Source organism: Salinisphaera sp. SWV1 (assembly GCF_052044155.1).
Classification (GTDB): domain Bacteria; phylum Pseudomonadota; class Gammaproteobacteria; order Nevskiales; family Salinisphaeraceae; genus Salinisphaera.
The window spans coordinates 1-57671 of the sequence record NZ_JBQDYE010000020.1 but is presented as its reverse complement, the minus strand read 5'-3'; the positions used below and the strand labels follow the sequence as shown (position 1 = coordinate 57671).

The following is a 57671-nucleotide window of genomic DNA, read 5'->3' as shown; positions in this document are numbered from 1 at the left end:
AATACATGCCCGGGAGCACGCTCGTTGCCGGCATTTTCGAATACGCGGCCCGCTCCGGCCTGTTGCAACGGGCGCTTACATGCGCTCCGGTGACTTGAGCGACGCCGGGCCCAACACCTGCGCCGCCTCGCGCAGTCTTTGCCGGCGCTCTTCCAGCGCACGCCTGGCTTCCCGCAACTGGCAACCTTGCCATGCCGCGCTCCGCCCCCTGCGATGTCGAGCCATGCTCGTGACCTCCCGCAATCCCTGCGATCGAATAGGCACGTTTCGCACCAATGCAGGCCCTGCGCGCGCGACACGCGCCACGTCGACCCGATCCATTGGGCTGTTATCGGCCGTACCAACGCAACCTAAACCGCGACTCGACGCGCATCCAGCCATCGCTCGATATGCCCGGCGACTTCCGTCGGCGCCTCCAGCGGGAGCAGATGGCCGACGGCAGGCAGTTCATGCACCTCAGGCTCCGGCAGAAACGGCACCAGCCGATCGGCCAGAACGGCCGCGGGGTCCACAAGGTCGCACTCACCGGCGACAACCAGTGTGGGTACATCGATACGTCGTGTCGTCGCAGTGATATCCTCGAGCATCGCGACGGCAGGCCACGCGGCCCTGGCGTCGGGCTGACCGGCCAGGCAGTCGGCGATAGCGCGCTCGCGCATCGCCCCCTCGAGTGCCGTCGCGGTCAGCACCTGATCGAGCGTTCGCTCGACGCTCGCAGGCGTGTCATAGGCCGATTGCATGGCGAGACGCCCGGATTCCGGCACCGTCATGGGCAGCGCGGGGGACGGCGCCACCAGCACCAGTGCCGACAACCAGGCCGGGCGCTGGCCGGCGAGGTACTGCGCGACCTTGCCGCCCATGGAATGGCCCACCAGTACCACATCGTCGAGCGCAAGCGCGGTGATCATCTCGCCGACCGCGGTCGCCAGATGCGCCACCCGATAGCCGTAGCGCGACGGCCCGGAACGGCCCCAGCCGGGCAAGTCGGGCGAGAGACAACGGTAACGGCCGGCGAGCGCGCTCGCCACCTCGGTCCAGGTGCGGCCGGAACCGCCCCAATAGTGAAGAAATACGAGCGTGCGAGGCCCATCACCCTGGTCAGTAACGTGCAGAACGGCACTGTTGGTTTCGATCATCATGGCATCCACTCCCGGGTATTGGTGAAGTCGCCAGCCTGCAGACAATCGCGGCACGATAGAATGAGACCCACAAGAAACACCGTCGATCGTCAAACGATCGACTGCTATGCATGGACCGATTGCGACAAATCGAAGTCTTCATTGCCGCCGTCGAACACGGCAGCATCGCGGCGGCCGGCAGAGCGCTGGGCCTGTCGCCGGCCATGGCCGGCAAGTATCTCAGCGTGCTCGAATCCAGACTTGAGACGCGACTGCTGCATCGCAGCACGCGCGCACTGTCGCTAACCGAGGCCGGCCGACGCTACCTGGCGGCATCCAAACAGATCGTCGACACCCTGGCCGCAGCGAATGCCCAGGCCCGCGGCGGCCACAGCGAGCTTGCCGGGGACATCCGGCTCGGCCTGCCGCGTGTCTTCGGCACCATCAGACTGGCGCCGATACTGGCCGCGTTCTGCCGCCGCCATCCGCAGATCACCCTCGACCTGCACACGGACGAGCGCTATGCCGATCTCGTCGATGGCCGGCTGGACCTCGCCGTGCGCATCGGGCAGCTGCCAGACTCAGCCTTGCATGCGCGCCATATCGGCCCCATTCGCATGGGGCTGGGCTGTGCGCCCGGATTGCTCGCCGCGCACGAGCGCCACGACCTGGCGCAAATCCGCCGATTACCGCGGCTTGTATTTTCGGAAGCCCGTTCGCCCGGCGACTGGATGGTTCGTGACAGCGACGATCGAGCGTACCCGATCGACGGCCCGACGCTGATGCGCTCGGACGACATCGGCCATCTGGTGGAGGCCGCCGCCGATGGCCTCGGCGTGGTGTACGCACCGAGGTTCGCCCTCGACGCATCGTTCGATGCCGGCCGGCTTGTGCCGTTGCTGGACGACCATCGCATGGCCGATCTCGACCTGCAGATCGTCTACACCCATCGCCACCACCAACCGGCGCGAATGCGCGCCCTGATCGATCATCTGGTGGCCTGTCTGCGCGATCCGCCGGACGGTCGCGTTCGCGCGGGCTCGTGCCCGGCAACACCGGCTCGCACCGTGGCACACCACTGAATTTCGTGTCGGACCCGAAGCGGCAATGCACCGGCTCTGGCAAGACGGCGAACGACCACAACGCCGCATGGCGCGGCGTATCGGCATGATATGAACATGCCAAGAGCCACGTTATGCCGTGCCTGCCCACAGCCCTGTCGAACCTGGCCGCGCGCGGTAGACTAGCCCCATAAATCGCACCCATTGCGCCGTTTGAGCTTCAATTTCACCGCGCTCCGGGCCATTGGCTGGCCATTCGAAGGCTGGCCGCCATCCGGCGACTGGAAGCCCGTCATCGCCGCGCATCCCGGAAGCCGTCCGGCGCGCGTGATCGAGCAGCATCGCTCCGGCTACATCGTTGCCGAGCACAGCGGTCGCGGGTTCCGTGTCGAATCGCTGCCCGAATGGCAACGACCGCGCCTGGCGCCGGACGCACGCCCCGCGGTGGGCGACTGGCTGCTGGTCGACGGCGAAGCCGAACACAACGCAAAAGCCGTGGCGCTGCTGCCGCGCCGCAGTACGGTCAAGCGCGCGGCGGCCGGTGAGCATTATGGTCAGCAGGTGATTGCCGCCAATATCGATACGGTATTCATCGTCTGCGGTCTGGACGGCGACTTCAACCCGCGCCGTATCGAGCGCTATCTGTTGTTGGTGCGCGGCGGCGCACAGCCGGTTGTCGTGCTGACCAAGGCCGATACCCAGGACGGCGTGGACGGTGCGAACACCACACGGGCACGCGCGTTGGCCCGCGAACTCGAAGCCCAGGGCGTGCCCGTTTATGCCGTCAACGCCAGACAACGCGACAGCGTGGCCGTATTGCAGCGTTGGCTTACGGCGGGACAAACGGCCGTGGTCGTGGGCAGTTCCGGCGCCGGCAAGTCCACGCTGACCAACACGTTGCTCGAACGCGAATACATGAAGACCGGCACGGTCCGGGCGCGTGATGCCCGGGGTCGCCATACCACGACGCACCGCGCGTTGATCGCCCTGCCTTCGGGCGGCTGCCTGATCGACACGCCGGGGATGCGTGAACTCAAGCCGACCGGCGACGAAGACCTCGCCGAAACCAGCTTCGCCGACTTGAACGCACTGGCCGAGCAGTGCCGGTTCCGAAATTGCCAGCACCAGCAGGAACCCGGCTGCGCTCTGCGTGCGGCAGTGGTCGCCGGCACCATCGACCCGGCCCGCCTGGAAAACTATCTAAAGCTGCACGGCGAGATCACCGGCGCCGCCGACCGGCAATCGCGCCAGGCCAGCACCCAAGCCAAGAGCCAGTCCAGGCCCGCGAAACGACGGCCCAAATCCGCCCCCCGGCGACGTTGATCGCGGTCGGCGCCTCCGGAAACCGCTTCGAATGCGTTGCGCGGCCACGGGCTTTTCGCGGCTTCAGGATCTGTAGACAGGGGCCCCGGACAGGATGCATGCCGCTGCAGTCCGGCTGATCGAGCCGCGGATGTCACCGATGGCACGTTTTTGAAGACACACGCCGGCGCTATTCCCCGACCAATCCATTCATTGCCAGAGCGGGTCACCCGGGCCCGCCCGCTTCTGCGGCATGAGCGGCGAAAACCGCGCTTGTGCCAACGTGAGCGCCATGGCCGCGCACGGCACGATAACTTCCACGTTCAGCGCGCGGCGCCGGCACAAACGCCCGCAAGGAATTCCAGCGGATTGCCATCGCCGGCGCGCAGCCGGCCCGGGAAGCCATCCTCCCGGCACTCGGGACAATCGCCGTCGGCCGTTTCCCCATAATCGCCGGTCCAGGCGCAGTCCAGACAGAACAGGACCTCGTCGGCCGCGCGGTCTGCATGTCCGGCAGCAACCGCCTGTCGGGCATAGCGATTCATCAGCCCGACAGCACGGCGCCGCGCCATCAACCCATGACTCGGCCGCAACATCTCGATGGCGCGCGCGAGCGGGCTTTGCGTGCTCAGCCGTCCGTTACGCTGCAGCAGGGCGAAATCGACACAACAACAGGCCAGTTCACGCTGGATGAGTTCGCTCGCCCGACGTTCACCCTCAGTCTGCCCGAGGCATTCACGATCGCCTGGGTGCTCTGTATTTTCGATTGTCACGACGGTCCCTCGAGTTGCACCGCGATAACGGACCTGTTCCGGCGTATCCACCATTTGCGGTTATCCCGCGTCGCGGCGATATTTCCAGCGGCACCGGCATCGGTGCCCGCAGGCGCACAATGGCAGACTAGATCAACAATGTTGGCCAATTATTAGCGCCCATTGCCATAACACGCCACGCCACGCTGCCACCCGCTTAACGGCACGGTCACATGTGGCTCGGCCGGCGGCCAGCGCCATTCCCGTGTGATGCGGCCACGGGCGCCACGCCAACTCACCGCCGCTCACCGGATATTGGTCGTTTTCAGCGTCAGCCGCTATGGTAACGGCAATTGGTTAAATTTTCGCCTCCTCGTGAATAAAGTCTTGTTCGGATGCAAGCCCGTATACCGGCTGCAACCGATATCAGGCAGCGCGACCGATATATTTAGCCAGTAAGTCGGGGCCGGGAAATGAATCATCCAGACCTATGGCATTTCGAGCCAGCGCTCGATCGCGCGACCCACCGCTGGGATGGCGATGAAGTCCGGTTCACGCGCGCCGAACGGGCACTGCTCGGGGTATTTTTTTCCCGACCGGGTTCGGTGCTGGCTCGCGATACCCTGCTCGATGCAATCTCCGGCCTGGAGTGCGAGGCTACCGACCGTAGTGTCGATTTCATCGTCCACTGCCTGCGGAAAAAACTCGCCGACTCGGCGCGCGACCCACTGTATATCGCCACCCGGTACGGCGAAGGCTACGTATGGATCGGCCCGTCGGCGCCGGCCGAACGCCCTGCCGCCGGCGCATTCATCGTTGTCGGCCCGGTGCATGGGCTGAAGTTCGCCGAAAACCTGAACGACCGGGGCTGGGCCTTCGCGGTAGCACTCGCCCACCGCCTTGACCGACTGACCCCGGATGAGCGCGCCGTAGTCCTGGATGCGGACTGCCCGAGTGGCGAACAATTCAGCGGCGACCCGCCACGTTTCGCTGTCGACCTGAGCTTCGTGAAAACCACCGCACGGGGGCTGGACTGCGTGTACCGCCTGCGGTCGTTCGGCACGCCGGTGCCGATCGCAGCCGATCGTCTGACGATCACGCCCGATTGGAGCGGTATCGAAGCCATCGAAGCCCGCGCGGCGCAACTGGCCATACGGATCACCGGCGCGATATGGGCCAGTCTGCAGGTCGGCGGGCCAGGGCCTGCCTGTTCGGCATTGGGGCCATTACCGGTCAGCCTGCATGCCGCCTCGCGGGTCATGGCGGTCGGCTGCGAAACCTGGGAAGACGCCGCCCGGCGACTGCGGCGACGGCTGCGCGAGAACCCGGCGGACCACGCCGCACGGATTGCGCTGGCGACGACGCTGCACAGCCGGTACGTCCTGGCCGGTGTCGACCTGTTGATGACGGCCGACGAACGCGACGAAAACGACGCCGAGATCCAGAGCCTGGTCAACCAGGCCCTGCCCCATTTAGCGGCCGACGCCAGCCACACCTTCACCGCGGCCAAGCTGCTTTACTTTGCGGATAAGAACAACCGCGAACAGGCACTGTCGATCGCCGCCCGTGCGCTCGAAACCACGGCCGCGCTCGCGGCCGGCTTCACGGTATGGGCGCAACTGCAGATGTGGGAGGGCGAACTCGACCGCGCGCTGCAGTTCTATGATCAGGCCCTGGAACTGAGCGATCACGGCACCAGCTTTCATATCTATCTGCTGGTACTCAAGAGCCAGGCCGCGATGGCGCTGGACCCGGGCGGTGCCGCAGTGGTCGACGAGCTGAACAGCGTGAAACCGGCCACCCGCGACGAGCTGGGGCTGTTCCTCGCACCCACCGCGCGCATCGACTTGAGTCCACAGATCGAGGCCACCATGGCGGCGATGGATCGAGACCGCGCCCGGGCTTCACTACGCTTCATGCACTATGTCACCGCGCGTCACTTCCGCGACCCGGCTCACCGCCGGCATGTCATGCGCCGTCCGGTGGCACTCCTTGTCCCACGCTTTGGCAGCGACATCGTCCCTGCGGACATTCGCGACGACACATCGCTGGCTGGCCCGCCCGGCCCCGGAACACCTTGAGCCCGTTGCAATCGTTTGTATTGACACGGCCGCCGGCAGCCGCGGCAACTCATGGCCCGGGCCGCCACGGTGCGTGGCACCATCCCGATGAGGACGTTAGCCGCGGCTGCTCACACCAAGCCGAAGCGCTGGAGTCCGACCTATCCCACGGTCCGCTGGATGGTTCGCAGTCGCAGGCAGCCAATATTCGCGACCACGGCCCGACCGAATGGGCGGAAAACCAGTCCGTCAACTCGATACCGACCTTCTCGCACCCCGGTCGCCCAATCGAAAAGCTTCCGGAACGATATACCAATCCACCGCCATCACGCCGCAACCCTTGTTCCGAACCGGTCCCTGATTAGCTGCGACACGCAGCGGGCTGATTATTAATCCGGCACCAAAACCGCTGACTTCATCAGCTGTTTTCAACGCCTTCAAAAATAAAAGCCGGCACCTGTCCCTCCTTTATTTTCCAAGGCTTCGCGACGACCGTCGAAACGCGGCCGCGCATCGATGGCGATGCCGTCCTGAATTCATTGGTTGTCGCGCGCGTACCGTGCGGGCGATATGCCGACATGGCGCGTAAAGGCGACGCTGAAGGTGCTGGCCGAGCTGTAGCCCACGCGCTCGGCAACCTGGGCGATGCGGCTATTGTTGCTGCCCAGCATCTGCCGGGCGAGCGCCATGCGCCACGCCAGCAGATACGCCATCGGAGCAAGCCCCACCGTCCGACGAAAGCGCTCGAAAAACGCCGAACGCGACAGCGCGGCCTGACTGGCCAGCTCGGCGACCGTCCAGGCGCGTCTGGGTTCGGCGTGCATGGCACGTATCGCGCCGGCCAGGCGAGCATCCGCGAGCCCGACCGCCAGACCCGGCGCAGCGGCCGTTTCGCCTGTGCCGCGCAGGGCTTCGATCAGCAGCACTTCGAGCAGCCGCGACAGCACCATGGCGCGCGCCGGCCGATCGGCGCGCGACTCCTCGCCCACGAGCTTGACCAGCATCGCGAGCCGCCGCTGCCCACGCACGTGCACGCGTTGCGGCAACAACGAAACCAGTAGTGCCGCATCCGGCGATTCAAAATCGCAATGGCCGAGCAGCAGGCGCAGATCGGGTGCCGCATCCGCCGCGCCAAGCCGGAATATCCCTTCGTCGAGCGCCACCGGCGAGTTCGTGCCATCGAGTAGCGGCGGCGGCTGGCTGGACGCGACGATGTCGCGCGCCGATGGCGCCAGCAGGAAATCGCCGGCCATGAGATGAATCGGCGCCCCGCTGTCGGGCGAAGCCAGACATTCGCCTTCCAGCACAACGCAATAGAACAGATCGCCCGGATCGCTGCGATGCACGCGCCACGGTCCGGCGCCTACGATCAACTTGGAAAACCGCATGCTGGGCTGCAGCAGCGATACCACCTCGGCCAGGGGATCGATCAAGACCGGACGCTCGCGAATGAAATTCGGATTCTGGATTGTAGCGAGTGCGGACGGTCGCGCCTATCGTGAGCCACTCAGCGTTTGACTTGCAGGAGTTCTCATGAAGACGGTTCTGATCACCGGTTGCTCGTCCGGTTTCGGCCTCGAAACCGCGCGTTATTTTCTCGACCGCGACTGGCACGTCATCGCCACCATGCGCACGCCGCGCGCCGAGGTGCTGCCGACATCCCCGCGCCTGCAGGTTCTCGCGCTCGACGTCACCGATCCAGCCAGCGTAGCCGCGGCCGTCGAGGCCGCCGGTGCGATCGACGTGCTGGTCAACAACGCCGGCGTGGGCGCGGCCGCGCCGTTCGAGTTGACCGAGCCGGCCCTGGCGCGGGCGTTGTTCGAAACCAACACCATCGGCGCCATGGCGATGTGCCAGGCCCTGCTGCCGCAGTTCCGCGCGCGGGGTGCCGGCACTATCGTCAACGTCACCTCGACCGTGACCCTCAAGGCGCTGCCGCTGCTGTCCCTGTATACGGCCAGCAAGGCGGCCGTGAATGCGTTCACGGCCTGCATGGCCATCGAACTGGCACCGTTCGGCATCGCGGTCCGAACCGTGCTCCCCGGCCGCTCGCCCGAGACGCGCTTCGGCGAGAACGCTCATCGCCAGGGGCTGGACAGCCCCGACTACGCCGACCTGATCCAGCGAGCGGTCGCCGAAATAACCGACGCCAGCGGCCCGGTAACCCATGCCGCGGATGTAGCCGAGGCGGTATGGCGAGCGGCGACCGACCCGGCCGCCCCGTCGCGTATACCCGCAGGCAGAGATGCCGTCGAATTGGCCCGGGAGACAGGTATCTCAGCCCCCTAACGAAGACAGTTCGATTCAGGCACGGCCCGCGCAGTCGGCCGTGTTGCGCGGGCCTCGCCCGCCTCCCATGCGGCCGCATGACCGTCGCGGCATGCGGCCCTGGCGCACTATCGCGTTCGCAGGCCGCCCTCATCCATGGTCGGTCGTGCACATCGGTTGGTCGCGAGCGCGCATTACAGCGTTGCCCGCCACGGCATGAATGGGATTCTCGGCAACGCCGGCGCCCGGAATTCAGGATGTGCGGCACGGCCCCCGTCTTTTACCGCGCGCCCGCCCCCGGGGCCCGACATCGGGATATCCCCAAATACCGGAACCCCACGCGGCGGCCGAACGGAGCGCGGCGCTGCCATCCCGAAATATCTTAAAGATCGTAAAGCCGATGCCGATAATCGGCTGTGGGACGGTTTTATCCGGTCGATCGTGCCTTGCCCGGTGCCTTGGCGCCGGGCAGTGTTCGGGAGGAGGGTCGGTGCAATCGGCCGGGGCAATTCAATTCATTACAGGTAACCTGCCGTGTTGGATATTAGAAAAAGCATAAAAGCCAAGCTCGGCTTGGGATTCGGCCTGACATTCGTGCTGGTCGCGGTACTTGGCGCGGTGTCGATTTGGTCGGTCCAGAGCTTGAGCACCAGTCTCGACAATATCTATGCGAAGAATTTCCAGGGCGTGAGTGCAATCACCGACGCCACTGACCTGCTCAAGGAACTGGATCAGGACCACAAGGCGCAGCTGCGCTCCGTAGCCGCGGGCAGCATCGAACAATTGGCCCACCAGATGACCGCAATCCACGACCGGCTGGATAAGGCGTGGACAGCCTACTATCCGGCGCTGGTCGCCTCGCCGGACCAGGCCCGGATCGCGAAGGCCGCCAATGCGACGTACCAGACCGCCGACGCGCAGATGAAGAAATTCGTGTCGTTGGCCAATAACAACAACGCCATCGGCGCGTCGGTGCTGTATTCGAGCAAGCTCGGCAAAACACTCGACAGCCTGCAGAAAAACCTGCATCAACTGCGCAGTAGTCAGATGGCCACGGCCTCGCAGGTCTACGGTCGCGCCCACCGGTCCGCGGTGCAGGCACGCTATTTCGGTATCGGCGTCACCGCGTTCGTACTGGTCGCGGTGCTGCTGACCGCGCTTCTGCTGGGCCGCATGATCCTGCGCCCGCTGGGCGCTGCCCGCGGTTTCGTCTCCGCGATCGCACAGGGCTATCTGGGCACGCGCATGCACAACCCGTACCGGGACGAGTTCGGCGCCATGATCGACGGTATCGAAGCCATGCGGGAACGCCTGCGCGATGTGGTCGAAGACGTGCACACCAGCGCCGATGCGGTGGCCATGGGCACGGGCGAGATCGCGGCCGGCAACGACGAACTGAGCAATCGCACGCAGGAACAGGCGGCCAGCCTCGAACAGACCGCCGCTTCAATGGAACAGATGACCTCGACGGTCAAGCAGAACGCCGATAACGCCGCCCAGGCCGATCAGCTCGCCCGGGACGTGAGCCATCAGGCCGGGGACGGCCAGAAGGTTGCGGCGAACGCCGTGCAATCCATGCACGATATCGAAGAATCCAGCCGGAAGATCAGCGAAATTGTCGGCCTGATCGACGAAATCGCCTTCCAGACCAATCTGCTGGCGCTCAACGCCTCGGTCGAGGCCGCCCGGGCCGGCGAACAGGGCCGCGGCTTTGCCGTGGTCGCGTCCGAGGTCCGCACACTTGCCAGTCGCAGCGCCCAGGCGGCCAAGGACATCAAAACCCTGGTTGAAGACAGCACGCAGAAAGTGGCTGGCGGTTCCGAACAGGTCGAACGCTCCGGCCAAGTGCTGGAAGACATCGTGGCCAGTATTCACAAGGTGAGTCATATCGTTGCCGAGATCGCGACCGCGAGCCAGGAGCAATCGAGCGGGATCGAACAAGTCAACCTTGCCATCTCGCAGATGGACGGCGTCACCCAGCAAAACGCTTCGCTGGTCGAGGAATCGGCGGCGGCGAGTCGCTCGCTGGAAGAACAGGCACAAGCGCTCAAGACCCGGGTCGCCTTCTTCAAGCTGCACGCGGCCGAAGCGGATGACGCAGCGCGCGCGCCGGATGCGGCGGCCCCGGCGCAGACGCCGGTGCAGGGATCGGCGCCGCATGCCACAGCAGCCACGCGCGATAACTCCGTGCCGGCGCCGGCGGTTAAAAGCCTGCCGGTATAAACGGCAGGCCAGCCATCGTAATACGGCGCGGACGGCGGGTTTATATCTTGGGGGCACCCCGCCGGCGCCTTGTGCGCATGATCAGTCGTGATGCGCCCGGCATCAGCCGTGGCTGCAGGCGGGCACCGCCTGTGCAGCCGATCTCCATGACGCCGCAGGGCAAGGTCGAAGAACAAAGCGCATGATTGATGCGATGCAGGCGCACAGCTGGCGCGCCCAGATCACGAGCCCGCGGCTACGAGCTGGCCACTGATGTAGACGATCAGGCGATCGAAGCTCGCCTTTTCGGCCGCACTCAGAAAGCCCTGCCGACGAATCAGGGACTGCGCGTTGTGCCAGACGCTATCGAGCTGCTGATTGAAACCGGCCGCCCGCGCCTTGCCGATGATGCCGCCGTGCCGGGCGGTCGAGATGGCGCTGCGCGTGGCGGCGATCCGGGCCTCGAGGGCTGCACGATCGGCTCGGTTGACGGCATAGCTCCCGTTGTCGACGTGCACCTCCAGCCCGGTGCCGCGCACCAGCCGCACGAGTGCGTCGATTGGCGTGTACCGGCCTTTCAGCGCCGACGTTTTCAGGTGGCCGTACCGGCCCAGATCGACCCGCACCGGACACCCGCTGGTGTGCGCGAACTGTTGCAATGCGCTATCCATCCGCTGCGCGGGAAAATCATAGCCGGCCGCATCGGGCTGGCACGCCGCCAGGGCCGGCATCGCCGCACTGGCCACCACAACGCTGACACCGATCAGAAAACGTCGCAAAAATGACATACAACCACCCGCGATTAAAAAGAAAATTGTAGCGCATGCCGATACCGGCACATGCGCCCGATACCGCCCTGCCCGCTTGTCCATTCCCGTTGCCGATGGGCAGCCTCAACAAGCGTCCGGCCGGGAGACCCGTTTTCATACACGCTGCGGGCCGGCCCCGTCTCAATTGACAGCCAGATAGGCCCGTTTCTTGAACATTGCTTGCGATACAATTCGCGCGGGCCGAGACGCGATCAACCGCCCAGGAATCAAACACAGGGATGCTGGCCGCCGCTTTTGCGGTTCGCACCGATATCCGGCACGCATGGTGCACTCGCGAATGCGCTTATCCGCTCTCGTCGACACGAGCCTCATCAACCTGCAAGTGCGGGTTCGCCCATGGGTATTTTTTCTCCTGCCGGCGATCCTGATATGGATCAGCGCCGACCTGAGCCGCTTTCTGAGCGTACCGAGCTCGGCCAATACGTCCGCAGTCTGGCCGCCGCTGGGTATCGCGCTGGCCGCTGCCTGGGTCTTTGGCCGGCGTTGGTTGATAGCCTATCCGCTGGTGGTCGGGGCCTGGTTTACCACGCACGGTTACGCGCCATCGATCTGTCTGTTGTTCATGGCCGAACAGGGCTTCGAATTGTTTGCCATGACCGAACTGCACCGGCGCCATGTCCGCGAGCGCGATTTTCTATCCTCTCTCGCTGGCGCCTTGCGTTTCTACGGATACGTCGCGGTGCTGGCGCTGCTGCCCGCGGCCGCCGCGCTGGCTTTTGCCTATCATCAGCTCGGCTATTTCGGCCAACAACCCTATCTCGGCGTATGGCTGTTTCAGTGGTTACCCGAGGCGATCGGCGTAATTCTGTTTGCGCCACCGATGCAGCGTTTTTTCGACTGGTGCCGAACGCCGGAGCGGCTGAACATCGACCCATGGGCGGCGCTGTTCGCGCTGCTGTTCGGCCTGGTGCTGCTGGCCAGCCTGGCGTTCGCGATACTCAACCGCTACAACTATGCCCGCGGCCTGGATTACCTGTTCTTCCCGCTGCTGATCGCGATGGCGCTCACCGGCTATGTGCGCAGCGCGCTGCTGGCCCTGCCGATCGCGGTGATCTGCACCCTGCTGGGGGTATATCTTGGCACCTGGACAACCAGCCACCAGGCATGGAATGCGCTGGGCGAAGGGCTTTCATTCGCCGGCGTGCTGGCCATCATGACCCAGCTTGTCATGGCGACGACCATCGAACGCACCGGGCTCATCGCGTCGCTGCGCAACGCCAATCACCATGACGCGCTGACCGGTGAACTCAACCGCGCCGGGCTGGTGGATTATGTCCGCCGCACCGATATCGCCGACACTCACCATTACATGTGCCTGACCCTGTGCCTGCGGGATTTTGTTTATTCCCGCGAGTTGTTGCCGGTGGCGCTGGTCGATGCCTGCGAGCGTTGGACACTGGCGATGCTGCGCGATGCCCTGATCCCGGTGGCCGAGTGGGCTGCGCTGGCGCGCCTGGACCAGGGAATCTATACCGCCGTGATCGCCTATACGGATATCCACGCGGTGGACTCGCGGGTGCGCCGGGTTGCGGCCGCGATCAAGGGCAGAATCTTCCGCTCCGAAGACTGGGAATATCAGGTCGACGTCACAATCGGAGGGCTGCCCTTTGCCAACAGCGACGCCATCGAGGATGTGATCACGGCCAGCCGTCACACGGCCACGGACATGACGCGCACGTCGGTGCAGACGGTTCATTTCGACGCCCACTACCAGGCGCAGCTGGCCGACCAGCGGGCCGAACTCAGGCAGCTGGAGCAGCTCAAGCGGGCCCTTGAAAACGATCGATTCCAGCTGTTCGGGCAGCAGATCCGGCCGATCGGCAACTGCGGCGCGCGCCATAAGATCGAACTCCTGCTACGCATGGTCGGACCTGACGGCGGCTGGATTTCACCCGGCCAGTTCATGCCGGTGGCGAACCGATTCGATTACATGGTGCCGCTTGATCGCTGGGTCATCCGCCAGGCGTTCACGGACATCGCCGCGCGGGCCGATCGGGCGACCCGTTACGATCAATTCAGTATCAATCTATCCGGATCGAGCCTGAGTCATTCGGAAACCAGCGCTTATGTCCGGAATGAACTCGAGCGTAGCGGCTTGCCCGCGTCGTTGTTCTGTTTCGAAGTCACCGAAACCGAAGCAATCCTTGATTGGGATGTCGCGCTGACGATCCTGGAGGAATTGAAAACGGCCGGGTTTGCGATCTCGCTCGACGACTTCGGTACCGGCCTGGCCACCTTCGACTATCTCAACCGGTTCGACTTCGACTACCTGAAAATCGACGGCAGCTTCATCCGCACGCTGGATACCAACGTCCGCAATCGCGAAGTGGTCGAAGCCATGGTGCTCGTCGCACGCCGACGCTCGATCCAAACGATCGCGGAATTTGTCGAAAACGACGCCATTGCAGCCCAGCTGCGGACACTCGATGTGGATTTCATGCAGGGCTTTGGCCTTCACCGGCCCGAGCCGCTCTCGGGTCTGCTGGCCTGAGCCGGCTGCCGGACTCGAATATCCGTCAGGCGACGAGGTGATCTTGCGGCCAAGGTCGCCGGCGCTTCGCTGAAGTCACCGATCGAAATGCCTTTGGCCCCCAGAGCCGGGCCGCCGCACCTCGATCGAGCACGTGCAGTGGCGGCGATACGGCGGCAACAGCCCCGAGCCGAGTGACCCCGCGGGACGGCGCCTGAGCGATCCGGGGTCCTGGCCCGGCGCGCCGCGCCGATCTTGCTACGGATCATGCGCGGGGTGGCAGCCGTTGCGCACTGCGGTGCGCCGGCCATCCGGCAACCGATGATCGGCATCGCCTTCTGCAAAAGCTTGCAACTCGGCTTCCCCCGCCGGTCGCAACAACCGGTCGCAACAAGTGGCGAGCGCCGCGCCGCAGGGCCGTGCGCAGCCCCGAACCCACGTGTCTCGTCCGTCGTCGAATCGTTAGCCATCACGTATACTTCGCCGCCGGCTGGTCGGCGGCCGTTACGCGCCAGCCGGATACGCCGCCTGTTGCAATCGCGCCTGCGCACTGCTGTCGAACTAACGCGGAACCATGGATAAAGGCTGGGCGCGGACTCAGCTACTCGAATTTTTGTCGCTGCCGCGCAGATTGGTACAACGTTCGGGCTAAACGGGGCCTGGCGTGCACAATTCCACGCATGGACGGGCCGCGTTCTGGTGCCCGTCAGGCGTCCGGGCTTATCGGGCCGGAAGCCGGCAACCGCAGCGGCCATGGGGCAGACGTTGCGCAAGCTTATTCGGGATCGGCCCGGTATCGGCTGGCCGACATTTTTAGAGCGACAAGAAAACGAGATATTCCGGCATGCGAATTGCCTTATACAGCGCTAATATTGATGCTGGCGGCGTCTGGTCGTTCACACGGGTGTTGGCAACCGCACTGGTTGCCCGTGGCTACACGGTCGATATGGTCGTGGCCCGCCTCGATCCGAGTCGGCTCGCGCTTGTGCCGCACGGGGTCCATACTTTTCCATTGACCAAGTCCTCGTCGGCCCGGGGGTTGGTCGATGCATTGCGTGCCTTTCCGAGGGACGCCGGGTGGCTGGCCCGGGCCTGTCTGGAGGGAAAAGGCGCGACGCGCCAGATACGCTCGGTAGCCAGCCTGACGCGATATCTGCAGCAGCGGCAGCCGGACGTACTGATCGCGAATCTGTGGCAATGCGCCGTGTCCGCTGTCCGTGCCCGGGCGCTCGCAAGCACGCATACCCGCATCGTCACCGTGGAACATTCGGACAGTTGGCACCGTCCTTGCCCGGGCGATGGCTCGCGTGCGGCCAGGCGATCGGTTACGGCCCGTATGGTGGGAAGGATTCATGCGCGTGCAGACGCGCGCGTCGCGGTTTCCGCGGCCTTGGCCCGGTCATTCGAAAAGGCCGTCGACCTGCCAATGCATGCGGTTCAGACCATCCATAATCCCGTGGTCGATTCGACCTTGCTGGACGGCATGCGCCGCCCGGTCGACCATCCCTGGTTCGGCGAGGCCGACACGCCGGTTATCGTGGCTGTCGGCCGGCTGCACCCGCAGAAGGGCTTCGATGTGCTCATCGATGCCTTCGCGTGCGTGCGTCGGCGACGAACCGTGCGGCTGGCGATTCTCGGCGATGGGGCCGAGCGCTCTCATCTTGAGGCCCGGGCCGCGCAGGCCGGGCTGGCCGACGATATCGCTTTCATGGGCTGGGTGGATCACCCGGCCGCCTTCATGGCCCGTAGCGCAATGCTCGTTTCGGCCTCGCGATTAGAAGGATTGCCTTATGCATTGATCGAAGCGCTGGCCAGCGGTTGCCCGGTGGTGGCCACGGATTGCCCGAGCGGACCGGCGGAGGTGCTCGGCCATGGCCGCTACGGTCGGCTGGTTGCCGTTGATGATATTGCCGGCCTGAGTGCCGCGATCGAACAGACACTGGATTCGCCCCCGGACAAGGCTCTGATGGAAAAGCGCGCGGCCGATTTTTCGGTGGAGAAATCGGTGGATCGGTACGAGACACTGATCTGCGGACTGTGGCCTCGCTACGATCGCCGATCGCCGCCAGCAGACGTCGTAGAGCGGAAAATACAATGAGCTGGTTTCGCAACCATCCGGACGCTGCCGTATCCGGGAAATCAGTGCTGCCGCCTGCGCCTGCCGAGACACTTGGCCAACGTGTCCCAGAGATGGTCGGTGTATTCGGATTATATCTGCTCGCCTTTTTCCAGATTGCGAACAAGACGACGGCGCTGGTGGGTCTGTTATTGATGCTGCTCGCCGCGATTGCCGGCTGGCGGCGGTTTCGAGCGACGCTGGCAGGCAGCGATGTGGCGTGGGCCACGCTCGTCTTGAGCTTTTATGTCGTGCTCCGAGCGGTGGTGGGCGCCTGGCAACAGCCGGCAATGGCAGACGCCAACTACCACAGTTTGACGGACTGGATGCTTTTACCGCTGTTCCCGCTGGTGGCCCTGTATAGTCGCGGCGACAGCCGACGTATACGACGGGTGCTGGCCGTGGCTATGGTGGGTTCGCTGCTGGGTATGGCACTTCGGTCCAACTGGCCGGCCATCGCGCAGGCCTGGCTGGACAGCGGCCGAGCGCACTGGGGCCTGCCATTCCTCTCGTCTGCACTTTATCTCGGCACCCTGTTGATCGGTTGGCTGGCCTTTGCCGGGCGGGTGATGTGGCCGGGTCGGTACAGGTGGCCACGGACAATAGCTTGGTTGGCCCTGGCCTCGATCATGGGCGAAATGCTGTTTTTGACCCAGTCGCGGGCAGTGCTGCTGTCGCTGGTTATCATTCTGCCCGGCATGGGGTTGATCAAGCTCTGGCGGACTGCGGATCCGGCGCAGCGCCGGCGCGGCCTGGGCATGGCCGTGGCCATCTTGATCGGCGTGGTCGCGCTGGCCATGGCGAATCGGGGGCCGATCGTCGCTCGCTTTCACAAGACCAGCGAAACAGTTCGGGCCATATCCAGTTTAAAAATCAATAAAGTCCCCAAAACCTCGCTCGGGCAACGCGTGCGGATCTATCGGTTCGGCAGCCGAATCTGGCTGGAACACCCGGTGTGGGGGTGGGGTCCCGGTTTCGAGGCCACGACCATGCGGCCCGACGCGCCGCGAACGCCTGACGCGGCCCACCGCTATTATGATCATCTGCATGACGGTTATCTGGAAACACTGGTCCGATTCGGCGTCGTTGGTTTCGGTTTGGCCGGATTGCTGGCGTTTTTCCTGATCCGCGGCCTATGGCGTGCCTGGCGGCGCGGCGATGTGCCCTTAGATATTGGCCTGTTCCTGATCTCTTCCGGCCTGCTCGCGGCGCTAACCAACGTAACGGATTTCCGTCTCACGCATAAACCTTATGCCTTCTACAGCATCCTGCTTATGGGATTGATGTACGGCTATACGCTGAAAAGTCTGAAACCGCAGCACGCGCCGCCGCCCGACCGATCTCACACCGCGACCGCTCCGGATTAGCGCATGGCAAGAGGCGGAGCGCGTGGGTCGAACACCCAATGAGCGGCGCCCTACCCGGACGCGCTCGCAGGAATCTCGGGCATCAGTTGGCGCCCAGCCCGCGTTCGGCGATCAGTTGGGCGGCTGACTCGGCTTCGCTATGCTGTGTGTGACAGGCCATTCGTTTTCTCCTTTCGTCGTTTGCGCGAACAAATCCAGCGACAGGATATCGGGTGGCCTGTCACCTTTCCGGCCCTGACCACATTACAGAAGTGATCATGCACTATTAACCCGGCACAAAAACAGATGATTTTTCGGATTAATAGCGCGAGCATGCGACCGCGTGCTCGCCGCGGCCATTGGCCGCGAAGCCTTTGAAAATAAAAGACGGATAGGCGCCGGCTTTTATTTTTGAAGGCGTTGAAAACAGCTGATCAAGTCAGCTGTTTTGATGCCGGGTTAATAACGGGCGTCTCCGCCGAGAGTGGAACGGATGTCACAGAGTGACGTTCCGAGCAATATGCCTCGCAAGTGCAGCCGTGTAGCACTGTTCGCCATGTGTCGGCTTTTCTTCCACTCAATACACGACAAACTTTGCCACTTAGTGCAGGCCTTTGTTTTTTCAGGCAAAAAAATATGGCCCACGGATTGCTTCATGTAAGCGCTATCCCGTCTCGAAGAGGCCAGGTCATGCTTACTGTCGTCCGGAGCGCAATGTCTGCGCTGGTGTTTGTTGGTTATCTGGGCGCGGCCTCGGCCGCCGCGACCGTTCTGACTGGCGGCAGCACCGTCGGTCCGGGCTACACCGGCCTCTATGTGTTCGGCGACAGCCTCTCCGACGCCGGCAACGTGTATACCGTGACCGCTGGGTCCGAGCCGATCTCCCCGCCCTATTCGAACGGACGCTTCACCAACGGTAATGTATGGGTGCAGGATCTCGCGGCGTCGCTCGGTCTCGGAGCGGTTACGCCAAGCATTACCGGCGGCAACGACTTCGCCTTCGGCGGTGCGCAAACCGGGCCGACCAACGCTAACCCTTACAACTCATCCAACCCGAACTATCCCGCAAATCTGCTGACCGACCTGCCTGCACAACGGACCACATTCGATAGCGTGACCCACAACGGCGCCAACGCCAAAACGGGCGCACTTTACACCCTTTGGATCGGCGCCAACGATCTCGACGCGCTGACGTCCAGCGCACTCAGCGGCCCTATCCAGCCGTTGCAGATCAATACAGATCTCAGTCAGGCGATCGCCAACATCAGCAACTTCGTCAACGACCTGGCCGGTGACGGCATGCAGAATCTGCTCGCGCTGAACGTACCAGACCTGAGCAAAACGCCGAACGCCATTGCGGCCACCGGTAATGACGCGGCAAAGCTGGCGCTGATCCGATCTTTAACGGCCGACTTCAACGCCAGCCTGTCCCAGGCGCTGAATGCCCTCGCGCAGGCTGATGGCTTCGCGCTGACCCAGGTCGACACCTTCAGCGCGTTGGACCAAGCCGTCGCCGATCCGGCGGCCTATGACTTCACCAATGTGACCGACCCGTGCTGGACCGGCAATTTCACCTCGGCGGCTCCAGGTAGCGTATGTAGCGACCCCAGCCAGTACCTGTTCTGGGACGGACTGCACCCGACCGCGGCAGCACACCAGATCATCGCCGATGCGGCCGCTGCCGCGCTGTCTGCGCGGGCGGTCGCCGAACCCAACAGCGCCACACTGCTTCTCGCCGGAGTGATCGGCATGCTGCTGCTTTGCCGGCGCCGAGCGACAGTCGTGAGCTGAGGAGGAAGGCGGTCATGTCGCGTTCGCGCTTCCAACAGCTGCTGGAGAACCGGGTGATCCAACGGCAGGCGGCCATCGCGGTAGACCGTTCTGTCGAGATAGTCGGTCTGCCCCAACACCTTTTTGGTCAATGCTCCGCGGCCACTCTCGGCATCCGCCAGTGAGTTGCGCCAGTAGCGGAGCCACTGCCGGGCCGTGGGCCGGGTCGCGTCTGCTTGGGTCATGCCTTGGTCTTTTCCCTTGTGCGTTTTTCGGCGCCTGCGCGGCGCGCGCTTCCTGGATGCGCGCCAGCAGCGCCTCGGCACTGTTGCCACCGGTGATCTGCTCGGGGGACAAAATCGGGACAGACCACGATTTCCATCCCCGTTTACAGTCCTTAATCAGCCGCCAGCGGCACTCAGGCCATCAAAGCCTCAAGCTCACCTGACCGATCAGCCGGCAAACGCCGCGCCTGCATCGCGATATTGAACTCCCGCGCCACGGCGCTGATCTCAAGCGTCGACGCATCCACCGCATAGCCCTGCTCGTGGAGCCAGCGTAAGACATCCGCCAAATGCCAGAGCGACGGATTGCCTTCATGGACAGCGGCCGGAAAGGTCGCGGCGTGATTCACAGCGATCTTTCGCAGGTTCTGCCGCGACATCCCGACGTGATCGGCGATATCGGTGAGCCCGACGTAATCCGGCAGCACTTCTATCAACTCGGCATGATCGAGCGCGCGTCGCACGTCAGCGATCGCGCTTTCCAGGGCTTGCTGACCGCTTTCGGCTTCGCGAGAGAATTCCAGGGCGAGCCGGCCGGTCTGCCCGATACCGGGCAACGCATCATCACAGCCCGCCTCGAACAAGCGATCGAGAAGCGCCTGATCGTTGCCGTCGTAATCGTGCAGGCGGTATTTCAGCGTGAAGATGTATTCCATGGCGATCTCCACCGAATCAGTTCGACTCGCCCGATCCGCCGGTGCATTTATCGACGACGCGGCGAATCTGGCGGGCGTGGGCTTCGGGATTTTTCGGCGTACTCCAGATGCTCGTGATACAGAACTCGCCGCAGCGACACTCGGCATCGTTGTGCGGGCAGAACAATCGGCCCCACGCATGACCGCGGCTTTTTTCGACCCGCCAACCGTAGCTTTCGGCATGCGCTATGGCCTGCTCAATGGCCTTGCTTGGATGCTTGAAGTCGCGCGCCATGCGTCGAGATCGATTGTTCTCTTAACTAAGCTAGTTGTCAACTGACAACTACCCTACTCCCACTCAATCGTCCCCGGCGGCTTCCCGGTCACGTCGTAGACCACCCGGGAAATCCCGTCCACTTCATTCACGATCCGGGTCGACACGCGTCCGAGCAGTTCATACGGCAGCTCCGCCCACTTGGCGGTCATGAAGTCGATGGTCTCGACCGCGCGTAGTGCGACGACGTGTTCGTAGCGCCGGCCGTCGCCAGTGACGCCGACGCTGGAGACCGGCAGATAGACGGCGAAGGCCTGGCTGACTTTGTCGTACCAGCCGGAGTCGCGCAGTTCCTGGATGAAGATGGCGTCGGCGGCGCGGAGTTTGTCGGCGTATTCCTTCTTCACTTCGCCGAGAATGCGCACGCCCAGGCCCGGACCGGGGAACGGGTGGCGCATGAGCATGTCGCGCGGCAAGCCGAGGGCCAGGCCGAGTTCGCGGACTTCGTCCTTGAACAGTTCACGTAGCGGCTCGACGAGGCCGAGCTTCATGTCTTCCGGCAGGCCGCCGACGTTGTGGTGGCTCTTGATGACGTGGGCCTTGCCGGTGGCCGAACCCGCGGATTCGATGACGTCCGGGTAGATGGTGCCCTGGGCGAGCCAGTCGATATTGGTGAGTTCGGCGGCGTGGGCGTCGAAGACTTCGATGAAGGTGTTGCCGATGATCTTGCGCTTGGCCTCCGGGTCGGCCACACCTTCGAGCTTGGCGAGGAATTCGTCTTCGGCATCGGCGCGGATGACGTTCAGGCCCTTGTGCTCGGCGAAGGTGGCCATGACTTCGTCGCCTTCATTGAGGCGCAGCAGGCCGTTATCGACGAATACGCAGATTAGGTTTTCGCCGATCGCTTCATGGATGAGAGCGGCCGTCACTGAACTATCCACCCCGCCGGACAGGCCGAGCAGCACGCGCTGGTCGCCGACTTGTTCGCGGATGCGCTCTATCAGGTCTTCAATGATGTGTTTGCTCGTCCAGAGCGCGCCGCAGCCGCAGATGTCGTGCACGAAGCGCGAGAGGATGCGCTTGCCCTGCGGCGTATGGGTGACTTCCGGGTGGAACTGGATGCCGTAGTAGCCACGCTCTTCATCGGCCATGCCGGCCAGCGGCGCGCCGTCGGTGTTGGCGATGCGCTTGAAGCCTTCCGGCAGTTCCTTGACGCGGTCGCCGTGGCTCATCCAGACGTCGAGCAGGCCGTGGCCTTCTTCGTTGACGTGGTCTTCGATGTCGCGGAACAGCTTGGAGTGGCCGCGGGCGCGGACCTGGGCGTAGCCGAATTCCTTGTGGCTGGAAGTTTCCACTTCGCCGCCGAGCTGGGCGGCCATGGTCTGCATGCCGTAGCAGATGCCGAGCACCGGCACGCCGAGTTCCCAGACGGCATCCGGCGCGCGCGGGCCCTCGTCCACCGTGACCGATTCCGGCCCACCAGAGAGGATGATGCCGTTGGGCGCGAAATCGCGGACGTAGTGGTCGGCCACGTCCCAGGCGTAGATCTCGCAGTAGACATTGGCCTCGCGAACGCGCCGCGCGATGAGCTGGGTGTACTGACTGCCGAAGTCGAGAATGAGAATTTTCTCGGCGTGGATATCCTGGGTCATCTTCGTTCCAAGCTCGGTGGTGGTTCTTTAAGGCCGGCTATCCGCAGATTTCGCAGATTTCGCAGATTTATTGGCGGTTAAACGGTTACGATGTGGATGCTTTTCGGGCGCTGTCGGGTTGGGCGGCATGTTCTCTTCAAGACATTGTCCGCAGATCTACACAGACACACGCAGGTGCCGGTCGAACGTTCGTGGCGATACCCGATTGGGGCGCTGTGAGGATTTTGGATTCGACCGTGAAGCACTGAGCCCGTTTATTGCCTCGCGAATGCCAACCTCTTTATCTTCAATCTGTATCATATGCGTAACCTGTGAAGGAATAAGAAAATATTCCCGTAACGACATGACGCCAGGAACAAGCCGCCGCGTGTGACGTGGTCGGCTCCATGCCTTTGTCAGACTTGCCTTTATTCGCATCTCTACCGCGTTCATCCAGCCTGTCGACCATGCAGTACGACCTGAATGAAATAGTTTAGTTGGTGCGGCATCTCGTACTCGAACCACATGAAGAATTGGCCGCTTACTAGGTAATTCGCTGCAACCATCAACCCGAGCAGGAATAAACTGTTCCGCCACGGTCGCCCGTAAACCGCGGCTACCCGGCCTTTAAGTTGGGTATGGGTTTCCTGTTTGCTCAGCCGGGTTCCGGTGACTGCATAGTTGAGCATTGACAGGCACGCACGCCAACTCGCTGCGAAAAAAAAGATAACCCCCAGAAGGTGAAATCCAAACCACCTGAAATCGAGCGCCGTAAAGTACCGCGGTAGAGACATGACCCCGCACCGGTTAATGATGTCCTGCACGTGACTGAAGTTTTTAGGGGCGATCATCGGGGCCTTTGCAAGCCCCACCACGCGGACCGCAGATAGAGCGAATAGGAGCATAACCAGAAAGTAGAGCATCCACCTCCAGCCGCTGTAGAATCCGCTGTAGAACGAGTTTGCGACAGAGCCAGCCCAAGCACCGAAGACAAGGACGACCAAGAGCAGGCCTGCGAAAAGCACTTCTTGTCTAAAGAAGAGGTAGACAATCCCGACAACAACAAGAAATGCTCCAAAAAAGAAAAGCATAACTTGATCATCGAAATCGCTTTTCGCGCGATCGGAAAACTGCACTACCTGCTGCATAGAGATGCTAACTGCAGGAGTCGCCCCAAGTGTCGTTACTGCTCTCCCCTCACCCTTGGCAACGCGATCTAGAGCGACACCAAAGACCGCACCGATCAAACTCGTAACAAGCGAAATATAGATATCCACTTGCTTGCTAGCCAACAGTTCTAACAATGTTTCCCCTGGGTACTTTCTTCGTCACCTAACACACGCGATCGATGCGAATATGCGATGTGCTCTGATTAAACCGCTTGTCTTCAATCTGCGTGTATCTGTGTCGATCTGCGGATAAAAAAACTTCTCCAAAACAAGAAAAGCGCAGACCCAACCAGACCTGCGCTTTCACGTGCAAACAACGCCGAGCACGCTTTAATCGACGCGGTAGTTCGGCGCTTCCTTGGTGATGTTCACGTCGTGGACATGCGACTCCTTCATGCCGGCGGACGTGATCTGCACGAACGTGGGCTTGGTGCGCATTTCGGCGATGTTGTGGCAGCCGGTGTAACCCATGGCCGCGCGCAGGCCGCCGATGAGCTGGTGCACAATGCCGCCGAGCGGGCCCTTGTAGGGCACGCGGCCTTCGATGCCTTCCGGCACGAGCTTCTGGATTTCCTCGGAGGGGTCCTGGAAATAGCGGTCGGCGCTGCCCTGGCTGCCGCTCATCGCGCCCAGCGAGCCCATGCCGCGGTAGGCCTTGAACGAACGGCCCTGGTAGAGTTCGATTTCGCCGGGCGCCTCTTCGGTGCCGGCGAACATGCCGCCGATCATCACCGCATCAGCGCCGGCGACGAGCGCTTTGGCCACATCGCCCGAGAAGCGGATGCCGCCGTCGGCGATTACCGGCACGTCGGTGCTCGACAGTTCGGCAACCACGTTGGCCACGGCCGAGATTTGCGGCACGCCGATGCCGGCCACGATGCGGGTGGTACAGATAGAGCCCGGGCCGATACCGACCTTGACTGCGTCCACGCCGGCATCGACCAGCGCCCGCGCGCCCTCGGCCGTGCCGACGTTGCCGCCGATGAGCTGCAGCTCGGGAAAGCGTGTCTTGAGTTCGCGGACGGTATCGAGCACCCCGGAGGAATGGCCATGCGCGGTATCGACCACGACCACGTCCACACCGGCGTTGACCAGCGCCTGTACGCGCTCGAAGGCATCCGGGCCCGGGCCGACGGCCGCGCCCACACGCAGGCTGCCGGCGGCGTCCTTGCAGGCATTGGGGAAATCGCTGGACTTCTGAATGTCCTTGACGGTGATCATGCCGCGCAGCGCGAAGTCACCGTTGACCACCAGCACCTTTTCGATGCGATGGGCATGAAACAGGCCGAGAATTTCCTCGCGATCGGCGCCCTCGTGCACCGTAATCAGCTTCTCGCGCGGCGTCATCACCGACGTAACCGGCGCATCGAAACGGGTCTCGAAACGCAGATCGCGGCTGGTGACAATGCCCACCGGTGCGCCGTTATCGACCACCGGCACGCCCGAGATGCCTTGCGCGCGCGTGAGATCCAGCACTTCGCGGATGGTGGCGTTCGGACCGACGGTGATCGGGTCGGAAATAACGCCGGATTCATATTTCTTGACCGTGCGCACGTGCTGCGCCTGTTTCTCGCCCGACATCGACTTGTGGATGATGCCGATGCCCCCCTCCTGCGCCAGTGCGATCGCCAGCCCGGCCTCGGTGACCGTGTCCATGGCGGCGGAGACCAGCGGAATGTTGAGGGTGATGCCGCGCGTGAGCCGGGTCGACAGATCGACCTGACGCGGCAGCACGTCGGAATACGCGGGTTGCAGCAGGACGTCGTCGAACGTCAGCGCTTGCTCACTGATTCTCAGGGTCATAGGCTCGCCAGCGGTGAGCGGCCTGTTTGCGCCGGATGCGCGTTGTGGCCGCCGCAAAGACCGCGGATTATACAAGCTCGCGCGCCTTGGTTCACTAGGCGATTGCCGCGGCGACTATCCGCGCCCGCACTCATCCCGACGTACCGCGCATTCAGACAGGCCAAACCGCACATGACCGCAGCCGATTCCGGCCCCATCGTATTCACCGTCAGCGAACTCAACCGCGCGGCCCGCGACCTGCTGGAGCAGAGTTTCGGCCTGCTTTGGGTCGAGGGCGAGATCTCCAACCTGGCGCGGCCGCGCTCGGGGCATGTGTACTTTTCGCTCAAGGACGGCGAGGCGCAGGTGCGCTGTGCGCTGTTCCGCAACAAGGCACGGCTGCTGCGCGTGGCGCTCGACAACGGCGTGCAGATTCGCGTTCGCGCGCGCGTGAGCTTGTATGCCGCACGCGGCGACTACCAGTTGATCGTCGAGCACGCCGAGGATGCCGGCGCCGGCGCGCTGCAACGCGCCTTCGAAGCGCTGCGTGCGCGACTGGACGCCGAGGGCCTGTTCGCGGTCGAGCGCAAACGCGCCCTGCCCGGCGCCCCCGCCCGCATCGGCGTGATTACCTCGGCCACGGGCGCGGCGATTCGCGACGTGCTGTCGGTGGTGTCGCGGCGTTATCCGCTCGGCGCGCTGCGCGTCTATCCGGTGCCGGTTCAGGGCGAGGCCGCGCCGCCCGCGATCGTGGCGGCCTTGGGCCGCGCCGGGCAACGGGCGGATTGCGACGTAATCCTGCTCGTACGCGGCGGCGGCTCGCTGGAGGATCTTTGGGCGTTCAACGATGAAACCGTCGCCCGCGCGATCGTGGCCTGCCCGATTCCGGTGGTCTCGGGCGTGGGCCACGAGGTGGATGTGACCATCGCCGATCTCGCCGCCGATGTGCGTGCGGCGACGCCCTCGGCGGCGGCCGAGCTGGTGTGCCCGGACATGGCCGCGCGCGCGGCGCAGCTGCCACAAGCCAGCGCGCGGCTGCAGCAGCGCATCAACGCGCGGCTGGCCGAGGCGCGCCAACGCCTGGCCGGTCTGGAACAGCGCCTGGCGCGCCAGCGCCCACGCCGACGGCTGGAAACGGCGGCCCAGCGGCTGGACGAGGCGGAGTTGCGGCTTGCGCGCATCGCGCAGGGGCAAATGAGCGCGCATCGACGACATCTGCAATTAGTCGCAGACCGCTTGCACCGGGCCACGCCGGCCCGCCGCCTGACACAGGCCGAACACGCGCTCGACGGCCTGTCGCAACGTCTTGAGCGCACGGGTATCCGTCGGCTCGAGACCGCGCAGCGCCGGCTCGGTTCGGCGGTGCGGGCACTGCATAGTGTCAGTCCCCTACAGACGCTGGAACGTGGTTATGCTATAGCTCGCGACGCGCAGGGCGATGTTCTGCGCGACGCTTCGACCGTGGCCGTAGGCGAAACCGTCGCGATCGATCTGGCACGGGGGCGACTGGACTGCGAGGTTCGCGCCCGCCATGAGCGGGCCGGCCTGAAGGAACACAACAACCGCGATTGAACGGCCGGCGCATCGCATCCGGCCGTTACGCTGAAACCCAAGGGGTCCCGACATCGTTATGACGAGTACGCCGCACCATGCCTGCCTGCGCCTGACATTCGCCGCGACCGCGCTGATCGGCGCGCTGGCGGCCACCGGCTGCGCGACGGGCCCAAAGCTGTCCACACCGCAGCCGCCGCCAATTCCCAAGCCCGCCGGCGACGTGCCAAGCGTCAACAAGGCCGTACTCAAGCCGGGCACGCAGGTGGTGGCCGACACCGCCGAAGGCCATATCAAGATCGAGGCCGGTCCCGGCCTGCGCCGTGTGTTCGACTGGGACGGCCTGCGACGCGGGGTGATCGCCAAGCCACGCCAAAAACGCTTCGCCGGTGAGTCGGCCAAGGGGCTGTACTTCGACGGCACACCCAAGGTCTGGAAGCCCGCCCATGGCATCTCCAAGCTGCGTTATGAAGAGGGCTATCGCAACTTCGAAAACATGGACGACGCGATGATCTGGATGCAGATCCGCCGTCTGTACTACACCTACAACGACAACGGCCTGGTGGTCGGCTGGAAGCGCAAGGGCGATACCCTGCAGGTGGAAGTCTGGCAGTTCACGATCGATGGCAAGAAGCCCACCACCATGCCGAAGGCCCAGAGCACCCGTATCGCCGAGGGCCCGCTCAAGGTCAAACCGCAAAAGATGTCGCCACACCTGGTGTTCGCCGACGGCCATACCGAGCCCTATAACACCCGCACGGCGTCGGAATATTCCAACATCCATACCGGCGGTACCGCGGGCAGCGCGCACGCCAGCCAGTGCGGCTGGTTCAAGAGCGTGTTTGGCCAGTGCGCGAGCGCTTCGGCGGGCAGCACCAACAGCCGCGCGGATCACGGCAGCAACGCCGCCGGCAAGACCTCCGCGACCGCCGCATCGAACAGCACGAGCGCGGCGAAGAATACGGCGGCGGGCGCCGGATCCGCCAGTTCGACGACCGCTCAGCAGGCGGCCTCAGGAGCCCCGCAGGCCAGGATCGCGGGCAAGGTGGTCAATATTCGCAGCCGGCCGAGCACACACTCCAAGGTGCTGTTGCAGGCGCGGCAGGGCGACCCGGTCGCGATATTGAAAAAGGATCATGGCTGGCGTTATGTGCGGTTCGGCGACGGCCGCAAAGGCTGGGTAGCCAACTTCTTGCTCAAGCATTGACATGCCGGACGGGCGCGGCGGCGGCCAGCACATGAATGCCCCCGCCTGCCACCCGTCCCGGTAGCGTCCGCCGGCTCGACCCGCGCGGGTGCTGCGTCAACGCGACAACGAACACGCCGGGCATCGCGGCTCGCAGGCCGCGGCGCCTAGCGGCGTTGCGCGCGCGGCTTGTCGACGTAGGGGTTGTCGCTGTTCTTGAACACCAGTTGTATCGGCGTGCCGAACAGGTTGAAGTGCGCCCGGAAGCGGCGCACCAGATAACGCTTGTATTCGGCCGACAGCCGCTGCGTCTGGTTGCCGTGGATCACGATCTTGGGCGGATTGCGCCCGCCCTGATGGGCGAAGCGCAGCTTGATACGGCGCCCGTGGACGGCCGGCGGCGCGTGGGCCGCCACGGCGTCTTCCAGCGCGCGTGAGACCTGCGGCGTTGACAGTTCGGCGAAGGCTGCCCGGTACGAGGCCTGTACGGCATCGAGCAGATCGCGCAGCCCGGAGCCGTGCAAGGCGGAAACGAACAACAAGGGCAGATAGTCGAACGCGCCCATGCGCTCAACGACCTTCGCATGCAGTTTCGCACGCTCATCCGGCGACAGGCCGTCCCACTTGTTGAGCACGATTACGGCCGCCCGGCCACGCTCGATCGCCAGATTGAGCAGGCGGATATCCTGGGTCGACAGCCCGGCCCGCGCATCCAGCATGAGCACCACGACCTGGGCCTGTTCGGCCGCCTGCATGGCCTTGATCACACTCAGCTTCTCGATGCCGTCGTCGACCTTCGAACGACGCCGCACACCCGCCGTGTCGACGATGACATACGGCTTGTCGTCGAAAAAGAATTCGCTGGCCACGGCGTCGCGCGTGGTCCCCGGCGCGTCCTGCGTGAGCATGCGCTCGTCGCCCACCAGCCGGTTGACCAGTGTGGACTTGCCGGCATTCGGCCGGCCCAGCAGCGCGATGCGGATGGCATCGGGGCGGTGGGCGCGCACCGCAGCACGCGGCTCGGGCAGATCGGCGAACACCCGTTCCAGCAGCAGATTGACCCGATCGCCATGCTCGGCCGAGATCGCCCACGGCTCGCCCAGCCCCAGCGCATGGAATTCGGCGTTGGCCGTGACGTTGGCCTGGCCTTCGCTCTTGTTCACCACCACGATGACCTGCTGGCCGTTGCGCCGCAGGCGCTCGGCGATCGCCCGATCGCCGGCCATCAGCCCCTGGCGGCAATCCACCACCAGTAGCACCGCATCGGCCTCCGCCAGCGCCGCATCGGTCTGGGCCAGCGCTCGCGTGTCGATATCCTCGTCATCCTGGCCGATGCCGCCGGTATCGACCACGATGAAGCGCCGGCCGGCATGCGTGGCATAGCCGTACTGCCGGTCCCGCGTGACCCCGGGCTGGTCCGCCACCAGGGCATCCCGGGATCGCGTCAGCCGATTGAACAGGGTCGACTTGCCGACGTTCGGCCGGCCGACCAGTGCGATGACCGGAAGAACGGCCCCGCTGTCCGCCACGGATCAACTACCGCTGGAGGCAAAGCGCACGGCGGCGACCTCGCCGTCGGCGCCGAGCACGATCGCCCGGTCTCCGACCACGACCGGCTGCGCGCGGATCGCCTGGTCAAACGGGCGGCCGCGCCCCTCGACGGACCCGTCGTTCGGCGACAGCCAGTGCAGATAGCCCGCATAGTCGCCGACCAGTACATGCCCATCGACGACGGCCGGTGCCGAGAGCTTGCGGTATTTGAGCGCGTCCTGCTTCCACACCGATTCGCCGTTGGCCTGCGATACGGCCCAGACCACGCTGTTCATGTCGGTGGCATAGACGTTGCTGCCGTCGACCGCCAGATTGTTTTCCGAGGCGATCTTGTGCTTCCAGCGAATCCCGCCACCATGAATATTCATGGACACCAGCGCGTCGCCCGCGCTGATCGCGTAGACACTGTTGCCGTCGATCAACGGATTGGCGTCGACGTCGACGATACGGTCGAGTTCCGAGCGGCCTTCCGGCAGCGCCACGGTCTGCTCCCAACGCTGTTCACCGGTGGCCAGATCCAGCGCCTGGACCTTGCCGCTGTCCATGCCGACGTAGACCGTGTTGCCCTGAATGACCGGCGAGGCCGTGCCGCGCATGGTCAGGTTCGGTACGCTGCCCTCGATGGTCCAGAGCCGGTCGCCGGTGGCCATGTCCAGCGCGGCGACATGCCCGTCGACCGTACGCGCAACCACCAGATTGGCGGTGCCGGCCGGGGCCGCGATCACCTCGCTCGACAGATCGGCGCTCCAGTCCTTGCTGCCGTCATCGGCGGACAGCGCGATAACCTCGCCGTTGCGGGTGCCGACCAGCAACGTGCCGTCAACCACGGACGGACCGGAAATGAGGTGTTCATGGGTATCGACATGCCACACGCGGTGCCCGTTGGCCAGCTTCAGCGCCACGACTTCGCCGTTGCTGTTCGCTACATACACCCGACCGTTCGCCACCGCGGGCACGAAGCCGCCTTCGTCCTTGCCGGCGCCGCTGCCGCCGTTGGCATGCCAGAGCACCTGCATCCGGAAGGCCGGGTTCGGCAGTTTGGTGAGCGGTTTCGGCTGGTTGATGGTGGCACCGCCGCCACAGGCGGTCAGGCCGACCGTGACCGCGATCAGCAGCGGCGTCAGGCAGGCGAGCTTGCGTCGATAATTGTTCATGAGTCGGACTTCTTCGAATCGGTCGGCGTGTCACCGGCGGCCGACGCCGGTGCATTCTGATGGAGTTTCTGCTCGAGCATGTGCCGCGACGCATCGGGCGGCAGCTTCGCCAGCGCCTTCTTGTAGGCCGCATGCGCCGCCTTGCGATCGCCCTGCGCTGCATGGATATCGCCGGCCAGCTCGGCATAGAGCGAATCAAACGATGCCGGATGATCCTGTTTCAATAACTTGAGCGCCGCATCGGGCTTGTTCTCGGCCCAGAGCACGCGCGCCTTGCGCACCGCGGCGATCTGGCGGATGCCCTCGCCCTTGGCATTTTTCATCGCCCAGTCGAGCTGGGCGGCGGCCTTGTCGAGCTTGTCCTGATGGACCTGGTAGGCGGCCATGGCCAGGGCCGCGGCGCCGGCATAGGGCGTGCCGCTGTAATCGCTCTCGAGCGTCGACACGAGATTGTCGACGCCAGCGGTGACATTGTCGGTGCTGATGCCGTGCTGGACCTGGGCGTACATGTCGGCCGCATGGGCATCCTGACGATTGCTGTACCAGCCCCAGGCGTACCAGCCACCAATCGCAAGCAGCCCGATGAGCACACCGATGATCGCGGCCGTCCCGTTCCTGGACCACCAGCGCGTCAGGCTCGCCAGCTCTTCGTTGTCGTCGTAGTCCGCCATTCCCGTCCTTTGTCGTTTCGTTCCGTCGACTGTCGCGTCAGCCGCGCGCATCGGCCAGCAGCGCGGCGATACGTGCCGGCGCCTCGGCGAGCCCCACTGTTTCCTGTTCCCGGTCGTCGGTCAGCGGTTTGATCTGGAGTGTATCGTTGGCAGCCTCGTCGTCACCGAACACCAGCGCCAGACGGGCCCCGCTCTTGTCCGCCTTCTTGAACTGCGACTTGAAGCTGCCGCCCCCTGCATGCACGCGCAGTCGCAACTCGGGCAGCGCATCGCGCAGGCGTTCGGCCAACGCCGGCACCCGCGCGCTGGCCGCGTCGCCGGTGTGGACCAGATAGGCCTGCGGCGCCACATCGTCGAGTGCAACGCCCTGCGCCTCCATCAACGCGACCACGCGTTCGACGCCCATGGCAAAACCGGTCGCCGGCGTATCCGAACCGCCGAGCTGGGCCACCAGACCATCGAAACGACCACCCGAGCACACGGCGTTCTGGGCGCCGAGATCATCGGTGAGCCACTCGAACACGGTGCGCGTGTAGTAATCCAGGCCGCGGACCAGACGCGGATTGATGCTGTAGTCGATGCCGAGCGCGGCGATGCCGTCGCACAGTCCCTGGAAATGCGCGGCCGATTCCGGGCCGAGATAATCGGTCAACGCCGGTGCGGCCGCGATGAGCGCGGCCATCTCCGGGTTCTTGCTGTCGAGAATACGCAGCGGGTTCCGGTCCAGGCGGCGCTTGCTGTCGGCGTCGAGCGTTTCGTGATGGGCGCTGAAATACGCATGCAGCGCATCGCGATACGTCGCCCGCTCGGCCGGGGTGCCGAGCGTATTGATCTCGAGCCGCAGGCCGGTGATGCCAAGACGACTGAAAAGTCGCGACGACATCGCGATCTGCTCGATATCCACATCCGGCCCGGCCTGACCGAAGGCCTCTACACCGAACTGATGGAACTGGCGCTGGCGCCCCTTCTGCGGCCGCTCGTAGCGAAACATCGGCCCGACGTACCACAGGCGCTGCGTGGCATTATGCAGCAGACCGTGCTGGATCCCGGCGCGCACCGCGCCCGCCGTGCCCTCCGGCCGCAGCGACATGGATTCGCCACCGCGGTCGTCGAAGGTATAGAGCTCCTTCTCGACGATGTCGGTTACTTCACCGACGCCCCGCTCGAACAGACCGGTCCGTTCCATGATCGGCAACCGGATCTGTTCGTAGCCGTAGGCCGCGAACACATCGGCCGCCGTGCGTTCCAGCGTGTGCCACAACGCGTTTTCCGCGGGCAGCACATCCTGCATGCCGCGGATCGATTGAATACGCTGACTCATCGAACCCTTCTATCGTGACTGTACAGCCCGGGCGCCTGTGTCCCGTGACGCCTATTCATCACCCTGTTCCGGCGCTTTTGGTCGCCATGCCCCGTTGCGGCCATTGGCCTTATTCGCGGAAAGGCCCGATCGACGCGCGTCGCCCGACAGGACAAAACCGCGCGAAATCCATCGCGCGAATCGACGTGAGGGCACACTAGCCGTTGCCGTTGCCGCTGCTCGCCGCGTTGACCGTCAGGTGCGCGATACCGCCCCCGCTGGTATGTCCGGCGACGTCCACCGGCTGCCCACCGATGGTCACTTTCACCCCGGGCGCATAGCCGAGCGTGATCTTGTACGGCGGTGTGCCGTTGAATTCCTTGGTATCACCGGACTGGAAGATGCCCGATGCCATGCGATCACCGTTGGCATCGGTCACGCGCACCCACGACCGCTTGCTGAACTTGAGCACGAGACGGTTGGGCGGCACGGCCGGTGGCGCGTTCTGCTGCGCTGGCTCGGCGCCCGACGCGGTTGAATTATCACCCGCCGGGCTCGGCGTGGTGGTGAGGCCAAGCGACTGATTGACGTTGCGCCCGCCGGGCTGCTTGCCGGTACGCGACGAGCCGCTGTTACCGCCAACCACGCTGGGCGTGATGCTGTTGTCGGCCCCTGTCGCAACGGCGCCTTGACTGTTCGTGCCGCCGCCGGCTTTGCTGGCGTTACTGCTGCTACCCCCACCCGTACTGTTGGTTCTACTGGTGCCGGCACTGCTGACACTGGGGCTGCTGGTCGTGGGTTCGCTGCTGGGCGCGCCGCTGCCGCCAGTGCTGTTCGATGAACTGGATGAATTGAACTCGAAGGATTTCGCGCTTTGATTGGGCTGACTGGGCTGAACGGCATTGCCACTGCTGCTGTTGCCGGTGATCGCGCCCGGCACGCCAGTGGACGGCAGCACGAACACGACCGCCGCGACCACGGCCACAACGATGAGCGCAAGAATCAACAGCCCCCGGAAGCGGAAGCCGCCACCCGGGGTCACATCCTGCGGAATAATGCCGGCGCCAACCGAGCGGTGATCGAGCCGCGGCTTCGGCGCTGCCTCGCCCACCAGCGCCGTATAGGCCGCCATCAGCCGATCGACGTTCAGATCGAGGACCTTGGCGCACTGGCGATAGTAGCCGCGCGCGAACACCGGCTGCGACAACGCCTGGAAATCGTTCTCCTCGAGCGCATCGATCGTGTGGCGGCTGAGCCGGGTCTGCGCACAGAGATCCGCGACGGTGTAATCGTGTGCGAGACGCCCCTCACGCAGAATTTCGCCCGGGGTGAGGCCCTCGGACTTGTTGCGCGTCAGGCCCGGCGACGCCGCTTCGTCCTCGGCGCGCGGGGCCAGGCCCGGCTCTTTTGGTTCATCGAATTGATCGTCGTGCGTTGCGTTCATTGACGCGATGACTCCAGTTGGCTCAGCGATCGGCTTGCCGTCGGCTTGTTCGCATTGTGGCGCTTGAGATAGGCCGCCGCGGCGGACCGGTCGTGCAGCGCCAGTTCGATACGCGCGGCCAGCAACAGCTGGGCGGCATCGAGCTTGGTCGCAGCGTCGGCGCGTTCGATGAACGCGCGCGCGCTCAAGTAATTCTGCGCATGGTATTCGATTGAGGCCAGATGCGTCAGGGCTGTCGCCTGTTTCGGATCGGCCTTGAGTGCGCGACGGAAATATTGGGCAGCCTGTTTCGTGCGCTTCGCCCGGTACAGGCACAGGCCGGCGTTGGCCAGGCTGTCAGCGCGATCGCCCGAACTCCCGGCATTCAGTGCGCGCTTGAAATTAGCCAGGCCCTGATCGGTCTTGCCTTGCTCACAGAGAAAGGCAGCGTAGCTGTTGTAAACCTCGGCCGCCGGCCTTATCGACAGCGTCTTCTTGAAATACCGTTTCGCCCGAGCCGGCTCGTCGAGCCGCTCGCTCACGACCGCCATGCCCCAATTGGCGGTGAAGTTATCGGCGTCGTATTGCAGTGCCTTTTGAAAGGCCTGTCGAGCGCGGTCGTTCTGCCCCTTGTGCAAAAAGTTGGCACCCACGTTGGCATTCGCCGCGGCCGCGTCCTGGCGATTGACGCCGCCGTCCGTCGCACAACCGGCCGCCGACAGCAGCGCCGCCAGCACAACCGGAGCGACCAGCGCAACCAGACGTCGGCTCATACGCGCGGAGCCGGCCGGGATTCGACACGAATCGGCACGTCGCGGAAATGCCGTTTCTGCTTGCTGCGCACGCGGCCGACGAGCTGCCCGCAGGCGGCGTCGATATCGTCGCCGCGCGTTCGCCGCACGGTGGTGCGCAGCCCCCGGGCATGCAGCGCATCCTGGAAGGCGCGGATGCTCGCCTCGGGCGGGCGCTCGTAGCCCGAACCGTCGAATGGATTGAAGGGAATGAGGTTGACCTTGGCCTGCCGGTTACCGAGCAGCCGGACCAGATTGCGGGCATGCTCGGGCTGGTCGTTGACGCCGGCCAGCAGCACGTATTCATAGACCACGTGGGCCCGGCGCTCCTTGCCCTCGACGTAGCGATCGCAGGCCGCCATCAGCTCGTCGAGCGGATACTTGCGGTTGATCGGCACCAACTCGTCGCGTAGCGCATCGGTCGGCGCATGCAGCGATACCGCCAGAGCCACGTCCACCTCGGCACGCAGCCGGTCCATGAACGGCACCATGCCGGAGGTCGACACCGTCACCCGCCGCTTGGACAGGCCGAAGCCGTAGTCGTCGAGCAGGATACGGATCGCCGGCACCACCGCGCGGTAGTTGGCCAGCGGCTCGCCCATGCCCATGAAGACGATGTTCGACAGCGCGCGTTCGCCGTGCACCTTGCCCTGGGCACGCAGGTCATGTTCGGCCATCCAGACCTGACCGACGATTTCGGCCGTGGTCAGATTCCGGTTCAGCCCCTGCTTGCCGGTAGCGCAGAAGGAACAGTCCAGCGCGCAGCCGATCTGCGACGAGATGCACAGCGTCGCGCGATCGGCCTCGGGAATATAGACCGCCTCGATGGCGTTATCCGGATCCATGTCCTCGGTGACCGCGAGCAGCCACTTGCGCGTACCGTCGCGGCTGGCCTGTTCGCGAATACGGGCCGGCGGCCGGATCTCCGCGATCTCTGGCAGGCGTTCCCGCAGTTTCTTGGACAGGTCGGTCATGGCCGCGAAATCGGTCACGCCGCGGGCATAGATCCACTGCATGACCTGCTTTGCCCGAAATGCCGATTCACCATGCTGCTTGAAAAACGCCGACATGGCCTCCCGGTCGAGGCCGAACAGATTGACACGCGTACCGCTGGCGGTCGCGCTGGTTCGGGTCGGGGTCAGGTTGTCGCTGTCGGCATTCGTCATGGCGAATCGGTCCGGATAGGCTTCGGTTCGGCGCCTGCGCCTAGCGCGGGCAGAGGCCGCCCTGGCCGAAGAAGAAATCGATCTCGGTCGCGGCGGTGTCCTGGCCGTCCGAGCCGTGTACGGCGTTGGCGTCGATGGAATCGGCGAAATCGCCGCGGATGGTGCCGGCCTCGGCTTCCTTCGGGTTGGTCGCGCCCATCAGGTCGCGGTTCCTGGCGATGGCGTTCTCGCCTTCCAGAACCTGGACCATGACCGGGCCGGAGATCATGAACTCGACCAGCGCGTTGAAAAACGGGCGCTCGGAATGCACGGCGTAGAACTGCTCGGCATCTTCCCGCGACAGCTGCATCATGCGGGCGCCGATGATCTTGAGATCGGCATTCTCGAAACGGCGATAAATCTCACCGATCACGTTCTTGGCGACTGCGTCGGGTTTGATGATCGACAGGGTGCGCTCGACGGCCATGGATTCTCCTACTGAAACAATACGATGGATGATATACGCCGCACGCATGATGCATGTGCGCGCGGATAACCTCGCATTGTATCGCGGACACGCGTGCCCTGTCAGGGTATCGAACGAATCGAATCGATGGCGAACGCCGGACCGCGCGAACGCCCGGCGCCCGCCCGGCCACTACACCATGAACGACTCGCCACAGCCGCAGGCGTTCCTGGCCCGCGGATTGTCGAACCGGAACATGCGGTTCAGGCCTTCGGAACGGAAATCGACGATCGTGCCCGCGAGTACCTGCATATGCTTGCGGGCCACCACCACACGCGCCCCATGGCCCTCGAACACATCGTCGTCGTCGTCGATCTCGTCGGCATAGTCCATGGTGTACATGTAACCGCTGCAGCCGGACTTGCGGACACCCAGGCGCAGACCCAGACCATGTCCGCGTTTTTCAAGCTGATACCGGATCCGCGCCGCGGCGGCTTCGGTCAGCACCAGACCTTCGGTTTGCAGTGTTGTTTCGCTCATAACGCTATCGTCCCAGATTGATCATCGCGTTGGCCAACGCGTCGATCGCCACCAACCCAGCGTATCGCTGTGTCGGCGTCAGAGCCAACGCCTTCTCGACATCGGCCAATGTAAGAATACGCGCAAATTCGGTCGTCTGGCCAGTCACCTGTTCACAGACCCAGTCGGCACAGGCCACGACCACCGGCGGGCCGAACGCCGCGAACGCCGCGCGCAGCCGGGCGGCGTCGTCGCGCGCCAGGAACACGCGGCAACGCGCGTCCTCGCCGGGCGTTTCGGCGGCGCCGCTGGCCGGCCAGCCCGCGGCTGTTTCCGGCGCGACGGCCCGGGCCGGGCGCAGAAAACGTGCCATGATCGTTTCGCTGGCCAGCATGCGATTCAAACCGCCGCGGCCAGCGCACGCAGCCGCGTCACTTCGTCCGTGAACCGCTGCCCCGCCGCCGCAATGGCCGCGTCATCCACCCCGGGGCCCAGGGAAAAACGAATGGTCGCGGCCGCTTCGCGGGGCGAGCGGCCCATGGCACGGGCCACATGCGAGGACTCGCCCTTGGCCGCACTGCAGGCCGCGCCGGCCGATACCGCAAGCTCGGGCTCACCTTCGTTGAGCCCCGCCACCAGCGCCGCGCCGTGCACGCCGCTCACGCTCACGCTCAGAAACGGCGCCGCGGTGTGTTCCGGGCGCCCGTTGCGATACAGGCCGCCGACGGGCGCGATGGCGTCCCACAATGCGTCGCGCAGGCGCGCCCATGCCGGCTGTGCCGCCACGCCGTGCCGTGCCGCATGTGCCGCCGCCGCGCCAAAACCGGCAATCTGGTGCGTGGGCAGCGTGCCGGCGCGCAGGCCGCGCTGCTGTCCGCCGCCGATGACCTGGGGCACAAGCCCGATGCGCGGCACGCGCCGACGGATATACAGCGCGCCGACGCCCTTCGGGCCGCCGATCTTGTGCGCCGACAACGACATCAGCGCGATCGGCGTCCGCCTCACGTCGATCGCGAGCCGCGCCAGGCTTTGCGCCGCGTCCACATGCAGGGCGACGCCGGCTGCCGCGCATTGCTCGGCGATCGCCGGAATATCGTGGATCACGCCGGTTTCGTTGTTGACGTGCATGATCGAAACCAGATCCGGGCCCTGCGCCAGGGCGGCCGCCAGCTCGCCCGCGTCGATCGCGCCGCCCTCGTCGACCGGCAGCCAGTCGACCGTCACCCCTTTTTTCGCAAGCACACCGAGCGTGTCGCGGGTGGCCGGGTGCTCGGTCACGACGGAAACGATGCGCGCACCGTCGCCCACGAACTCGGCCACGCCGCGCAGCGCCAGATTCGACGATTCGGTCGCACCGGAGGTCCAGACGATCTCGCGCGGTTCGGCGCCGATCAGCGCGGCCAGCGTCTCGCCGGCGGCGTCCACCCGCGCCCGGGCGCGCCGTCCCGGCGGGTGCGGCGACGACGGATTGCCGGCGGCGTCCACCAGCGCCTCGTGCATGGCCTCGGCCACGCCCGGCGCCAGCGGCGCGGTGGCCGCATGGTCGAGATAGATCGCGGCGCGCATATCAGACGTGATCGGTTTCCGGGTGCTTTTCGTCAAGACGCGCGCCGAGCCGCCGGGTGAGTTGTTCCAACTCGTCCTGCCGCCGCTCCAGCGCATCGATGTGATCGAGCATGGCGTCGATGCCGCGCGCGACCGGATCGGGCATGTCCTGGGTCACGCCATACATCGAGAAACCGATCCGATCCGCGGTTTCCTTGCGCCGGTCCTCGGGCGTGCCGTCCTTGCACTTGACCAGCTTGGCCGGCACGCCCACGGCGGTGCAGCCGGGCGGGACTTCCTTGACCACGACAGCGTTCGACCCGATACGTGCGCCCTGGCCCACCGTGAACGGCCCGAGCACCTTGGCACCGGCGCCGACGACCACATCGTTCTCGAGCGTCGGATGACGCTTGCCCGGGCTCCAGCTGGTGCCCCCCAGGGTCACGCCCTGATAGATCGTGCAATCGTCGCCAATGATGGTGGTCTCGCCGATCGTGACACCGAAGCCATGGTCGATGAAAAACCGACGCCCGATCACGGCACCGGGATGAATCTCGATGCCCGTGACCCAGCGCGACAGATGCGAAATGAATCGTGCGATCCATTTCATGCCGTGGTTCCAGCACCAGTGGGCAACGCGATGCCACCAGATCGCATGCAGCCCGGGATAGGTGAAGATGACTTCCCATACGCTGCGGGCCGCCGGGTCGCGCTCGAATACCGTATCCAGATCTTCCTTAAAGCGAGCAAACATCGGCTAACCCCAAACGTGGCGCCGCGGATAGGGGCGCGCGGCCTGTCGCCGGCGCGCCATGGCGCGCATGGACCAAACGTAGACGACTATTTCGGGCCGAAAACGCCAGGATCAAGTGTAGCGCCCACGTCCAGTGGGCGGCACGCGCTATCGATCGTCGCCCGCGCCCGGCTTGCGGTTGGGCAGACGACGCGGATCCAGCGCGCGCAGCGCGCCGCGCAGGATGTTGGTCTCGATGCGATCCGGCGCGGCGCGATTGAACAGCCGCCGCAGCCGCCGCATGAGGATGCGCGGCTCGCTCGGATCGAGAAACCCCGCAGCGACCAGCACATCGTGCCAGTGCTGGAACAGGCCTTCCATATCGGCGGCCGGAACCGGCACGTGCACCTCGCCCGCGGCGATGCCGTGACCGCTGGCCACACGCAACTCATAAGCCACGACCTGCACCGCCGCCGCCAGATTGAGCGAGCTGTACTCGGGATTGGTCGGCACCTGAAGATGCAGCTGGCAACGATCCAGTTCGGCGTTGTTCAGTCCGGAGCGTTCACGCCCGAATACCAGCGCCACCGGCCCGTTGGCGGTGGCCGCGACCGCGCGCACGGCCGCGGCGCGTGCATCGATCAACGGCCACTGGGTTCGACGACTGCGAGCGCTCGTGCCGATGGTCAGCACACAATCCGCCAGCGCCTGATCCAGCGTGTCGTGCCGATGCGCACCAGCCAGCACATCGTCGGCCCCGGAGGCGCGCGCGGTGGCCTCGGGGTCCGGATAACGCTCGGGCGCGACCAGAGCCAGGTCCGACAAGCCCATAACCTTCATTGCGCGTGCTGCCGCACCGATATTGCCGGGATGCTGCGCGCCCACGAGTACGATGCGCAGGCGGGATAGCACGGCCGCGTCGGGCCTCGGGTTCTGGGGCGCGGAATCGCTCATCAAGGGACGTGGCAGCGGGGAAAAACAGAGCGCTAATGTTACGCTAGCTTCTTTTTAGGCGCCCGCTTCATGCAACCCCTGACCAATATCGCAGTCACCGCCGCGCGGCGTGCCGGTGACGTCATCCTGTCCTACTACCGCCGCGGCGATACCGGCCAGGTGACCCGGAAAGCCGAGAACGATTTCGTGACCGAGGCCGACCAGCGCGCCGAAGCCACAATCATCGACACCATCCGGCGCAACTACCCGGGGCATGCGTTTCTGGCCGAGGAATCGGGCGAGACCGGCGACTCGGACACGGTCTGGGTGATCGACCCGATCGACGGCACCATGAACTTCATGCGCGGCATTCCGCATTTCTGCGTGTCGATCGGCTGTCGCGTCAACGGCGTGGTCGAGCACGGCGTGATCTACGACCCGGTCAAGGACGAGCTGTTCATCGCCGAGCGTGGCAACGGGGCGAGCGTCGACGGCCACCGGATGCGCGTGTCGAACACGGTACGCCTGCGTGAATCGATGCTGTCCACCGGTTTCGCCTACCGCCGTCAGGGCGATATCACGACTTATCTGCCGCTGTACAACCGCATGCTGTCGGCCTGCGGGCACATGCGGCACTCCGGGTCCGCCGCGCTCGACCTGGCCTATGTGGCGGCCGGCCGGCTCGACGGCTACTGGGAAATCGGGCTGTCGGCCTGGGATCTGGCCGCCGGCATGCTCATGGTCCGCGCCGCCGGCGGCATCGCATCCGATGCGCACGACAACGACGCTGATCCGCTGGAGACCGGCAATATCCTCGCGACCAACCCCAAGCTCTACCCGCAGATGCTCGACAAGATCGTGAAAACCCCGCGCGGCGGGCGCTGATCGCGGCACGTCCTGGCCCAGCCCGCGCCCGTCCGGATGCGGCCCGCGTCATTCAGCACGGCGCGACCGGCATGCGATTCGGATTTCTCGTCTTTGACGACCCATGAAGGGCTTGACCGGCTCGGCCGCCGGGAACTGATCGGCGTTCGGGCCAACCCGGCGCAGGGCCGAGCGAACGCCTGCTGGTCGGCCAGCGCACGGACGGCATCCGCTGCGCCAAGGGCCTCCGGCTGCTGCCGGGCGACGCCGCGTTCGATGCATTGCTCGTGCCCGGCCATGCTGGCGTTGGTGCGCGCGCATCCCGCGCGTGCGCCGCTGCTGTCGGTGTGCACCAGGGCGCTGATTCCGGTCGGCGCCGGCCTGCTCGAAGGCCGCCCCAACTACGCTTCGCTCGATCGACTGGCCGGCGACGAAGCCGTTCAGGTCGTCGAGCAACGTGATGTTCGCGACGAGAACATCGGGATCTGGGCCGGCATTTCCGCCGGCATGCATATGACGCTGGCCTATATCGCCGCCACCGCGGGCGCCGACACGACCGGGCGCGCCCAGCGCCGGGCCGAGTCCTGCCCCGATGGCATCCGCCACGGCGACCCGGCCATTGATGCCGACATGCCGGCGTACATCCACGCCACATGGAGATAGTCGCTGGGCCGTCGATGACGGCCCCTCCTGGGTGCCCGCGCGCCGTCCGCCGGGCGGCGTACCGATCAGCGCGTAACCTTGGCGGCCTTCGCTGCGTCCTCTTCCTTGGGCGGGAACAGGTCCTGGGCATTGAGCTTGAAGTACAGCGCCAGCGCGCTGGCCACGAAAATCGACGAGTAGGTGCCGGTGATGATACCCACCAACAGCGCCGCAGCGAAGCCGTGGATGACCGGGCCGCCGAGGAAGAACAGCGCCAGCAGCGTCATCAGCGTGGTGCCGGAGGTCATCAGCGTACGCGCCAGCGTCTGGTTGATGGCGGCATTGGCGACTTCCTTCGGCGTGGCCTTGCGCATGCGGCGGAAGTTCTCGCGGATGCGGTCGTAGACCACGATGGTATCGTTGAGCGAGTAGCCGAGCACGGCCAGCAGCGCGGCCAGCACGGTCAGATCGAAATCCATGTGCGTGAGCGAAAACACGCCGAGCGTGACGACGATATCGTGCACCAGCGCGGCCACGGCGCCGGTGGCGAGTTTCCAGTGAAAGCGGAAGATCACATAGATGAGAATCGCGATCACGGTGTAGAGCAGCGCCAGCGCGCCCTTGTTGACCAGCTCGCTACCGACCTGCGGGCCGACGAACTCCACCGATTGCAGCTGCGCGCCCGGCGGCCCGGATTTGAGCGCATCCATCACCTTGCCGCCGACCGAGGCCGCCTTCTTCTGCCCGGCCGAGGCCGGCAGACGAATCAGCGCGGTCTCGGCGCTGCCGAAGTGCTGAACCGTGGGCTGCGCGTACCCGGCCGCGCTGAGCGCACTGCGCACCTTGTTCAGGCTGACCTCGTGCGGGTATTGCACGTGCACGACGACACCGCCGGTGAAATCGATACCGAACGACAACTTACCGACGCCCAGCGATACACAGGACACCAGCAGCACGATCGCGGACACGATCACCGCATATCGGCCCTTGCCGATGAAATCGATCGAGGTGTTGGACTTGATCAGACGCATAGCACGGGTCCTAGATCGAGAGCTTTTTGAGCCGCTTGCGGCGGCCGTACGTCAGATTGACGATCGCGCGCGTACCGATAATGGCAGTGAACATCGAAGTCACGATGCCCAGGCTGAGCGTCACCGCGAAGCCCTTGACCGGGCCGGTACCGAAGCCGAACAGCATGAGGGCCGCGATCAGCGTCGTGATATTGGCATCGAAGATCGAACTGAAGGCTTTGTCATAGCCGCTCTTGATCGCCGACTGCGGCGTGTTGCCCGCATCCAGCTCTTCGCGTATGCGCTCGAAGATCAGCACGTTGGCGTCCACCGCCATGCCGATCGTCAGCACGATGCCGGCAATGCCCGGCAGCGTGAGCGTGGCCTGCATGATCGACAGCGCGGCTATCACCAGCACCAGATTCATGAACAGCGCCAGATCCGCAATCAACCCGAATATGCCGTAGTAGATCGCCATGAAGGCGACCACCACCAGAAAACCGACCACCACCGCGCGTTCACCCTCGGCAATATTGTCGGCGCCCAGGCTCGGGCCGATGGTGCGCTCGGATACGATATTCACCGGTGCGGCCAGGGCGCCGGCACGCAGCAACAGCGCGAGATCGTGTGCCTCGCCCCGCTGCAGTCCCGTGGTCTGGAAGCGCTTGCCGAACGCACTCTGGATGTTGGCCACACTGATCACCCGCTGATCCTTGTGCTGGGTGGTGACCCTCTTGCCGTTCTTGTAATGCGTCTCCAGGCGAGTCTCGGTGTAGAGCACCGCCATCGGATCACCGACGTGCGATGAGGTCACGTTGAACATCTTGCTGGCCGCCTGGCCGTCGAGCGTCACGAAAACGGCCGGCTGGTTGGTTTTCTGATCGAAGCCGGCCGAGGCATCGACGATCTGGTCGCCCGATGCGATGACGTCATCCTTGAGCAGGATCGGCTGACCGTTTTTGGTGTGGTACAGCTGATCGCCGGACGGAATATTGCCCGTTTTGGCGGCCTGCTGCGCATCATGCTTCTGATCCACCAGGCGATACTGCAGTGTCGCGGTCTTGCCGAGCAGACGCTTGGCCTGGGCCGTGTCCTGCACGCCCGGCAGCTCGACCACGATGCGGTCCTGCCCCTGGCGCTGCACCAGCGGCTGGGACACACCGAGTTCGTTGACGCGGTTGCGCAGCGTGGTGAGGTTCTGCTCGAGCGCGAAGTTGCGGATATGCTGGGCGCGGCTGTCGGTGAGCGTCGCGACCAGCGTGTTGTCCGCGTTCGGCGCCTGCTTGAACTGCAGGTTGTTGAACTGGCTCGGCAACGCGTTCTTGGCCTGGTGCATGGCCGCGGCGCCGGGAAACACGAGCTTGACCGAGTCACCGTCGCGGTAGGCGCGCTGGTAGCGGATCGAATGGTTGCGCAGGTAGTGCGGCACATCGCGGGCATAGCGATCGTAGGTGTTCTTGAACACCGTATCCATATCGACCTGGAGCAGGAAGTGCACGCCCCCGCGCAAATCCAGGCCCAGCGACATGGGCCGGGCCTTGATCGCCCGCAGCCAGGCCGGCGTGGAGGGCGCCAGATTGAGCGCCACTGTGTAGTTATCGCCCAGCTTGCGCTTGAGGACACCGGCCGCCTTGAGCTGGGCGTCGGTACCGCCGTAACGCGCCAGCAGGCGGCCGTTGTTGAGCGTGACGGTCTGGGCTGCCATGTCCGCGTTGGACAGAATGCTCTTGACGCGGCTCTCGAGCTGCCGGGTCGCGGCATTGCCGTTGGCCTTGGAGACCTGCACCGCCGGCTGTTCGCCGAACAGGTTGGGCAACGCATACAGTACGCCGACGACCAGCACGACGACGAGCAGAAAATATTTCCACAGCGGATAACGGTTCATAAGGCCCCGATCAATCGCAAAACGCAGGTCGCTCGCCGAGCGAACTTACAGCGAATCCATCGTGCCCTTGGGCACCACGCTGGTGACGGACGACTTCTGAACGCGGATCTCCACATCCTTGGCCACTTCCACGACCAGGAAATTCTCGCCGACCTCGCGAATGCGGCCGGCCACGCCGCCGGCGGTGACGATCTCGCTGCCTTTCGACAGACTCTCGATCAGCTTCTTGTGTTCCTTCTGCCGCTTCATCTGCGGACGGATCACCAGGAAGAACATGATCGCGAAGAAAACCACGATCATGCCGATCGAATAGATGGCGCTGCCGCCTTCGGCACCACCGCCCGCGGCGTGTGCAACGGGAATCAGAAAATCCATAATAAAAAGCCCTCGTCCTCAGGTTACGCGGACTGCGCCGCAAACAAGCCGCACAGTATGCCATAGGGTTTGTTGCCGCCCGACTACCCGGGCCGCCGATGCACGGTGTCAGCCGCCACCATATCCGCCATGGGCGGCCTGTGGTGTTCCGTGGCCTTCCGCCCCGGTGAAGAAATCGCGCATGAAGGCCGCGTAGTCGCCCGCCTCGATCGCCGCGCGGATCCGCTGCATCAATCTTTGGTAGTAAGCCAGGTTGTGCCAGGTGTTCAAACGCGACGCCAGAATCTCGCCACAGCGGAACAGGTGATGCAGATAGGCCCGGCTGTAGTGCCGGCAGGTATAACAGTCACAGGCCGCATCCAGCGGCGCCGTATCGTGCTTGTGCACGGCGTTCTTGATCTTGAGCACACCCTCGTGGGTGAACAGGTAGCCGTTGCGCGCGTTGCGCGTGGGCATAACGCAATCGAACATGTCGATGCCATAGGCCACGGACGCGACCAGATCGGCCGGCGTGCCAACCCCCATCAGATAGCGCGGCGCATCGGCCGGTGTTTTCGGCAGCACGCCTTCCAGCACCGCAGCCTTGTCGTCCCAGCCTTCGCCCACCGAAACGCCGCCGATGGCATAGCCGTCGAAGCCGATATCCACCAGCGCGGCCATGGATTCGGCGCGTAGATCCGCGAATACACTGCCCTGGTTGATGCCGAACAGCTTGTTGCCGGACTCGCCGTGCGCTTCACGACAGCGCGCGGCCCAACGCATCGACAGCTGCATCGACTGGGCGGCGTCGGCCTTGGGCACCGGATAGTCGGTGCATTCATCCAGGCACATGACGATATCGGCGTTCAGCGCATGCTGGACCTCGATCGAACGCTCCGGGGAAAGATACTGGCGCGAGCCGTCGAGCGGCGACCGGAATGCCACGCCGTCCTCGCCCAGTTTACGCATCTCGGCCAGCGACCAGACCTGGAAGCCGCCGGAATCGGTCAGGATCGGCCGCTCCCAGTGCATGAAGCGATGCAGGCCGCCATGCGCGCCGACGATCTCGGTACCGGGGCGCAGCATCAGGTGATAGGTATTGCCGAGCACGATCTCGGCGCCAAGCGCCGTCAGCTCCTCGGGCGTCATGCCCTTGACGGTGCCATAGGTCCCGACCGGCATGAAGGCCGGTGTTTCGACCGTGCCGTGCGGCAGATGCAGGCGGCCGCGGCGCGCATCGCCGTCCCGGCCCAGAGCTTCGTAGATCATGGCGGCGCAGTTTAGACACGCGCGCCCGGCGCGTCGACCGGCGCGGCTGATGCGGACGCCGTCGCATCGCGGTTGACGTGATTCAATGCCGGGCCCCGGTGATCGCATCTTCGATTGAGCCGGGCACAGTGCTGTGTCTAGACTGGGCCGCCACCGCCGCCATCGCCATCGCAGAACAGGTCGTTCCATGCCGCCCATCGCTCGCTCATCCGGCCTCGCCGCGACCCTGTTCGCGACTGTCCTGCTGTGGAGTTCCATCGCGACCGCGGCCGGCGCCGGCCGTGCCGCCCTGCCCGATCTCCGTGCGCTGGCGCGGCATGCCCGAGTCAGCGCGTTCGTGGTCCGTCTACGCGACATGCAGCCGATCGCTGCGCTGAACCCCGACGAACGGCTGCGCCCGGCCTCGGTCAGCAAATTGTTTTCAGCCTCGGCGGCATTGCAGCAGTTCGGCCCGGCCCATCGCTTCACCTCGCGCTTCGCCAGTCACGGGGCCATCAGTCATGGCACGCTCAACGGCGATCTCGTGTTCGTCGGCGGCGGCGACCCGTCGCTGGACAACCGGCGTCTGCACGAACTGGTGATGCGGCTCAAGGCCCGCGGCGTGGACAAGGTCAGCGGCAATCTCGTGATCGACCAGGGCCTTTGGGGGAAGGTACCGTGCCTGACCCAGGACCGCTGCGACGCCCACGAACGCGCCTCGCACGCCTATAGCGCCCCGCTGTCGTCGGCCGGCGTGAACTTCGGCACCGTCATGGCGACGGTCTACCCGGGCAACACCGCCGGCGCGCCAACCCGCGCCGTGCTGCACCCCGAAGATCTGCCGGGCTACCGTATCGACAATCAGGTCAAGACGGTCGCCGCCGGCGCCAAGACCGGCCTGATGGCCTGGCGCACCTACGACGGCCACCGCTCCACGCTGCACATCCGCGGCACACTGGCGACCGGGCACGGCCCCTACGACTTCCAGCGCGCGGTAACCGGCGCCGCAGCAGAAACGGCGAGGGTGTTGTCTGCGATGCTGGCCAACGCGGGCATCCCTGTCGCCGGCACGGTCACCACCCGCAGCGGCAATGTCAACGCGGACGGCACCACGCTGGCGCGGGTGCAAAGCGCATCGCTGGCCGAGCAGCTGATTCCGATGATGGCGTATTCGAACAATTACATGGCCGACACATTGACGCTCGACGTCGCCGCGAACAGTGGTCAGAGCCGCCCGTTGTCGCTGCCGCGCGCGTCGCAGGCGCTCGAAGCCCTGTCGGCGCGCGCCAACGCATTCGTCTACCCCAAGGCCGCGGCCGGTCACGCGATCTTCGACAGCGGCAGCGGGCTGTCGCTGGGCAACCGTGTCTCCGCCCGCGACCTCGTCTCCCTGCTCGCTTACATGTTCCACCAGAACGCCCTGTTCCCCGCGTTCTACGGCAGCCTGCCGGTGCCGGCCTCGGCCCCGTCGAAAACACTCAAACGCGGCAATGCCGACTTCGAGACGCGACTGGTCGCCAAGACCGGCACGCTCAGCGACCCGGTCACCGTGCGCGCCCTGGCCGGCTATTTTCGCCTCGCCGATGGCGGATTCGCGGCATACGGCATCGTGATCAACGGGACCAGATCCGACCCGCACCTGACCTATCGCCAGACCGTGATGGCCTACCAGGACGATCTGGAAGGCATCCTGGCTCGACATTGAGGCGCCCGGGCGACACGCTTTCCTCGCACCGCCGCTCGCAGGTATACTCCGCACTCGCTGCGCCCGGGTGGCGGAACTGGTAGACGCGTCGGATTCAAAATCCGATTTTGGAAACAAAGTGCGAGTTCGAGTCTCGCCCCGGGCACCACGATTCAAAAGCGCTGTCCTCTGCCCACAATCGTAATCTTCATGGTGTGGCGCTGGAGCCGGCACATCGACTGCAAGCAGGCAGACAAGGCGTTGCGCGGGTTGCGACCCGAATCCAGGCGCTGATCGATTGATCGGCGTGCATGTTCGCACCGGCAAGTCGCTGCGGTGCGCTGCCATGGCTTATCATTCCTGAGTCGCCTTCGTGAAACCGGGACCGGAAATCGTTCAAAAAGGACCAAAATCGCGTCGGGATAAACAACCCGTGTCGAGCGGCGTGGCGGGCCTGGACGCCGTGCTCCACGGTGGTTTTGTGCCCCGTCGCGCTTATCTGGTTTCCGGCGGGCCTGGCAGCGGCAAGACCACACTGGGACTGCATTTCCTGACTGCGATCCAGGGCGAACCGGCACTATTGGTCAGTCTTGGCGAGGCGGCGGACGACATCCGCGCCGACGCCGAAAGCATCGGCCTGGATCTGTCCACGATCACGCTGCTCGATCTTACGCCAGGACATGCCGACGGCGACCACGCCAGTTACAAATTGCTGGAACCCTGGGAGGCCGAGGCCCCGGACCTGCGCGAGCGCATCGATTCGGTCTGCCCGGATGGCCTGCCGCAGCGCATATTCATTGATGCTCTGAGCCAGTTCCGCCACCTCGTGCCCGATGCCTTCCAGTTCCGTAAGCAGGTCATGGCGTTGCTGCAATACCTCACGGCTGCCGGTGCGACCGTCGTTTTCACGGCTGAACAGGGCTCGGCGGCGGATGACGACCTGCAATACCTGGGGGACGGCATCCTGAAGCTCGAGCAGGGCCCGGACGGGCGAGCACTGCATATCGTCAAGCGCCGCGGCGCGGGTTTTGCCGAAGGCCGGCATGCCGTGCGCCTCGATAGCCACGGGATGCAGGTCTATCCGCGCCTGGTTCCCGAGGACCACCAGCAGACGTTTGTCGCCGAGACGATTCCTTTCGGGCTGGCCGAACTCGATGCGCTGACCGGGGGCGGATTGCAACGGGGCACCGTCACCCTGGTCTCCGGGCCATCGGGTGTCGGCAAGACATCGCTCGGGGCCCATGTGATGGGCGAGGCAGCGCGCCGGGGGGAGCGCTCGGTCATCTTCACCTTCGAGGAGCGGGTCGGCACCCTCAGCCATCGTTGCGAGCAGATCGGCATCCCGATAAGCCAGATGATCGACACCGGTACGCTCGCGGTTCGAGAGATCGAGCCGTTGCGGTACATGCCCGAGGAATTCGCCTGCAGCGTCCAGCGCGAGGTGGAAGAACGCGGCGTCCGAATGGTCATGCTCGACAGCCTCTCGGGCTATCGTCAGTCCGTACGCGGCCGGGACATCACGCCGCATATCCATGCGCTTTGCCGGTATCTTTCGAATATGGGCGTCACCGTGCTGCTGATCAACGAGATCAGCGCCATAGCCGGCGGCGAGGTCCGCGTGAGTGAATACGGTATCAGCTATCTGGCGGACGCCGTGCTCATGCTGCGCTACATGGAGCTTGACGGCGAGTTGCGCAAGACCATCGGCACCCTCAAGAAGCGTACCGGCGATTTCGAGAAGACGCTGCGCCATTTCAACATCACCCGTAACGGCCTCAGCGTGGGCGCCCCCATCAAAGGGATGCGCGGCATCATCAGCGGCATGCCTGAGTTGCTGGACAACGCGTAGGGTCTGCGGATGACACCAGACTCTGGCGTAGCGTCAGCGACGGAAGACACCGGGGCACGGGTCGGCGTGGCCATCCGCTCGGATGGCGATTACCGGCTGCTTGCGCGGCTGCTGGCACCGGACGATGGCCTGACCCTGATCCGCCTGCAGCAGGACGACGGGCTGGATTCCGTCAGGCTGGATCTGCTCATCGTCGATGCGTTATCGTTTCGGCGTCTGCGCGAGCCGATCATGCGGCGACGCGAAGAAGCCGGGCTGGTCGTGCTCCCGGTGCTGGTACTCGCGTCACAGAATAAAGGCGCGACGGGACCGCTACCGGCAGAGCTGGGATCTTCGATAGAGGATATTCTGCGTCTTCCGACGACCGGTCCTGAACTGCGTGCGCGTATTTCCAATCTGCTGCACCTGCGGGCGCTTTCCCAGCGCCAGTACCTCGCCCACGACGCGACGCGTCGGGAGCTCAGCGGACTGAGCCGAGCGCTGCGTACGCTGCACGCCTGCAACGAGATCATGCTGCGCAAGACCACCGAGGAGGGATTGCTCGGTGCGATCTGCCGCATGATCGCTCAGTTCGAGGGATATTCCCTGGCCTGGGTCGGTTTTCTGGAGGATGAAACCGGCTCGCAAAGCGCCGGCAACATCCGAAAAGTCGCCATCGCCGGCCCTGCCGCCGAGTTTGCCCGAAGCACTCGAGTGGAGGTAGGCGCCCCCGCTCGGGGACAGGGACCCTCCGGGCGTGCCATTACCACGGGTGAAACTCAGATCGCCGCCGACCTCGCCCTGGACGCCAGCGTTGAACCCTGGCGCGAAGAAATCAGGGCCTGGGGCCTGGGCGCCATGATCGCGCTGCCGCTCAAGCCGAGCGCGGGGCCGCCGGGTGTGTTGAGCGTGTTCTCGGCGCACAGCGGCGATTTCGAAGGCGAGGTACGCAAACTGCTCGAACGTCTGGCCGCGAACCTCACGTTCGGGCTGGACAAGTTGCAGATGCAGCGTGAGCGCGAGCGTCAGGCGGATGAGATTCGCCAGCTCGCCTATCACGATCCGCTCACGGGGCTGCCCAACCGGCGTTTTCTGCTGCAACAGTTCCACCAGGATCACACGGCGCGAATCGCCCAAGGGGGCAAACCGAAGGCGGCGGCCGTGCTGTTCATCGATATCAACGATTTCAAGCTGGTCAACGATGCGCTGGGGCATGTGGCGGGCGATCACATGCTGCGCAGCGTCAGTCAGCGTATTCAGGGCACCCTGCGTCAGAGGGACTGGGTGACGCGCCAGGGTGGCGATGAGTTCATTGCGATCATGATGGACAACCCACGGCGTGCGCTTGCCGCCGAGGACCCTGAACAGAGCGTGCGACGCCTGGCCGAAGCCGCGGAGACGCTGGCAACACGCATCATCCGGATTCTGCGTCGTCCTTTCGATATCGAGGGATTCAACCACCGTATCGGTGCGAGTATCGGCATCAGCCTGTTCCCCTACTACAGCGCGGACCCCGAATCGGTGATCAGCCAGGCCGACACCGCAATGTACCAGGCCAAACAGGCCGGCAACGGTATCGCCTTCTATTCCCCGGAGACGGCGCAGAGGCGCCAGCGGCGTTTCACGCTCGAAGCGCGCTTGCACCATGCGTTGGAGCACGAAGAATTCAGCCTGCACTATCAGCCGCTGTGGGAGACCACGACCGGACGGGTCGTGGGCGTGGAGGCCCTGCTGCGCTGGCAGGATAGCGAAGGCGCCCGGATTTCTCCGGGCGAATTCATCCCGGTGGCCGAGGAAATCGGCCTGATCGGGCCGATCGGCGACTGGGTTCTGCGGACCGCCGCACGCCAGATTGCGCAATGGCGGCGCGATGGCCTGGGGCTGTATATGTCGGTGAATCTTGCCGTCAGCCAATTGCAGGGGCCGGACGCGGCGCGCCATATCGCCGATCTGGCGGCCGCAGGCGGCGCGGCACCGGAGTGGTGGTCGCTCGAGGTGACCGAGGATATGCTGATGCACGACGTGGAATCCGTCGAGCATTCCATGCGCGAGCTCAGCGCACTGGGGTTTCGCTTCGCACTGGATGACTTCGGCCGCGGCTACTCGTCGCTTGCGCGCCTGCAGTCGCTGCCATTGCACACCCTCAAGATCGACAAGTTGTTCGTGGACGAACTGGCATCGAACGAGCGCGGCGACTCCATCATCGCCGCAATCACCGATATGGCACGTAATCTATCGATGGAAACCCTGGCGGAAGGCATCGAGACCGACGCCCAGCGCGCGCGACTGGTCGAGCTGGGCTGCCGCTGGGGACAGGGCTTCTGGCTCAGCGCGGCCCGTCCGCCCGAGGAGATTCCATCGTTGGTGGAGGCGGCGGCCGTCGTCGGATCGTGAGGAGCAAAGCCCCGTGCCCAGGCGCGGCTAGATTGCAGGTTCCACGCTTGCTGCTCACCGAGCTTGGGCCGCAACACCCTAATCGATCATGTACGACACTCAGCCGGCTGAATGAGCCAGGCCATTTTTCCGCAAGTGCACGCGAATGAGTGTAAACAAGGAGGCAGATCAAGGCACTGCCGCTTCAGATGGGTGAGCAATCGTGTCGTCAAGCCTTTACTGAACTTTGCACACAATCAAGGCGCCCCATGCGCCGAAAAGCCTTAATCATGCGATGAATTGGCATGGCAATACATTCAAACCCCGGGGCGAATCCATTGTCTGAATGCTCGGACTCATTTTCCCCCAATCAATTGGTTGCTCGTATGTCCCTTCAATCCGCCGCAGCCGAACACGGCCCCGTCACGCCCGGGAAACCCCAGATGAAAATAGACCCACGCCTACGCGCCGACTGCCATCGACTGGGCACGCTGGAACGCGCCACCGTACTGCTGCATCGTCATTCGGCGGTGGGCTGGCTGATCCTGGTGCCCGATACCGATGCCCAGGACTGGCACGAACTGGACGACGCGGAATGCGAGCGCGTGAATGCCCAGATCCGTGCATTGTGTGCCTGGGCCGCCGACGGGTTCAACGCCGACAAGATGAACGTGGCGACGCTGGGCAATGAGGTCACCCAGATGCATATTCATATCATCGCGCGCCACCGTCACGATGCCTGCTGGCCCGCGCCGGTCTGGGGCCGGCTGCCGGCCGGCGACCCCGGCTACGACGAAACCCGCATTGCAGGGCTGCGCGCGGCGCTGTCGCGCGATCTTCGGCTGGTCCCCGCGGAGGCGGACGAGGCATGAGCACCCGGCACGACGAACTCGAAGTCCGGATCGCCTATCAAGACGATGCGATCGAACAACTCAGCCGGCAGCTGTTCGCCCAGTCACGCGAGCTCGCGCGCATGGCCGAGCGTTGCCGGCAACTCGAGCAACGCGTACAACGGCTGGCCGAAGGCGAGCCGGATGCCGCGACCGACGAAACCCCGCCGCATTACTGACAACGCACCGGCCGCCGCGCGCCGACCCGTTCCGGGCGGGCCGGCGCACAGGTGACGGCGATCAGAACTGGATTCGCCCCCCGCCCTGACCGCCGCCCAAGCCCCCCTGACCGCCGCCCTGGCCGGGCACCTGGATCTTCTGGCTCTGCTGCCGCTGCATTTCCTTGAGCTCCTCGATCGCCCGCTCGGCTTCGGCATTGACCGCCGCGGGAAACTGCTCGATCGCACCCGCCAGGTCGTCGGCTTCCAGCTCGAACGACAACGGCAGGCTGCCCGCCGGCGTCATCAGGCTGGCCGACCCCTCGTAACGCACGTCGCGCGAATCGTCATCCTCGCCATTGGCGGTCACCGGAATCAGCTTGCGGATACTGCCCACCTTCAGATCGGAGAACGACTCTTCCCGGTACATGTGATCCGCATCGATCTTGATCTCGGGCATGTTGTTGTCGGCCATCTCTGAAATCCTGTCGCTATGATTGATGGGACAAAGGATAACAGCGACCGCGGGAACGTCGAGCGCTCGACCACGGGCGCGCGCGCTTCGCCCGTCGACCGGACGCGATCGCCATGGCCGACTCGCCACACGGCGGGTCGCCGCGCGGATATGCTTCTGCAGCTCGCTCTTGAAGCGGGGCCGCAACGCGTCTTCCGCCTCGTCTTCATTCGGACCGGTCGCCGTGTTCTGCTGCATGCCCTGATACAGCGAGCGCGGCGCGGTATCGCCGCCGGCACCGGCCGGCACCGGCCGGCGTACGCAACGGCTCGTACTGGCGGCCGCCGCGATCACCGTGCCGGTGGCATCCTGCGATTCGCCGACCCGGACCATGATCCGCAACACCCGCACGCCGGCGGGCAGATTGTCGTCGCCGACCGTAATCACCGCCTGACCGGCCTGGGACAACACCTCACGGGCCATCGCCTCGATCAGGTCATCGGCGAGCACGGCCTGGCTGGCCCGGGTGCCCACGATATCGAGATACAGCGGGCGCTGGCGGCGGCGGCGGCAACAAGCAGCAATGCGCCGGCCAGGAGCGCCATCCGGGCGGCATGGTGCACGCGTCGCCGCCGCCTCAACCGGTGTTTCTCATGCCGGCGGCGATGGCATTGATCGAACGCAGGACCGGATCGAGCCAGACCCGGTCACCCCCCTCGCGATAACGCGTGAGCGCCGCGATCTGGATGTGGTTGAGCGGGTCCAGATACGGCCGCCGCCGATCGAGTGACGTACGCAGCACCGGATCATCGTCCAGCAGACTGGACTCGCCGGTGATGCCGAGAATGCCGGCAACCGCGCGCTCGTATTCGGCGTGAATGGCTTCGAAGATATGCCCCTGCCCCGTTGCCAGCTGGGCATATTCCGAGGCGATCGTCATGTCCGCCTTGGCCAGCGACATCTGGACGTTGTCGATGATGGTGCGGAAATACGGCCATTCCCGATACAACGTCTGCAACGCCGGGGTGTCGACGCCGCCTTCGGTGAGTGCGGTGCCCAGGCCCAGCCAGCCCGGCAGCGTATGCCGTGACTGCGCCCAGGCGAACACCCAGGAAATCGCCCGGATCGAAGACTTGTCGAGCCTGGCCTTCGACGGCCGCGAACCGGGCCGCGAGCCGATGTTCAGCGCGCCGATCTCGGCGGTCGGCGTGGCCGCCTGGAAATAATCGAAGAACCCCTCGGTATTCTCGGTCAGGTCGCGATAGAAACGCTCGCCGCGGTCCGAGAGTTTCGCCGCCTTGTCGGAGAAATCGGCATCGGTAGCCCGGGTGCCACTGGCCTTGAGGGTGCCGGTCACCCCGAGCGTGAGTTCGTGTACCGCGGTTTCCGGGTTGCTGTACTTGGCGAAGATCATCTCGCCCTGTTCGGTGAACTTGATCTTCGAGCGGACGGTGCCCGGCGGCTGCGACAGGATCGCCTGATGGGTCGGCCCGCCGCCGCGGCCGACGGTGCCGCCGCGACCATGGAACAGCACGCAGTCCACGCCATGGCGCTCGCACAGGGCCACGGCCTCCTGCTGGGCGCGATACAACTGCCAGCGCGAGGTCATGATGCCGCCGTCCTTGCAGGAATCGGAGTAGCCGAGCATGACTTCCTGGCGCAGCATGCCGTCGTCCGCGCCGGCTTCGACGAAGGCCCGGTAGTGGCTGTTTTCCAGCAGCTTGTCCAGCACCGGCTCGATGTGTTCCAGATCGGCGACGGTTTCGAACAACGGCGCGATCGCCAGCGGCGGCGCGATCTCGCCGCCCGGCTCGTACACGCCGGTCACCCGCATCAGCCAGACCAGCGCCAGCACATCCGAGGCACTGTGCGTCATCGAAATCACATAGCTGCCAAAAGCGGCGTTGCCGAGGGTACGCGTGAACTCGCGCACCACGGCCAGGCTTTCCAGCGTGTCTTCGACATCCGAGGAGATGTCGAGTCGGCCGAGCGCCGGCGTATCGTCACGGGCCAGTTCGCGGTCGAGAATCGCGACCCGGCCCGCCTCGTCCAGCGACGCGTAGTTCGCCTCGATCTTCAACGCCGCCATCAGCTCCTGTACGCATTGCGTGTGCCGGGTCGATTCCTCGCGCAGGTCCAGACGCGCGAGATGAAAACCGAAGGTCTCGACCAGGCGCTGCCAATCCTTGATGCGATCGTGGGCGATCGCCTCGTCGCCGTGGCCGATCAGCGATTCACGCATGATGCGGATATCGTCGACCAGATCGGCCGCCGAGGCATAAGCCAGCGGCGGCCGCTCGCTGCGCTCGGCGCGCAGCCGCAGCTCGGTCTGGATCTGGTCGATCATCGCCGAGATCCGGCGGCGCATGAGATAGAGCTTGCGCCGATACGGCTCCGCGGCGTAGCGCTCCGGGCGCGTTCCGGTGTGCGCGGCGAGGCGTTGTTCGTCGTCCTCCAGCCCGGCCAGGAATGCGTCGCTCGGGCGACACCAGCGCGCCGAAAAGGCCAGCCGGCTCGACAGCTCATCGATACGGCGCAGATATTCCGACAGGATCTCGCGCGACTGCAGACGCAGCGCATAGCGGGTCTCGCGGGCGGTGACATACGGGTTGCCGTCGCGGTCGCCGCCGATCCAGGAACCGAACGCCAACACGGCCGGGGCATCGACGCGCTCGCCGTAGTTGTTCTCGATCGCCTTTTCCAGGTTGCGATAGATCTGCGGCACGCTCGAAAACAGCGACGCCCGGAAGTAGTACAGCCCGTTGCGGATTTCGTCCTCGACCGTGGGCCGCGAGCCGCGCAGTTCCTCGGTCTTCCAGAGCACCTGGATGTTCTGGCGGATGTGCTCCTCGATTTCGGCGCGCTCGAGCTCGTCGGGATTGCCGAAAGTCAGTTGCTGAAACCACTCGAAGATGCGCCGCAGCGCGTCCAGCACCGCGCGCGGCTTGGCCTCGGTCGGATGGGCGGTAAACACGGGGATGAACGACAGATTCGACAGCTGCGCCATGGCGTCGTCCAGCGTCACGCCGTGGCCGGCCATGTCGGCAAGGGTGCGATTGAACGAACCGAGCCAGCGCGGATCGCCGCCCGCGGCCAGGCGGCGGCGCGTGCGATGCGCGTGCAGTTCTTCCAGCAGGTTGGCCAGATTGAAATAGATCGCGAATGCGCGCGTGACCTCGGTCATGGTCTCGGCCGGCAGCGAATCGATCGTCAACATCAGCCGGGCCCGCTGTTCGGCGTCCTCGGTCTCGCGCAGGGCGATGAATCCCCGGCGCAGCGTTTCGACCGTGTCGAAGACCTCGGAACGCGCCTGCGACTGGAGCACGTCGCCCAGCAGCGAGCCGGCCCGGCGGACCTGGGCGCGCAGTTCGCGATCGGCCTCGGCGAGATCGGCGTCGCCGGCGGCGGGATGCTTTTCGTTGATCGATGGATTCATGCGTCTGGCTGACCTGTCTTCGTTTTGCCTGTCACCGGAGCATATCAGCGTTGGCGCGGCTTGCCCGCAGGACACCCGGCGCCGGACACTGATGTAGCATGAATGCGCCGGACGCGACCGGCGATGACCGACTCACGGCCCGAACCCGATGCCCGCCATGCCCGAGCCCATGAATTTCTGCCCGAACTGCGGCGCCCCGACGGTCTTTCGTGTACCCGAGGGCGACGACCGCAAGCGCAACATCTGTACCGCGACCGGGGAGATCTTCTACGACAACCCGCGCAACGTGGTGGGCACCATCGTCGAACGCGACGGGCGCATCCTGATGTGCCGGCGGGCGATCGAGCCGCGGCTGCATTTCTGGACGCTGCCGGCCGGCTTTCTCGAACTCGGCGAAACCAGCGCCGGCGGCGCCGCGCGCGAAACCCTCGAGGAAGCCGGCGTTCAGGTCGGTCAGCCGCGCCTGTTCAATCTGATCGATGTCACCCACATCGGCCAGATCCACATATTCTTCATCGCGGATATGATCGGCGACGACTACGCGCCCGGCCCGGAAAGCGCCGAGGTGCGCTTTCTCGCCGAGGACGAAATCGATTGGCCGCAGCTGGCATTCCCGACCATCCATCGCACGCTCCAGCGATACTTCGCGGATCGCAGGGCCGGCGAGTTCCGCATCCACGTCGAATCGCTGGGAGCCACGGACTGGCGCGCAATGGCGCTGGACCGGGAACCGCGCGATTAGGGTCTTGGGGCCGTTTACGACCCGCCCGCACGGGCGGCCGTCCGCAACGATCGACGCGGTCGCGG

48 protein-coding genes and 1 tRNA gene are annotated in these 57671 nt (G+C 64.9%); 21 read left to right on the top strand and 28 right to left on the bottom strand.

The features are described 5' to 3' along the window. Positions 1–350: 350 nt before the first annotated feature. Positions 351–1136, bottom strand: coding sequence for an alpha/beta fold hydrolase (locus ACS8YF_RS11150; RefSeq protein WP_440850296.1), 786 nt, complete (start codon positions 1134–1136; stop codon positions 351–353). A gap of 113 nt (positions 1137–1249) precedes the next feature. Between ACS8YF_RS11150 and ACS8YF_RS11145 the strand changes: the two genes are divergently transcribed. Then, a complete protein-coding gene (locus tag ACS8YF_RS11145) occupies positions 1250–2200 on the top strand; it encodes a LysR substrate-binding domain-containing protein (RefSeq protein ID WP_440850295.1) in 951 nt (316 codons plus the stop codon). A gap of 192 nt (positions 2201–2392) precedes the next feature. Then, positions 2393–3502 (top strand): ribosome small subunit-dependent GTPase A, encoded by a 1110-nt coding sequence (gene rsgA, locus ACS8YF_RS11140; protein WP_440850294.1) that lies wholly within the window; start codon positions 2393–2395, stop codon positions 3500–3502. Between the two features lie 302 nt (positions 3503–3804). On the opposite strand, the gene ACS8YF_RS11135 is transcribed toward rsgA, so the two are convergent. Continuing rightward, a complete protein-coding gene (locus ACS8YF_RS11135) occupies positions 3805–4308 on the bottom strand; it encodes a hypothetical protein (protein ID WP_440850293.1) in 504 nt (167 codons plus the stop codon). 398 nt (positions 4309–4706) lie between these two features. Here ACS8YF_RS11135 and ACS8YF_RS11130 point away from each other — a divergent pair, with 398 nt between their 5' ends. Continuing rightward, the gene (locus ACS8YF_RS11130) at positions 4707–6314 is read left to right on the top strand and encodes a winged helix-turn-helix domain-containing protein (protein ID WP_440850292.1); all 1608 of its coding nucleotides are present in this window, start codon (positions 4707–4709) and stop codon (positions 6312–6314) included. Between the two features lie 515 nt (positions 6315–6829). Here the strand turns inward: ACS8YF_RS11130 and ACS8YF_RS11125 are convergent. Continuing rightward, complete coding sequence (locus ACS8YF_RS11125) at positions 6830–7726, bottom strand: AraC family transcriptional regulator (protein ID WP_440850291.1); 897 nt, start codon at positions 7724–7726, stop codon at positions 6830–6832. Between the two features lie 100 nt (positions 7727–7826). Between ACS8YF_RS11125 and ACS8YF_RS11120 the strand changes: the two genes are divergently transcribed. Both ACS8YF_RS11120 and ACS8YF_RS11115 read left to right on the top strand, forming a co-directional pair. Beyond that, positions 7827–8582, top strand: a complete 756-nt coding sequence (locus tag ACS8YF_RS11120) for an SDR family oxidoreductase (protein ID WP_440850290.1) — start codon at positions 7827–7829, stop codon at positions 8580–8582. Positions 8583–9095: 513 nt separating this feature from the next. Further along, the gene (locus tag ACS8YF_RS11115) at positions 9096–10784 is read left to right on the top strand and encodes a methyl-accepting chemotaxis protein (RefSeq protein WP_440850289.1); all 1689 of its coding nucleotides are present in this window, start codon (positions 9096–9098) and stop codon (positions 10782–10784) included. A gap of 221 nt (positions 10785–11005) precedes the next feature. Here the strand turns inward: ACS8YF_RS11115 and ACS8YF_RS11110 are convergent, their stop codons facing one another. Beyond that, complete coding sequence (locus tag ACS8YF_RS11110) at positions 11006–11551, bottom strand: hypothetical protein (protein ID WP_440850288.1); 546 nt, start codon at positions 11549–11551, stop codon at positions 11006–11008. A 319-nt stretch (positions 11552–11870) separates the two neighbouring features. On the opposite strand from ACS8YF_RS11110, the gene ACS8YF_RS11105 reads away from it, so the two are divergent. The 5 genes from ACS8YF_RS11105 (at position 11871) to ACS8YF_RS11085 (ending at position 19480) form a co-directional block, all read left to right on the top strand. Continuing rightward, positions 11871–14084 carry an EAL domain-containing protein gene (locus tag ACS8YF_RS11105; protein ID WP_440850287.1) on the top strand — a complete coding sequence of 738 codons (2214 nt, stop codon included), beginning with the start codon at positions 11871–11873 and terminating at the stop codon, positions 14082–14084. Between the two features lie 823 nt (positions 14085–14907). Next, entirely contained in the window at positions 14908–16161 is a 1254-nt protein-coding gene (locus tag ACS8YF_RS11100) for a glycosyltransferase (protein WP_440850286.1), read from the top strand. After that, positions 16158–17546: an O-antigen ligase family protein gene (locus ACS8YF_RS11095; RefSeq protein WP_440850285.1), complete on the top strand. Its 1389-nt coding sequence runs from the start codon at positions 16158–16160 to the stop codon at positions 17544–17546. Before ACS8YF_RS11100 ends, ACS8YF_RS11095 begins: the two co-directional genes overlap by 4 nt. Positions 17547–18239: 693 nt before the next feature. Further along, positions 18240–19316, top strand: a complete 1077-nt coding sequence (locus tag ACS8YF_RS11090; protein ID WP_440850284.1) for an SGNH/GDSL hydrolase family protein — start codon at positions 18240–18242, stop codon at positions 19314–19316. 14 nt (positions 19317–19330) lie between these two features. Continuing rightward, positions 19331–19480, top strand: coding sequence for a hypothetical protein (locus ACS8YF_RS11085; RefSeq protein WP_440850283.1), 150 nt, complete (start codon positions 19331–19333; stop codon positions 19478–19480). A gap of 233 nt (positions 19481–19713) precedes the next feature. Here the strand turns inward: ACS8YF_RS11085 and ACS8YF_RS11080 are convergent, their stop codons facing one another. From ACS8YF_RS11080 to guaB, 5 genes are all read right to left on the bottom strand, one after another. Further along, positions 19714–20235 (bottom strand): helix-turn-helix transcriptional regulator, encoded by a 522-nt coding sequence (locus tag ACS8YF_RS11080; protein ID WP_440850315.1) that lies wholly within the window; start codon positions 20233–20235, stop codon positions 19714–19716. A 16-nt stretch (positions 20236–20251) separates the two neighbouring features. Beyond that, positions 20252–20509, bottom strand: coding sequence for a hypothetical protein (locus tag ACS8YF_RS11075; RefSeq protein WP_440850282.1), 258 nt, complete (start codon positions 20507–20509; stop codon positions 20252–20254). A gap of 53 nt (positions 20510–20562) precedes the next feature. Continuing rightward, complete coding sequence (gene guaA / locus ACS8YF_RS11070; protein ID WP_440850281.1) at positions 20563–22140, bottom strand: glutamine-hydrolyzing GMP synthase; 1578 nt, start codon at positions 22138–22140, stop codon at positions 20563–20565. Between the two features lie 428 nt (positions 22141–22568). Next, complete coding sequence (locus ACS8YF_RS11065; protein WP_440850280.1) at positions 22569–23423, bottom strand: hypothetical protein; 855 nt, start codon at positions 23421–23423, stop codon at positions 22569–22571. Between the two features lie 195 nt (positions 23424–23618). After that, positions 23619–25085 (bottom strand): IMP dehydrogenase, encoded by a 1467-nt coding sequence (guaB, locus tag ACS8YF_RS11060; RefSeq protein WP_440850314.1) that lies wholly within the window; start codon positions 25083–25085, stop codon positions 23619–23621. A gap of 177 nt (positions 25086–25262) precedes the next feature. Between guaB and xseA the strand changes: the two genes are divergently transcribed. Both xseA and ACS8YF_RS11050 read left to right on the top strand, forming a co-directional pair. Continuing rightward, a complete protein-coding gene (gene xseA / locus ACS8YF_RS11055) occupies positions 25263–26642 on the top strand; it encodes an exodeoxyribonuclease VII large subunit (RefSeq protein ID WP_440850279.1) in 1380 nt (459 codons plus the stop codon). Positions 26643–26700: 58 nt separating this feature from the next. Beyond that, on the top strand, positions 26701–27828 hold the full coding sequence (locus ACS8YF_RS11050) for an SH3 domain-containing protein (protein ID WP_440850278.1): 1128 nt from the start codon (positions 26701–26703) through the stop codon (positions 27826–27828). Positions 27829–27974: 146 nt separating this feature from the next. Here the strand turns inward: ACS8YF_RS11050 and der are convergent, their stop codons facing one another. The 13 genes from der to ACS8YF_RS10985 all read right to left on the bottom strand — a co-directional run bounded on the left by der (position 27975) and on the right by ACS8YF_RS10985 (position 40059). Beyond that, on the bottom strand, positions 27975–29336 hold the full coding sequence (gene der / locus ACS8YF_RS11045; protein ID WP_440850277.1) for a ribosome biogenesis GTPase Der: 1362 nt from the start codon (positions 29334–29336) through the stop codon (positions 27975–27977). 3 nt (positions 29337–29339) lie between these two features. Next, positions 29340–30512, bottom strand: a complete 1173-nt coding sequence (gene bamB, locus ACS8YF_RS11040) for an outer membrane protein assembly factor BamB (RefSeq protein WP_440850276.1) — start codon at positions 30510–30512, stop codon at positions 29340–29342. Continuing rightward, complete coding sequence (locus ACS8YF_RS11035; RefSeq protein WP_440850275.1) at positions 30509–31183, bottom strand: YfgM family protein; 675 nt, start codon at positions 31181–31183, stop codon at positions 30509–30511. Before ACS8YF_RS11035 ends, bamB begins: the two co-directional genes overlap by 4 nt. A 37-nt stretch (positions 31184–31220) precedes the next feature. Further along, positions 31221–32504, bottom strand: a complete 1284-nt coding sequence (gene hisS, locus ACS8YF_RS11030) for a histidine--tRNA ligase (protein ID WP_440850274.1) — start codon at positions 32502–32504, stop codon at positions 31221–31223. 196 nt (positions 32505–32700) lie between these two features. Then, entirely contained in the window at positions 32701–33927 is a 1227-nt protein-coding gene (locus ACS8YF_RS11025; RefSeq protein ID WP_440850273.1) for a helix-turn-helix domain-containing protein, read from the bottom strand. Beyond that, complete coding sequence (gene pilW / locus ACS8YF_RS11020; protein ID WP_440850272.1) at positions 33924–34679, bottom strand: type IV pilus biogenesis/stability protein PilW; 756 nt, start codon at positions 34677–34679, stop codon at positions 33924–33926. The genes ACS8YF_RS11025 and pilW overlap by 4 nt, the downstream gene beginning before the upstream one ends. Continuing rightward, positions 34676–35863 (bottom strand): 23S rRNA (adenine(2503)-C(2))-methyltransferase RlmN, encoded by a 1188-nt coding sequence (rlmN, locus tag ACS8YF_RS11015; protein ID WP_440850271.1) that lies wholly within the window; start codon positions 35861–35863, stop codon positions 34676–34678. The genes pilW and rlmN overlap by 4 nt, the downstream gene beginning before the upstream one ends. A 40-nt stretch (positions 35864–35903) precedes the next feature. Further along, positions 35904–36329, bottom strand: coding sequence for a nucleoside-diphosphate kinase (ndk, locus tag ACS8YF_RS11010; RefSeq protein ID WP_440850270.1), 426 nt, complete (start codon positions 36327–36329; stop codon positions 35904–35906). Between the two features lie 171 nt (positions 36330–36500). Next, positions 36501–36848, bottom strand: a complete 348-nt coding sequence (locus tag ACS8YF_RS11005) for a HesB/IscA family protein (RefSeq protein ID WP_440850269.1) — start codon at positions 36846–36848, stop codon at positions 36501–36503. Between the two features lie 4 nt (positions 36849–36852). Continuing rightward, positions 36853–37221 carry an iron-sulfur cluster assembly scaffold protein gene (locus tag ACS8YF_RS11000; RefSeq protein WP_440850268.1) on the bottom strand — a complete coding sequence of 123 codons (369 nt, stop codon included), beginning with the start codon at positions 37219–37221 and terminating at the stop codon, positions 36853–36855. Between the two features lie 5 nt (positions 37222–37226). Next, on the bottom strand, positions 37227–38393 hold the full coding sequence (locus tag ACS8YF_RS10995; RefSeq protein ID WP_440850267.1) for a cysteine desulfurase family protein: 1167 nt from the start codon (positions 38391–38393) through the stop codon (positions 37227–37229). A gap of 1 nt (position 38394) precedes the next feature. Beyond that, positions 38395–39126, bottom strand: coding sequence for a serine O-acetyltransferase (cysE, locus tag ACS8YF_RS10990; protein WP_440850266.1), 732 nt, complete (start codon positions 39124–39126; stop codon positions 38395–38397). 147 nt (positions 39127–39273) lie between these two features. Further along, entirely contained in the window at positions 39274–40059 is a 786-nt protein-coding gene (locus ACS8YF_RS10985) for an RNA methyltransferase (protein WP_440850265.1), read from the bottom strand. 69 nt (positions 40060–40128) lie between these two features. Here ACS8YF_RS10985 and ACS8YF_RS10980 point away from each other — a divergent pair, with 69 nt between their 5' ends. Then, positions 40129–40923 carry an inositol monophosphatase family protein gene (locus ACS8YF_RS10980; protein ID WP_440850264.1) on the top strand — a complete coding sequence of 265 codons (795 nt, stop codon included), beginning with the start codon at positions 40129–40131 and terminating at the stop codon, positions 40921–40923. Between the two features lie 276 nt (positions 40924–41199). Further along, entirely contained in the window at positions 41200–41565 is a 366-nt protein-coding gene (locus ACS8YF_RS10975) for a hypothetical protein (protein ID WP_440850263.1), read from the top strand. Between the two features lie 65 nt (positions 41566–41630). Here the strand turns inward: ACS8YF_RS10975 and secF are convergent, their stop codons facing one another. From secF to tgt, 4 genes are all read right to left on the bottom strand, one after another. After that, complete coding sequence (gene secF / locus ACS8YF_RS10970; protein ID WP_440850262.1) at positions 41631–42575, bottom strand: protein translocase subunit SecF; 945 nt, start codon at positions 42573–42575, stop codon at positions 41631–41633. 10 nt (positions 42576–42585) lie between these two features. Further along, positions 42586–44439 carry a protein translocase subunit SecD gene (secD, locus tag ACS8YF_RS10965; RefSeq protein WP_440850261.1) on the bottom strand — a complete coding sequence of 618 codons (1854 nt, stop codon included), beginning with the start codon at positions 44437–44439 and terminating at the stop codon, positions 42586–42588. Between the two features lie 45 nt (positions 44440–44484). Continuing rightward, positions 44485–44814, bottom strand: a complete 330-nt coding sequence (yajC, locus tag ACS8YF_RS10960; protein WP_109995016.1) for a preprotein translocase subunit YajC — start codon at positions 44812–44814, stop codon at positions 44485–44487. A gap of 108 nt (positions 44815–44922) precedes the next feature. Then, the gene (gene tgt / locus ACS8YF_RS10955; RefSeq protein WP_440850260.1) at positions 44923–46062 is read right to left on the bottom strand and encodes a tRNA guanosine(34) transglycosylase Tgt; all 1140 of its coding nucleotides are present in this window, start codon (positions 46060–46062) and stop codon (positions 44923–44925) included. A gap of 187 nt (positions 46063–46249) precedes the next feature. Between tgt and dacB the strand changes: the two genes are divergently transcribed. The 6 genes from dacB (at position 46250) to ACS8YF_RS10925 (ending at position 52995) form a co-directional block, all read left to right on the top strand. Beyond that, entirely contained in the window at positions 46250–47746 is a 1497-nt protein-coding gene (dacB, locus tag ACS8YF_RS10950) for a D-alanyl-D-alanine carboxypeptidase/D-alanyl-D-alanine endopeptidase (protein WP_440850259.1), read from the top strand. Between the two features lie 61 nt (positions 47747–47807). Further along, a tRNA-Leu gene (locus ACS8YF_RS10945) sits at positions 47808–47894 on the top strand. Between the two features lie 264 nt (positions 47895–48158). Continuing rightward, complete coding sequence (locus ACS8YF_RS10940) at positions 48159–49574, top strand: ATPase domain-containing protein (RefSeq protein ID WP_440850258.1); 1416 nt, start codon at positions 48159–48161, stop codon at positions 49572–49574. Between the two features lie 9 nt (positions 49575–49583). Continuing rightward, positions 49584–51947: a putative bifunctional diguanylate cyclase/phosphodiesterase gene (locus ACS8YF_RS10935; RefSeq protein WP_440850257.1), complete on the top strand. Its 2364-nt coding sequence runs from the start codon at positions 49584–49586 to the stop codon at positions 51945–51947. A 422-nt stretch (positions 51948–52369) separates the two neighbouring features. Continuing rightward, positions 52370–52798: an HIT domain-containing protein gene (locus ACS8YF_RS10930; RefSeq protein WP_440850256.1), complete on the top strand. Its 429-nt coding sequence runs from the start codon at positions 52370–52372 to the stop codon at positions 52796–52798. Continuing rightward, positions 52795–52995 (top strand): SlyX family protein, encoded by a 201-nt coding sequence (locus ACS8YF_RS10925; protein ID WP_440850255.1) that lies wholly within the window; start codon positions 52795–52797, stop codon positions 52993–52995. Before ACS8YF_RS10930 ends, ACS8YF_RS10925 begins: the two co-directional genes overlap by 4 nt. Positions 52996–53056: 61 nt before the next feature. On the opposite strand, the gene ACS8YF_RS10920 is transcribed toward ACS8YF_RS10925, so the two are convergent. Together ACS8YF_RS10920 and ppc are read right to left on the bottom strand one after the other, a co-directional pair. Beyond that, positions 53057–53962 carry a hypothetical protein gene (locus ACS8YF_RS10920; protein WP_440850254.1) on the bottom strand — a complete coding sequence of 302 codons (906 nt, stop codon included), beginning with the start codon at positions 53960–53962 and terminating at the stop codon, positions 53057–53059. A 103-nt stretch (positions 53963–54065) separates the two neighbouring features. Further along, entirely contained in the window at positions 54066–56864 is a 2799-nt protein-coding gene (ppc, locus tag ACS8YF_RS10915; RefSeq protein ID WP_440850253.1) for a phosphoenolpyruvate carboxylase, read from the bottom strand. Positions 56865–57033: 169 nt separating this feature from the next. Between ppc and ACS8YF_RS10910 the strand changes: the two genes are divergently transcribed. Then, positions 57034–57606, top strand: coding sequence for an NUDIX hydrolase (locus ACS8YF_RS10910; RefSeq protein WP_440850313.1), 573 nt, complete (start codon positions 57034–57036; stop codon positions 57604–57606). The last annotated feature ends 65 nt before the right edge of the window (positions 57607–57671 follow it).

What these genes read in the sequence shown, in the direction of transcription:
- ACS8YF_RS11135 (WP_440850293.1), bottom strand. Translation starts at nt 4,308, where the DNA reads ATGGTGGATACGCCGGAACAGGTCCGTTATCGCGGTGCAACTCGAGGG.
- pilW (WP_440850272.1), bottom strand. Translation starts at nt 34,679, where the DNA reads ATGAGCCGACGTCTGGTTGCGCTGGTCGCTCCGGTTGTGCTGGCGGCG.
- ACS8YF_RS11075 (WP_440850282.1), bottom strand. Translation starts at nt 20,509, where the DNA reads ATGGCGCGCGACTTCAAGCATCCAAGCAAGGCCATTGAGCAGGCCATA.
- ACS8YF_RS11145 (WP_440850295.1), top strand. Translation starts at nt 1,250, where the DNA reads ATGGACCGATTGCGACAAATCGAAGTCTTCATTGCCGCCGTCGAACAC.
- ndk (WP_440850270.1), bottom strand. Translation starts at nt 36,329, where the DNA reads ATGGCCGTCGAGCGCACCCTGTCGATCATCAAACCCGACGCAGTCGCC.
- ACS8YF_RS11150 (WP_440850296.1), bottom strand. Translation starts at nt 1,136, where the DNA reads ATGATCGAAACCAACAGTGCCGTTCTGCACGTTACTGACCAGGGTGAT.
- bamB (WP_440850276.1), bottom strand. Translation starts at nt 30,512, where the DNA reads ATGAACAATTATCGACGCAAGCTCGCCTGCCTGACGCCGCTGCTGATC.
- ACS8YF_RS10935 (WP_440850257.1), top strand. Translation starts at nt 49,584, where the DNA reads ATGACACCAGACTCTGGCGTAGCGTCAGCGACGGAAGACACCGGGGCA.
- ACS8YF_RS10975 (WP_440850263.1), top strand. Translation starts at nt 41,200, where the DNA reads ATGCTGGCGTTGGTGCGCGCGCATCCCGCGCGTGCGCCGCTGCTGTCG.
- dacB (WP_440850259.1), top strand. Translation starts at nt 46,250, where the DNA reads ATGCCGCCCATCGCTCGCTCATCCGGCCTCGCCGCGACCCTGTTCGCG.
- tgt (WP_440850260.1), bottom strand. Translation starts at nt 46,062, where the DNA reads ATGATCTACGAAGCTCTGGGCCGGGACGGCGATGCGCGCCGCGGCCGC.
- xseA (WP_440850279.1), top strand. Translation starts at nt 25,263, where the DNA reads ATGACCGCAGCCGATTCCGGCCCCATCGTATTCACCGTCAGCGAACTC.
- ACS8YF_RS11120 (WP_440850290.1), top strand. Translation starts at nt 7,827, where the DNA reads ATGAAGACGGTTCTGATCACCGGTTGCTCGTCCGGTTTCGGCCTCGAA.
- ACS8YF_RS11025 (WP_440850273.1), bottom strand. Translation starts at nt 33,927, where the DNA reads ATGAACGCAACGCACGACGATCAATTCGATGAACCAAAAGAGCCGGGC.
- guaA (WP_440850281.1), bottom strand. Translation starts at nt 22,140, where the DNA reads ATGACCCAGGATATCCACGCCGAGAAAATTCTCATTCTCGACTTCGGC.
- secD (WP_440850261.1), bottom strand. Translation starts at nt 44,439, where the DNA reads ATGAACCGTTATCCGCTGTGGAAATATTTTCTGCTCGTCGTCGTGCTG.
- cysE (WP_440850266.1), bottom strand. Translation starts at nt 39,126, where the DNA reads ATGTTTGCTCGCTTTAAGGAAGATCTGGATACGGTATTCGAGCGCGAC.
- hisS (WP_440850274.1), bottom strand. Translation starts at nt 32,504, where the DNA reads ATGAGTCAGCGTATTCAATCGATCCGCGGCATGCAGGATGTGCTGCCC.
- secF (WP_440850262.1), bottom strand. Translation starts at nt 42,575, where the DNA reads ATGCGTCTGATCAAGTCCAACACCTCGATCGATTTCATCGGCAAGGGC.
- ACS8YF_RS11105 (WP_440850287.1), top strand. Translation starts at nt 11,871, where the DNA reads ATGCGCTTATCCGCTCTCGTCGACACGAGCCTCATCAACCTGCAAGTG.
- ACS8YF_RS10980 (WP_440850264.1), top strand. Translation starts at nt 40,129, where the DNA reads ATGCAACCCCTGACCAATATCGCAGTCACCGCCGCGCGGCGTGCCGGT.
- ACS8YF_RS11080 (WP_440850315.1), bottom strand. Translation starts at nt 20,235, where the DNA reads ATGGAATACATCTTCACGCTGAAATACCGCCTGCACGATTACGACGGC.
- ACS8YF_RS11130 (WP_440850292.1), top strand. Translation starts at nt 4,707, where the DNA reads ATGAATCATCCAGACCTATGGCATTTCGAGCCAGCGCTCGATCGCGCG.
- ACS8YF_RS10910 (WP_440850313.1), top strand. Translation starts at nt 57,034, where the DNA reads ATGAATTTCTGCCCGAACTGCGGCGCCCCGACGGTCTTTCGTGTACCC.
- ACS8YF_RS10925 (WP_440850255.1), top strand. Translation starts at nt 52,795, where the DNA reads ATGAGCACCCGGCACGACGAACTCGAAGTCCGGATCGCCTATCAAGAC.
- ACS8YF_RS11005 (WP_440850269.1), bottom strand. Translation starts at nt 36,848, where the DNA reads ATGAGCGAAACAACACTGCAAACCGAAGGTCTGGTGCTGACCGAAGCC.
- ACS8YF_RS10985 (WP_440850265.1), bottom strand. Translation starts at nt 40,059, where the DNA reads ATGAGCGATTCCGCGCCCCAGAACCCGAGGCCCGACGCGGCCGTGCTA.
- ACS8YF_RS11090 (WP_440850284.1), top strand. Translation starts at nt 18,240, where the DNA reads ATGTCTGCGCTGGTGTTTGTTGGTTATCTGGGCGCGGCCTCGGCCGCC.
- yajC (WP_109995016.1), bottom strand. Translation starts at nt 44,814, where the DNA reads ATGGATTTTCTGATTCCCGTTGCACACGCCGCGGGCGGTGGTGCCGAA.
- ACS8YF_RS11110 (WP_440850288.1), bottom strand. Translation starts at nt 11,551, where the DNA reads ATGTCATTTTTGCGACGTTTTCTGATCGGTGTCAGCGTTGTGGTGGCC.
- ACS8YF_RS11035 (WP_440850275.1), bottom strand. Translation starts at nt 31,183, where the DNA reads ATGGCGGACTACGACGACAACGAAGAGCTGGCGAGCCTGACGCGCTGG.
- ACS8YF_RS11100 (WP_440850286.1), top strand. Translation starts at nt 14,908, where the DNA reads ATGCGAATTGCCTTATACAGCGCTAATATTGATGCTGGCGGCGTCTGG.
- rlmN (WP_440850271.1), bottom strand. Translation starts at nt 35,863, where the DNA reads ATGACGAATGCCGACAGCGACAACCTGACCCCGACCCGAACCAGCGCG.
- ACS8YF_RS10995 (WP_440850267.1), bottom strand. Translation starts at nt 38,393, where the DNA reads ATGCGCGCCGCGATCTATCTCGACCATGCGGCCACCGCGCCGCTGGCG.
- ACS8YF_RS11085 (WP_440850283.1), top strand. Translation starts at nt 19,331, where the DNA reads ATGTCGCGTTCGCGCTTCCAACAGCTGCTGGAGAACCGGGTGATCCAA.
- ppc (WP_440850253.1), bottom strand. Translation starts at nt 56,864, where the DNA reads ATGAATCCATCGATCAACGAAAAGCATCCCGCCGCCGGCGACGCCGAT.
- ACS8YF_RS11050 (WP_440850278.1), top strand. Translation starts at nt 26,701, where the DNA reads ATGACGAGTACGCCGCACCATGCCTGCCTGCGCCTGACATTCGCCGCG.
- ACS8YF_RS10930 (WP_440850256.1), top strand. Translation starts at nt 52,370, where the DNA reads ATGAAAATAGACCCACGCCTACGCGCCGACTGCCATCGACTGGGCACG.
- ACS8YF_RS11000 (WP_440850268.1), bottom strand. Translation starts at nt 37,221, where the DNA reads ATGCTGGCCAGCGAAACGATCATGGCACGTTTTCTGCGCCCGGCCCGG.
- ACS8YF_RS11095 (WP_440850285.1), top strand. Translation starts at nt 16,158, where the DNA reads ATGAGCTGGTTTCGCAACCATCCGGACGCTGCCGTATCCGGGAAATCA.